Raw genomic sequence first — 41,962 nt, forward strand, 5'->3', positions numbered from 1 at the left:
TGTCGAGGATGCCGGGGGCGGCTTTCCTCTGGTGCTGAAAACCTGGCGTATATCGCCCGGAGATTCCAACAGCTGGAGCCTGCGCGTTCTTGGGACCAAAAGAAGCGCCTATTTCACCACCAAGAACCCGCGCCAGTGGCAGTGGATGGACTATAGCGGCGGGGATCAGATCTGGCAGGTGCAGGACATCGGATTTCAGACCCTGTTCCCGGCCATAACGGGGGCCATTTTCGAATTTGGTTTCCCGGACGCCCTGCAACAGATGTGGGCAGCATTTCTGGATGAGCTGGCCGGAGGCGATGCGCGTGGATTTCATTGCGCAACACCCGCAGAAGCGGCGGACCACCACGCCGTGCTGACCGCAGCCCTGAAGGCAGGCACCGAACACAGGGTCGTCACTGTCGACTACGGGGCGGAAACGTGAAGCGCTCCGAAATCAATCAGGCCATCCGCGCCGCCAAAGAGCTTTTGCAGGAATATCGCTGGTCCCTGCCTGCCTGGGCCGATTGGGATGTTGCAGAATTCGCAGCCAATCCCGACTTGGGCGACTGGTTGCAGCTTCATCAGATGGGCTGGGATGTGACGGATTTCGGCTCGGGCGATTTTGCGCGGCGCGGTCTGGTGTTGTTCTGCCTGCGCAACGGTATCCAGTCTGACGCGACGAGTCTGCCCTACGCTGAAAAGCTGTTGTTCGTCGGGGAAGGGCAGGAAACTCCGTTTCATACCCACAAGATTAAGCTGGAGGACATCATCAACCGTGGCGGCGGGGATTTGATGATCGAGTTCCGCCAGCCTGACGGTGTCGATGATCCAATTGTTCTGCGCTGTGATGGCTTTGTCCACCGGCTGGACCCGGACGAACCACTGTGCCTGAAACCCGGATCAAGTGTCACGATTCCATGTGGTCTTTATCACCGCTTCTATGCGCGCCCAGGCAGCGGAATGGTGCTGGGCGGTGAAGTGTCTCAGGTCAATGATGACGGATCGGACAACTATTTTCTGGAGCCTCTGGGGCGGTTTTCTTCCATAACCGAAGATGCCCAACCCGTGCATCCCTTGTGGAATGAAGTGGGGTCGACCCCGTGACCATGCGCGAAGGCATAATTTGTGCGGGCAACTGGATCGTGGATCTCGTACACGAGATTGCGCATTGGCCCGCTGAGAGCGATCTGGTTCGCATCGACGGGCAAGACAAGGGCGTGGGTGGCGGTGCGGCCAATGTTGTGACGGCGCTGACCAAGCTTGAAACCGGGCTACCGCTTTGGCCGATGGGCGCCATCGGTCAGGATGACTTCGGGAAATTTATCAAGGCGCACTGTCATGAATTGGGTCTTCCAACGCATCTGATCACGGAAAAACCAGACACCGCGACGGCACATACTCACGTCATGTCAGTTACCGGAAGATCGCGCACGTTCTTCTATCAGGGCGGCTCCAATGACGTGCTGTCTGATCAAGATTTCCCGACGGGCGTTTTTGAAAGCCATAAAGCGCGCATTTTCTATCTGGGCTACCTGACCCTGTTGGCCGATCTGGATCGGATCACGGATGATGGCAGCACGCCTGCGGCGAGGGTGCTCTCCCGTGCCCGCGCCGCAGGTATGACCACCTGCGTTGATCTTGCTTCGGTTGATCGCCCGGATTTCTCGAAGATCGTCGCGACGACAATTCGACAAATCGACTATCTGATATTGAACGAAATCGAATTGGCCCGCGCGAGTGGCCAGACTCCACCTGTCGCCAGTCAGACGCCGAATATGCAGGACATGATCGAGATGGCAAAGGCGCTGATCAAAGACGGGGTCCGGCGGGCCGTGGTCGTTCACTGCCAGCAAATGGCGCTCTGGATTGGGGTTGATGGGCAGGTCGCACACGTCCCGGTCGTGCCCTTACCGCGTGAACTGGTCGCAAGCCCCTTGGGCGCAGGCGATGCCTTTTGTGCCGGAATTTTGTATGCGCTTCATGAAGGCTGGACACCGCAGCGTGCCCTGGAACTGGGCCATGCCATCGCAAGGGCCTCCTTGCGCGGGGTCACAGCCACCGAAGCCATCCCGAATCTGAACCAACTGACCGATCAAATAGATCGGCAGACAAAAGGCATCACGACATGAACCAGCTTCATGTGATGTCAAAACTGTCTTTAGAGGAGGAAAAGACAATGACTATCATCCCCAGACGTAGCTTTTTGGCACTGACGACCGCAGCAATGACGGCAATGCTGCCGCTCGGTGCGACCGCACAGGACGCCCCGGTAATTGCCAGCATCGTGTTTCAGGGCGACCAGTTCATGCAGTTCCTGCAAACGGGTGTGCGCGAAACAGCCGAAGCAGCGGGCGCCGAAGTACTGGAAATTAATATCGATGGCGATCAGGCGCGTGAAATTCAGGCCATTGATACCTACATTTCGCGCGGCGTCGATGCGATCGTGATTGCGCCACTTTCGGCCGCGAATTCGGGCCCTGCTTTGCAGCGCGCACGTGACGGCGGTATTGTTGTGGTTGCCCTGAACGGCGGCCTTGAGGATGCCAGCATTGCACATGCGACCTTCTCAACGGCCAACCGTGATCTTGGGGCATCCACCGGCGCTGCCGCCGCCAGCTTTGTAAGTGATAGCCTTGGTGGCAAAGCAAATGTCGCCATTCTGGCGTTCTCGTCGCTCTTGCCGGAACAGTCTGGCGACCGGACAGGCGGTTTCAAGGATGCTGTCGCTGAAGGCAATTCCATCGAGATCGTGGCCGAGCAGGACGCCTGGATGCCAGAAGCCGCAGTTACTGTGGCCACCGATATTCTGACCGCCCACCCCGAGGTCAATGTCATCTACGCGGCAAACGAAGGCGGCACCGTGGGGGCGATGCAGGCGGTGCGCAACGCGGGTCGTGCCGGTGAGGTCTTTGTCTTTGGCATCGACGGATCGGAACAGCTGGGTCGGGGTCTTTTGGCGGGCGACAATGTTCTGCAGGCGGTGACTGCTCAGGCGCCGCTCCAGATGGGTGCCATGGGTGCCGAAGCAGCCCTTGCCATTCTTGCAGGCGAAGAAGTCGAGGCACAAACCACTGTGCCGGCAATGCTTCTGAGCAGGACCGACGCAGATGGCGTCACCGCGTTCCTGGAAAGCATTCAGTAGAATCAATGGCAGGGGGCCGTGTCGGCCCTCTGTTTCACTGATCATCACAGGCAAAGGCAGGTAACCCGTGTCAAATCTGATCCTTTATCAGCTCACCAAGCACTACGGATCGGTCAAGGCACTTGACGGATTTGTACACGAGTTTACAGCCGGGCAGGTTCACGCACTGATTGGCAAGAACGGTTCTGGCAAGAGCACCTTCGTCAAGATGATGTCAGGAGCGATCCAGCCGACGTCAGGGTCGATCCGTATTGGAACTGTCGAGACACGGTTTTCCAATCCGCGTGAAGCGCAGAGGGCCGGTATCGCCACCGTTTATCAGGAACTCAGTCTAGTCCCTGAATTGTCGGTCGAAGAGAATATCTTCCTTGGTCGGCTACCGCGCAAACGCTCTGGCCTGATTGATTGGGCGCGGTTGCGTCGTGATGCCAGCGACCTGTTCAAAGAGATTGGTGGGCTGGACATCGCGCCGCAAACCCGCGTTGCGGATCTTTCGGTTGGTCAGCAACAAATGGTCGAAATCGTCAAAGCGATGAGTTTTCGACCCAAAGTCCTGCAACTGGATGAACCCACCTCTGCGCTGGCGCAGGCAGAAGTTCGGCAACTCTTTACTCTGGTGCGTCGGCTGCGCGAGCTTGGTGTTACCGTCATCTATATTACGCACCGGCTGTCTGAACTGGATCAGATCGCGGATACAGTCACAGCGATCCGGGACGGAAAATTCGTGGATTCGGTGCCGATCAAGGAGGCCACCCCGGCCGTCATCCTTGATATGATGTTTGGCGATCTTCCGCCTCTCCAGCGCCCGACCAAGACGATAACGCGGGAAACACCGGTGCTGAGCGCGCGGCATCTTGCACTCGCATCCCATTTCGACGACGTGAGCTTTGATCTTTACCCGGGCGAGGTTCTTGGCATTGCCGGAATGCTCGGATCGGGACGAACCGAGTTGTTGCATTGCCTGTTCGGGGCCATCGTGGCGGATCAAGGTGAGATATCAGTGAACGGGCAGATCGTGGCGCGGCCCGATATCCCGACGATGAAAGCGCTGGGCATTGGCTACACCTCCGAAGATCGCAAACATTCCGGCCTTGTGCAGCTCTTGTCCTCACATGCCAACCTGTGTCTTGCCGGACTGGATCGGATCGCACCCAAAGGCTGGGTCAGTCACCGTACAGAAAAGCCGTTTGTCGACCGCCAGATTGCGGGGCTTCACATCAAGGCCGGCGATCCGATGTTACCGGTCTCTTCTCTTTCCGGCGGGAACCAACAGAAAATCGTTGTCGGGAACTGGATGAACAACACGCCCGACATTCTGTTGTTTGACGAACCCGCGCGCGGCGTCGATGTGCAGGCGAAACGCCAGATCTATGAACTCATCTGGGAAAAGGCGCGCGAGGGTCTGAGTTCGATCGTTGTTTCGACCGAATTGGAGGATCTGACCGAATGCTGCGATCGTATCCTTGTGCTGCGGGATGGTCGTATCGCCGAAGAATTCATCAACGAAGGCCTTGATGCCAAGGATATCTATGCAGCTTGCATGGCGGCACCCACAACCCAACAGGAGAGCGATGCATGACGCGCGACAAATTCATTTCCCATCTGCGCCGAAATTCGATGCTGATGATCCTCCTGGTCTTGTACGTGATCGTTGCGACAACGGCGCAGGGCTTTTTCACCCTGAACAACCAGCTGAATATCCTGAGGAATATTGCCGTCCCGGGGATGATTGCCTTTGGCATGGCTCTGGTGATCATTGTCGGAGAAATTGACCTGAGCGTCGGCTCCATGGTGGCCGTGTCCGCCTGTCTGACCGCCTGGATCGTCGAGAAGCTGGCCGGAAACGCCATTGAACCTGCCACCTGGACCGTCATTGCCGCCTTTGCCGGGACGCTGCTGTTTGCGGCCTCGGTCGGGTTCATGTCGGGCAAACTGCGGCAATTGGTTCAGGTGCCGACCTTCATCACGTCTCTGGCGATGATGGCAACCCTTGCGGGCTTGGCCAACCTGATCACCAATGGCGTCCCGATTTCGAGCTTTCCAAGCTGGTATTACGTCATCGGGTCAGGCCGTTTCTGGGGTGTTCCGGTTCCGGTTTTCCTGCTGGCGATTGCCTTTGCCATCACCTTTACCATCTCGAATTTCACGGCGCTGGGCCGGTCGATCTATGCGGTCGGCGGCAATATGGAGGCCGCGCGCCTGTCGGGCATCAATGTCTGGCGCACCAAGACCATCTGCCTGATGATGACCAGTGTCTTTGCTGCAACCGGAGGTATTATCTATTCGTCGCTGGTCAATGCCGGCAATCCGACCATTGCGCGTGGGCTGGAGCTTGAGGTGATCTCGGCCGTGATCATTGGTGGCATCAGCCTGTTCGGCGGCAAGGGGACGATCTGGGGCGCATTCATCGGTGTGCTGTTTCTGGGCGTGCTGCTGAACGCGATGACGCTGTGGGGTTTCAACCCCTATGTGCAGCAAGTGATCAAAGGCGGTCTGATCCTTGGCGCGGTCTTCATCAACTTTTTCATCGACCGAAAGTGACTTGGCTCAACTGGGATAAAGGGCGTGCGCGTCTCACCCGATGTGGTGCGATGCTGACCGACCTTGAGTTTGACCTCTCGGACGGTCGCCGCATTGCGCCTTTGCATAAAGCACCCTGGCTGGGTGAGGTGTTACCCGATGGTGTGCCGCCGCTGCTTGCCGGGCTGCAAGGAGAGTGGCCCTGTGTTCCCTTTGGCATGGCGCCACAGGGCCCTCTGGCCGGGGATTGGGCCGGTCTCTCCCGCATGCCTGATCCATGGCCGCACGGGTATGCCGCCAATCACGACTGGCGCATAACACCCGATGGCCCGCAGGCGGTGCGTGCAGACATCGCCTATCCGGGGACCGATCCAATCCATCACCTGACACGGCGGGTGAGCGGGGTGAGCGGCAAGGCTGCGGTAGACATCGCTCTTGGCATCCATATGCGCCGCAAGGCCTGCCTGCCAATTGGGTTGCATCCGGTCTTTCGTCTGCCAGCGGCCACCGGACAGGCGCGTCTGTGTCCCGGGCGCTATAAGCAGGCGTTTTGCTACCCCGGTGATACCGGCGGCCCCCCCGGTATTTCACGCCCCGCGCCGTTCCGGTTGGAAGATCTAACAGGGTTCGGGTTTGATCCAGTGGCGCTGCCCTATCCTGACCGGTTCGAGACGCTTTTGCTCCTGAGCGGCACCGACGGGACCTTCGCGCTGGAGAACCGCGCCGAAGATTATCGCGTCACACTTGATTGGGATGCAGAGGTCTTTCCCTCGCTCATGCTGTGGATCAGCAATGGAGGGCGAAACGCGCCACCGTGGAACGGCCGCCATTGGGCGCTAGGGATCGAACCCGTTTGTTCCGCATTTGATTTGGGATGCTCGATTTCAGCGACAGAAAATCCCCTGACAAAATCCGGTGTGCAAACGTCGCGCATGCTGACGCCGGATAGCCCATTTCACACCCGCTACAGCATATCCGTTACCGCGCTATAGGGTCTTGGGTGCGGGTCCGGTGCTGTCACGTTCGACGATCTGCAAGCTTAGAGCTGAAAGATCCGGTTTCGCGAAACGCTCCGGGTTGATCCGGTTCAGAAGCGTTTTTGCGGCCAGCTCTCCCAGCAATGAAATCGGCTGATTTACGGTGGTCAGGGTCGGAAAAATATGGGCGCTTTGTGGCAGGTTGTCGAACCCGATCACAGAAATGTCCTGAGGCATTTTCAGACCGCGTTCATGCGCGGCATGGATCGCGCCGATTGCCGCGATATCGGTTGTCCCAATCAGGGCGGTTGGTCGGTTTTTCGCCAGCACGTCCCGCGCCAGGGCGAAACAGGTATCAAAGCTATGCTCTTCGCCAAGAGACACGCTGACCGGTTCAAGCCCCTGAGCCGTCAACGCCTCTTTGATCCCCTCCAGGCGCAGGGTGATGGGTCTTGAATGGGTGGGCGCGCCAATGACACCAATGTTCCGATGCCCAAGGCGCAACAAATACTCTGCCATCAGACGCCCACCTTCCCGGTGGTCAACGGATACCAGATTCACCGCGATCTCGTCGGGAGAACGGTCAACGGCGATAATTGGAATATTCTGATCTGACAGCCGCGTGAAATTCTGGTTCGTTGCAACCGACGCTGCGATTATGCCATCCACTTTCTGGCCAATGAGGGTCGAGATATATCGTTTTTCATTCTCTTCATTCTCCTCGGTATTGCAGATCAGGCAGTGGTAGCCGTTTTGAAACAAGGCTTGCTCAAGCGCCTGCGCCAGAATGCCAAAGAAGGGGACATCAAGGCTCGGCAGCAGGACGCCGACCAGCCCGCTGCGACCGCTGCGCATCTGACGTGCGCCAGCGTTTGGTTCATACCCCAGCTCTGCGATCGCCTTCTCAACCTGCGCGCGCGTCTTGTCGCTCACCGAGGCGCTTCTGTTCAGAACACGCGACACCGTTCCAAGCGATGTTCCCGACAGTCTCGCAACATCTTTTACGCTTGCCGACTGTTGTTTTGGAGGCTTTGACGGCACAGGAAATCACCTTGTCAGTTGTGCTCCGAGTTTAAGTGACCGGGACAGTTTAGACCAGCTGTCAAAACCTGCTTCGTGACCTGGTATTGCCTCTGATACTGGTCGGTATTGCATGCGATTTTTTGGGTACATTTCTGGCAGGTGAGGAGTGTGCCGATCCCGAAAGAACGGTTCTCGTTTGAAGCTGGCTTGTCCTATAGGGGTTTATAGGCGATGGCGTCGATCTCGACCTTGGCGTCCACCATGATCTGTGAGCGCACTGTGGACCGCGCCGGTCCGCCGTTTGGGAAATAGCTGGCATAGACACGGTTGAAGGTCCAGAAATCACGCGGGTCATCGAGCCAGACGCCGATTTTGGCAACATCCTCCAAGGTGCAATCTGCCAGGGCGAGGGCTGCGATCAGGTTCTCCATAGTCCTGCGGGTCTGGCTTTCGATGCCGCCTGCTTCGATCTCGCCGTTTTCCTTCATCGCAACCTGGCCTGAGATGAACACCAGATCGCCTGCGCGCACGGCGGGGGAAAATGGCAGCGGCTGCCCCCCGGCGCCGGTTCTGTCATTGCCGATGCGCTCGATTGTTTTGCGGGTCATGTCGGACGTCCTTCTTTTGATTGCAGTGTTGGTCTGTGCGGGATCGGCGCAACCGCCCCGTAGCCGGTGGTGGACAATGCAGCGCCGAGGTTCGCATGTTCTGCGGCTCTGACGCTGTCGCCATGACGCAGAAGCTCGGACAGGAATATGCCGTTGAAACAGTCACCGGCGCCGGTTGCATCGACCGATTCCACAACCGCCCCCGGAACAAATGTGACCCCCTGATTTTCCGATACCGCCACGCCGTCGCGACCCAATGTCAGAGCAATGATGCGCGCGCCGAGGTTGTGATAGAACCGGATGATCTCGTCAGGGCTTTGACGTCCGGTGAGCTGTCGGGCGTCATCAAGTCCGGGAAGCGCAATATCGACGTGGCGCATCAGATCATGTGTCACGGCGCGTGCCTCCTCCAGTGACCAAAGCGCAGTCCGCAGGTTTGGATCAAATGCCGTGGTCACGTTTGACGCACGCGCGGTCCTGACGGCGTGATAGGTTGTGGCGCACATGGTGCTGCTGATGCCGAGATTGATCCCTGAGGCGTAGAATATCCTAGCGGTGCCGATGGCATGTGTTGGCAGGTCGTCGGGGGTCATCCTGCTGGCGGCGGAGTGCCGTCGCCGATATAGAAAATGATGCCCCAGGTCGTCGTGGAACACGAAGTAGAGGCCGGTTTCCCCGCCTGCGACTGTCGAGACCAGGCTGCTATCGACATGCTCGCGGTGCCAAAGCTCCAGCAGCGCCTGGCCAAAGCGATCATCGCCGAGGCGCGATATCAGGGAGGTTGCCGTGCCCTGTCTCGCCGCCGCGATTGCAACATTCGAGACATCGCCGCCATATCCCATTACTAGCTGCCCGTCGGGTTTTTGATTGAACTCGATGAGGGGTTCGCCGAGGCAGACAAGATCAGTCATTTTCCACCTCGCAGATCAGGGCCCGGCGGAGCCGGGTATTCGATGTATGGAAGGGAGGCTGTCACCAGACTGCCCCCCGCGCGGCGACGGGGCAGGCGCCCAGAGATGTGGATCCGCGAATGAGCTCGACCTGATCGAGCATGTTGCTGACCACACAGGCGTGGTTGGGAACGATCCTTAGACGGTCGCCAACGTTGAGATGGATCGCCTCGGCCCGCAGAATGCCGTGTTCCTCGGATAGGCTGTCGACCCGGATATCCGGGCGGCCCATTACGTGGCCATGACCGTTCAGGCCCAGAAGGTCCGAGGTCAGGACTTTGGAGCCGGCGTCAATGATTGCGCGATCTTCGGTCGGGACGGACACCACCGTTGCCAGGACTGTCAGAGCGCAATCATCCCATGTGCAGATGCCCCGCGCCACCAGCGAGCGATCATTGTAGACGTAGGTTCCGATCCTGTATTCGGTCGCGATCGGGACATCCTGCGCCTGCCACATGCCCGGTGAGCCGCCGCTGGACACGACGCTGACTGTCTCGCCCGTTGCGTGAATGCGTGCTCTGGCCTCTGCGAGCCAGTTCTGGACGGATGCGTCTTTTCCAACAGGGGGGTAGGTCATCAACCCGCGAAACGCCAAGCCGGGGCGCGAGGCGATGTAGCGGGCCAAGCTTTCAGCTGCCTGAGCGGTTTGCACACCGCAGCGCCCGGCCCCGGTGTCGCACTCGACCAGCACATTCAGCGGGGCCTCGGCGGTTTCGAAGGCCTGGGACAGGCCGTCGACAGTTTCGGTGTTGTCGGCGACAACGCTCAGCTTCACCTGCTCTGACAGGGCCCGAAGCCGCTTCAGCTTGCGCTCGCCAAGAATATTGTAGGTGATCAGAACATCGTCAATTCCCCCTTCGGCCACCATGGTCTCGGCTTCGCTGATCTTCTGGCAGGTGATGCCAACCGCCCCGGCCGCGATCTGGCGCCGCGCCAGAAATGGCAGTTTGTGGGTCTTGATATGGGGTCGCAGGGATAGGTTGTGCCTGTCACAATGGGCTTGAAACCGGGCGATATTCGCTTCGGCAATATCAAGGTCGACAAGGACTGCCGGTGTGTCGATCTGGGAAAACATCATGAGCCCTCCGATGCGTGCGGGTTTTCCACAATCGGCCAGATCGCGCGGGTCAGCCGTTTGTAAGCCGTCTTGGTGGGATCATTCGGATAGGGCCCGTCGACAGCGGCATAGAGGATCTTGGATGCAACTGCTGAGAATGCGCCGTGGAAGTGATTGGTGGATTTGACGACCAGAATTTTCTTGCTGTGGATATCAATGCCCAGATTGGTGAAGAGATCCGGCGAGAATGCCTGACTGCGGTTGGTATTCAGCACAACCTCGATGCCATCGACCCTGATGACGGAACAATCTCCCAGTGGAACAACCGAGGTCCCGAAGCTTTGCACCGCGTTGTGCTGGTTGCGAAGAACGGTCACGACGGCGTCTATCGGATCACCGGCAAATGCAGAGGTCTTGCTGCCAAATCGCAACTCCAGTTCCGCACCTTCCCCGGCGGCGTGACACAGGCGGACGGCAATGGGATCCCAGATTGTGCCGAAGGCCGCAGAGGTGATGCTCTGGCGTAGCGCTTCTGCGAGGATCAGCGTGGAATCGCCAGCTACGCCGCCGCCCGGATTGTCCCAGACATCGGCAATGACCACGGGGCCGTTTGGTGCATTCTGGGCCAGTCGCAGAGCATCAGCGGGGGGCAGATATTCGGGTTTGGCGATACCTCGAAATGAAAACAACTCCTGCCCCAGCTCGCGGGCAATTTTCTCAGCTTTTGGCAGGTCGCCGTCAGTGATCACGATGATCTTTGCGCCAAGATCGGGGGAATCCCCGGCCATGAACCCGTGAATGGCTGAGACGGACAGAACCTCGCCCGCTGCTTCCATCGCCTTCATCCTGTCGACAAATCCGCGCATCGGGTTGCGGCTGGTCGGCAAGACATCAATCATGCGAACGTCGTAGACTGCTTTTGTTGGCGTGATTTCGCCACGGGCCCTACGCAGGGTCAGGTCTACGCAGGCTTCACCGGTCTCGACAAAATCGGTGTGCGGGAATTCCTTGAACACCGTTATGATGTCGGCATTCTTCACCCGCTTGTCACTCAGGTGGCTATGCGGATCGAAGCTGACGCCGATTGTGGTCTCGGGGCCGGCGATCTGGCGCACGCTCTCGATAAGCGATCCTTCGCAATCGACGCAGCCTTCGGCGATCATGGCCCCGTGCAGGCCAAGCACCACGGCGTCCAGAGGCAGTGCCGCCCGGACCTGATCCATAAGTTCCTGCTTCAGATGGTGCCAGGTGGACGCATTCAGCAACCCGCCAGGTTCGGCCCATGTGGCGGTCCCTTCAATGAGTTCAAACCCTTCCTCTTTGGATCTTCGGCGAAGCGCTGGAAAGACGGCGCTGCACAGGGTCGGAGTGTCAGGGTGCTTTCCCGGAGGGGCGTAGAAGCTCTGCTCGAAATTGGAAAAATCCGTGCGCAACGGGGAAAACGTATTCGTTTCGGTCGCAAGAGATGCGCAGAAGATCCGCATTGTTGTGGTCCAATCCGTAGGAAGATGCCGGAGGTGTGTCTTGGCTTCCGGTGGGCGTTTCCGCCGGATTGCTCCGGCGGAAGGGAGGATCAATCGAGATAGGCGTCAGCGTTTGCCGCGGAGACGGCATCACGGAACTGGCTGAGCAGTTCGCGCGCCTTGTCATCCATGTTTTCGGCGACATGTGCTTCGAACGCAGGCTGAGCCGCCTTTGCCATCGCGGTGCGTTGCTCGGCTGTCAGGGCGGTCACCTCGATTTTGTCCATCAGCCCGGCAAGGCCGCGATCGGATGCCTCAATGATCCGGCTCAGGCCACGGCTGGCCACGACGCAGTTTTCTGCGGCGGTATGGATGGTTGCGCGTTCGTCATCTGTCAGACCTTCATAGAATGCGCGGTTCATCAGAAATGTGTATGGCGAGAACAGGTGGTTGGTCAGCGTCATATACTTCTGCACCTCGGCAAAATTTGCGAAGGAGATGATTGGAACCGGGTTCATCTGACCGTCGATGACACCTGTTTGCAGGCCCGAGTAGACCTCGCCCCAGGACAGTGGATAGGCTTCGGCACCAAGCGATTGCATGATTTTCTGGTGCGATGGCAGCGTCATGGTGCGCACCCGAATGCCGTCAAAATCCTCGAGATTGGCAATCGGTCGTTTTGAGTTGGTGACAGCGAAGAATCCGCCGGTGTCCGGGAAGCCGAGGACGACGACGCCGGGAAGTTCTGCTTCGATATCGGCTTTCAGCGCCTCACCAAAGGGACCGTCGAACACCGCATATGTGGACGCGTTACCCGTAAATGCGAAGGGCAGGTTCAGAATGTCGATGCGCGGATAATAGCTGGCCAGCGCCCCAGTCGATGTCAGTGTCGCCTGGATGATACCGTCCTGCAGCTGCTGCACGTGCTCGGCGGCAGATCCGAGCTGGTTGGACCCAAAAACTTCGACGGTCACCGCGCCATTGGTATCGGCGGCAACGAGGTTCGAAAACACGGCGGTACAGGCATGTGCCGGGTTTTCGAATGGGTTGGTTTTATTGTCATGGCCGAAGCGGATGACGCTTTCTGCGCTGGCAGCATTTGCCGTCGTAATGGCCGCGACGGCCAGTCCCGCGAAAAGAGATTTCATTTTTTCCTCCAGTTGGTTCTTGGTTGGTTGGGTCGTCTTATTGGGCGTAGCCAAGCGCTCTGGGCAGCCACAGGGCCGCGTCCTCCCAGAAGGCAAAGGCGAACAGGATGCCGATTTCCGCGATCAGGAACGGAAGGAGCTTGATCGAAATTCTCTCCAGTTTTTCACCGGTGACGGACGACAGAACGAAGAGGCAGGCCCCCACCGGAGGCGTCATCAGCGAGATGTTGAGGGCGAGAACAAAGATGATCCCCGCGTGGATCGGCTCAAGGCCGACGCTTTCGGTCAAAGGCACCAGAACAGGAGCCAGGATGATGAGAATGGCGGTGATATCCATCACCATGCCGATGAGCAGAAGCAGGCCGATAATGATGGCGATGACCATGTAGCGGTTGTCAGAGAGGCTCAGCACGGTCTTGGCAATCAACTGGGGGATACGTTCGAAACTCATCCACCAGCCAAGAATGCCTGCGAAGGCGATAATGACAAAGATAACGCCCATGATGCGCGCGGTGCGCACAAGCATCATGTAAAAGCTCTTGAAGGTCAGCGTCCGGTAAACAAAAACGCCGATGAACAGCGCATAGGCCACCGCGATAGAGGCCGCTTCGGTTGGCGTGACGACACCGCCCAGAATACCGCCCAGAATGATAACCGGCATCGCCAACGCCGTAAGCGAGGACAGGAATGTCTCCCAGATTTCTCGCAGGGTGGCGCCGCGGATGGCTTTCGGCAGGTTTTCGCGTTTGCCGCCGATGACTATCACAATCATGCAGACGAGGCAGATCACCAGCCCGGGCAGAACACCCGCCGCAAATAGTCCCGCAATAGAGACGCCCATCAATGAGCCGTAGACCACCATGAGACCCGATGGCGGAATGGTCGGCCCGATGATTGACCCCGCAGCGGTCACGGCACAGGCGTAGTCGCGTTTGTAGCCCTCCCGGACCATGGCGGGCACAAGCGTACGTCCGAAAGCGGCGGCGTCAGCCGTGGCCGATCCGGTCAGCCCGGCAAAAAACACCGACGCCAGCATGTTGGTATGTGCCAAACCGCCACGGAACCGCCCGACCAGAACCTGCGCGAGTTTGACAAGGCGGCTGGTGATCCCGATGTCATTCATGATCTCGCCGGCCAGAATGAAGAACGGCATGGCAAGAAACGGAAAGATGTTGAGACCGTTGAAGATCTTGCTCGGCCCAACCGCGAGAAAGTTTCCGCCCCCCATCTCGATAAGGCCGACAACCCCGGCAAGACCGATAGCAAAACCAATGGGCATGCCAAACAATACGAGAACGACAAATGCGGCGGCAACGATCATGCTATCGCTCCTCAGCCTGGCCGGGATCCATGACCGGCGGGCGGTCGACATAGGTGCCCAGATCACGCACCAGGACGAGCAGGATCTGCACACAACAGATAGCGGCAGCGGCGGGGATTGCGGCGTAGAACGGGGCCAGGCTCATCCCGAATATCATCGCGTCACGCGGGGCCCCGCTCATCGCGAAGCCGACGCCGTAATAGGCGACGTAGAGAAACAGCAGCAGCGTCAGAACATCCATCAGTATCAGAAGCGCCTGACGCATCCGGGCCGGAATGGCATGGATAAATGCGGTCAGCCCGATGTGTTCGCGGCGTGAGATGCCGGAGGACACTGCAAGCATCGCGGCCCAGATCATGAGATATCGGGCGATCACTTCGGGCCAGGGGAGCTGCCAGTGAAAGTAGTAGCGGTCCATAACGCCCAGCCAGACATCCAGCACCAGGGCCAGCATCAATGCCGCGACAATCGCTTCGATCACCGCATTGATTTTCGCGCTTGTCTGCGCAAACGCCTGTCGCATGAATATCCCTCCCAAAAAGGCCGGTAGCGTAACCTAGTTACACAATTGCAGGGAAAACTGTGACTATCAAGACAAATTTGTTACTAAGGTCCGTTGTTGCTGCTAAAACCCTCGTATGGCGACCCCGTCTTGCGGAAATTCTGCGCCCTGTGTAACTTAGTTCCGTTGCACCTTCTGAGGGAACTGAAACTTGAAAAGCCCCGCCAACTCGCTGCAGAACCGAGATATCCCGCCGCAAAATGCGCAGCTGAGCCCCGTTGATCTGATCTCCGTCCTACGTCGCACGGACGGTAGTTTTGCGTCGCAGGAGCAGAAGGTGGCGGATTTTGTGCTGGAGAACCTCAATACCATCAGCTCGATGACAATTGGGGATCTGGCAGACAAATGCGGTGTCAGCAAACCCACGGTTATTCGTTTCTGTCGCAGCCTTGGTTGCGAGGGCTACCGGGATTTCAAGCTGCGGCTCGCTCAGAATGTTGCGGTCAGTGCCCAATATCTGTTCGGCGACGCAGACGATTCATCGAACTCAGGAAATTCAACGCTCGATCAGGTTCTGGGAGCGGTATTTGCCACCCTGAATGTGATGCGGCGTCAGGTTGATGTTGACCAGCTGATGCAGGCCAAAGCCGGGATTCTGGGGAAACGCCAAATTCTGTTTGCCGGAATAGGCGGTGGATCGTCCACAGTCGCACAGGAAGCATCGAACCGGTTTTTCCGCCTTGGCATCCCGTCATACTTTGTCAGCGACAGCTACGTCCTGCAAATGCGCGCGGCTGCGCTTGGTCCGGAAGACGTTCTGTTTCTGGTGTCGGCAAGCGGTGAAGCGGATGCAATTGTGGGGGCGGCAGAAGTCGCCAATGGATATGGCGCAACAACCATCAGCCTGACGAAACCCGAAACACGCTTGTCATTGCAGACAAAGATCTCAATTCACACCGATCTGCCCGAAGACAACGACATCTATAAGCCAACCGCATCCCGCTATGCGCATCTGGCCATCATCGACACGCTTGCCATGATGGTCGCGCAGGAACAGTCCAGTGAGACCAAGGAAAACCTGAGGCGCATTCGTGCGTCCCTGACCGCCTACCATGGCCGGACAGGCCCGCAACCGCTCGGCGATTGACGACATTCGAGCCGATCATAGGGGCGGGCGCGAGCAAGCTCTTGCTGGCGCGAAGGGCATTGATGACCAGATAGGAGCGGCGTCGCCCGAAGGGCCGAAGAGGAAAGGCTCCCGTCGCAGGCCGAGGCAGAGTAACATCCGAATCGTTGCGGATTGCGCAGCTTGGCCGGGTGGGGATGGTATGGATATCGAACAGCTAATTGCCTGTCCTGTCTGCGACGTGCTGCATCGCGACCAGGCTGTGGCGGCGCATACGGTGGCCAGATGCGCCCGATGTGGCACGGTGCTGGCGGCCCCCAGAACCGGTGCCATGACCCGGATCGCGATGTTGTCGCTGACCGCTCTGATCCTGCTGGTCGCCGCTGCCGGTTTCCCGTTTCTGGAGCTGAAGGCGCAGGGGTTGTCTCATCGGGCCTCGGTGCTGGATGCGGTCATGGCCTTCTCGCGCGGGCCGATGGCGCCGCTGTCTCTGGCGACCGGTCTCCTGATCGTTCTATTGCCTGCCGCACGCTTCAGCGCGCTGATCTACACCTTGGCGCCGATGGCTCTGGGCTGGCACCCTGCGCCGCGCGCTGCAGCTGTCTATCGCTGGGCGGAGAAGCTGAAACCCTGGGCGATGGCAGAGATATTCATCATCGGTGTGGCGGTGGCCCTTGTCAAAGTCTCCGGCCTGGCGCGGGTCGGGCTGGGGCCTGCGTTCTGGGCCTTTGCAGCGCTGCTGGTGGTGACAATCCTGACCGACAATTCGATTTGCAGGCTGACTGTATGGAAAACACTGAAGACGCGCAGCGCTTCCTGACCGCCGCTGCGGCCGGGCTGGTCGGCTGCCGCGCCTGCGGCACGGCGAACCCCGGAGGCGCGCGGTCCTGTGGCTGCTGCGGCAGCAGCCTGGAGCCTGCCGGGCCGGGTGGCCTCCAGCGTGTCTGGGCCTGGCTCGTGGCGGGGATGATCGCCTATGTTCCCGCCAACCTATACCCGATGTTGCGGACCACCACCTTTGGTCGCAGCTCCGAGAATACACTGATTGGCGGCATAGCCGAGCTGTTCAGCCATGGCGCCTATGGGGTTGCCTTTATCGTTTTCCTTGCGAGCATCGTAATCCCGGTCGCAAAATTCCTGGCCATCGCCTATCTTGCAGTTTCGGTCCGAAGGCCCGCAGCCTTGGGCAGCCATGGTCGACTGGTGCTCTACGAGATTGTCGAATTCATCGGACGGTGGTCGATGATCGATGTTTTTGTCGTGGCGATCCTGACCGCCCTGGTCCAGCTGGATTTTGCGGCGGCCATCACGCCGGGGATTGCAGCGGTCAGTTTTGCATTGTCGGTTGCCTTCACTATGCTGGCGGCTCAAAGTTTCGATCCGCGCCTGATCTGGAACGCGGAAAAGCGAGAATATGAATGAGCACCCCTGAACCCGCCCCGATGACCATCGCTGCGCAGCGTGTCTCGCCCTGGCGGAATCTCTCTCTGGTCTGGCTGGTACCGCTGGCTGCTTTGGCCGTATCGCTTGGGGTAGCCTGGAAGGCCTATAGTGATCGCGGCGTCCTGATCCGCATCACTTTTGAGAACGCCTCCGGCATCGTGGCCAATGAAACGACAGTGCGCTATCGCGACGTTGTTATCGGCCAGGTCGAGGATGTGGGGTTTGCCGAGGACCTGAGCAAGGTCGCCGTATGGGCGCGTATCGACAAGAAGGTTGCCCCCTATCTGGATCAGGATGCCGCCTTCTGGGTGGTGCGCCCCGAAGTCAGCGCGCGGGGGATCTCGGGTCTCAGCACGGTATTGTCCGGCGTCTACATCGAAGGCGCCTGGGACCAGGACCGGGGCAGTGCCGAAATCAGTTTTGAAGGGGCCGACCGGCCGCCCCTTGTGCAGCCGGGCCGGGGTGGGCGGCGGATTACCCTGCGCACCAACGACGGGCGGATGATCTCCGAAGGCGCGCCGGTGCTTTTCCGCGGCATCGAGGTTGGCCGGCTGGAAAGCCCGCGTCTCACCGTCAGCGGCAACAGCATTGTTGTCGATGCCTTTATCGAGGCGCCCCATGACCAGCGGATCAATTCGGCGACGCGTTTTTGGGATACATCCGGCTTCTCGGTTTCCATTGGCGCCAGCGGGCTGTCGCTTGATGTGGATAGCATCGCTTCGCTGGTGGCAGGCGGGATCGAGTTCGACACGGTATTCGATGGCGGCCGACCGATCAGTTCGGGCGCCGTCTTCGACATCCACCCGGATGAGGCCGCAGCCCGCCGCACGGCCTTTGCCCGTTCGCTGACGGGCGGGGTCGCGGTTTCGGTTGCCTTTGGCGAGTCGGTTGCTGGCTTGACCAGCGGCGCCGCGGTCAAACTTGGCGGGGTGAAGGTCGGCGAGGTCAGCAGTCTGAACGCCGCGATCGAGAACGGGACCGACGAGGCAGAGGTCAGGCTGATTGCCAAACTGATGCTTGAACCGTCGTTGATGGGCCTGCCGCCGGGAGCGGGCGAGACCGAAGTGCTGGATTTTCTGGAGCAGGCGACCGCAGGCGGTCTTCGGGCCAGGCTGGCTGCGGCCGGGCTGTTCAGCTCTGAGCTGATTGTTGAATTGGTCACCTTGGATGCGGCGGAGCCTGCACTCTTCAATCGCAACGCGGAGCCCTTCCCCGAATTGCCCAGTGCGCCCTCGGACCTGCCCGATTTTACCGCAACCGCAGAAGGCGCATTGGAGCGGATCAGCGAGCTGCCCGTCGAAGAACTGATGGCGCAGGCGATCGCGACCTTGGCCAGCATTGAATCCCTGGCCTCCGCTGAGAGTACCCGGCAGGCGCCTGCGGCGGCGGTGGCCCTGCTGGATGAGACCCGGTCGCTGGTCGCGGACCCGGAGACGCGGGCGCTGCCGGGGGAGCTGCGTGCAGCTGTGGCTGACCTTCGCGATATTCTGTCTGAGTTGCAGCAAGGCAGAGCGGTGGCCAGTTTGACAGAGGCTTTGGAGCAGGGCAGCCAGGCCGCATCCAGCCTCGCGGCGGCATCGGAGGAATTGCCGGCGCTGGTCAGCGATTTCCGCGCCCTGGCAGCCAAAGCCAACGCATTGGAAGCCGAAGAGTTTATCCGGTCCGCCAGCCAGCTGATGCAAAGCGCTGACAGCATGATCGATTCCGATGGCGCGCGCGCGCTGCCTCCGGCCCTGACCAGCGCGCTGGATGAAATGCGCCTCACCCTGTCGGAGCTGCGCGGCGGCGGGCTGGTAAACAACGCCAATGCGACAATGGCCTCGGCCCGCAGTGCTGCCGATACCGTCGCGGCCGCAGCCGAGGGGCTGCCGGCGCTCTCAGCCCGGCTGGAACGGCTGGTCGCACAATCCGAGACCTTGATCACAGCCTATGGCGCCCGCTCGAACTTCAACTCCGAAGCGCTGGATGCGCTAAGGGAGTTCAAATCGGCCGCCCGTTCGGTCTCCCAGCTTGCCCGCAAGATTGAACGTGACCCGAATTCCCTTTTGTTTGGAAAGTAAGATGAAAAAAGCCATGTTCCTGACGCTGACCCTTCTTGCGATGGCAGCCTGTGCTCCGACCAATGATGCCCGGTATCTGATCTCTGCGGCCCCGGGCGAGAAGATAGCCAATCTGCGCTCCCGTACGATTGAGGTCCGGCTGGCCTCTCTGCCGTCTTATGCGGCTGCGTCCGATATGGTCGCCGAGGGGGAAGGCGGCGCGCTCTTTGCGCTTGGTGGTGCGCAATGGGCGGATGATCCGGCTCGCGGCATAGCCGCCGCCCTGGCCCGTGGGCTGACGGAACGCACTGGCGCCTCTGCCGCAATCGAACCCTGGCCGCTGAACACCGGCCCTGACGCCCGTCTGGATGTAAGGGTGGACCAGGCCTATGCGCGTGCTGACGGAGTATTCGAGCTGACAGGCCAGTTCGCGGTCTCCTCCCCCGAAGGCACAGTGCGGGAATTTGTTAAGCGTTTCGACATCCAGACACCCGTCAGCGGTGAAGGGCCATCCGCAACCGCCGATGCGCTCGCCCTGGCCCTGGCGGACCTCGCCCGGCAGATCTCTCTGGCAATGTAGTGGCCTGCCGCGAAGGGGACGATGAAAGGGGCACTGCATCGCCCTCACAACATTGAGCTGACAGTGTCTATTCGCTGTTGGGAGTCAAAGGACACCGATCAGGCCGCAGCTCACAGGGGTGTTCGGAGGCAACCCGGCCTTGCAGCAGGTTGAAGCGTACCGGGTACACTCCGGCGACATCGGTCGGGCGCCCTTTGTCAGCGATTGCTGTGGTCACCACCAATGGCGGTTTCCCCGAACCGGTTCCGATAGTCGGTTGGCAGGATGCCTAGCAGTTTCATGAAGCTGCGCCGCATTTTCTGTTCAGTCATATATCCTGACAGCGCGGCGATTTCCTTAATGGGTTTCCTGCTGCGTTCCAGATATATTCGGGCGACTGCAAGCCGCCGCTCTTCGACGAAGCGCGAGGGGGTTTGGCCAAATTCATGTGTGAAATCGCGGTGCAGCGTCCGCTCGGTCGCGCCTGCTATCTCGGCCATCCTGGACACGCTCCAGGCGGCGCTCGGGTCTTGTTCGATGAGGTTATAGAGTTCGGTCAAACGCTTGCTTGATGTCGCCTGTGCCTTGAGCGGTTCTGAGTACTGAGATTGTCCTCCCTGCCTTTGCATGAACACCACCATTTCCCGAGCGACGCGCAAGGCAACCCGCCGTCCGTGATCCACTTCAACAAGTGAAAGGGCGAGATCAATCCCGGCCGTCACACCTGCCGAACAATGAAATTTGCCGTCATGGGTGAAAATTTCGTCCAGATGCCAATTGACACCCGGAAACCGCGCGCGGGCCAAGTCTACCCGTTCCCAATGTGTCGTGGCTTTTCTGCCGTTCAATAGCCCGGCGGAGGCGGTAAGGAGGCTACCTGAGCAGATCGAAACGAACCGCCTTACGTGAGGGTCCATTCGCGTCAGAAAACGTTGCAGGAGCGGATCATCAAGCCGTTGATCGACAACGGGGCCGCCCGGAACGATGAAGACATCCGCCTGGGTCATGGTTGCGAAGGATCCATGAGCGCGGAGGGTCAATCCAGTGTCGGTTACAACATCCGCGCCGTCCTCGCTTACAATGGCAATGTCGTAAGCTTGCCAACCCAAGATCTTGTTTGTGGATGTGAACACCTGTGCCGGACCGGCCACGTCCATCAGAAGGACGTCGGCGAGGCCCATGATGACAACAGATTGAGGGCGCTTTGTCTGATTTTGAAGGCAGATGGTCACGTCTGACATCAGTCATGCAGCCTAGGATGCTGTCAACAGCTTCCTTTGCAGTGAGACCAGCACATGCCACGCCAATTTATCACCGACGTCCCGGGTGTCCCCACATCACGCTCGCCGATTTCTCAAGCGGTCGTCGTTGGGAATACCTGCCATATCTCGGGTCAATTGGCCGTATATGAGGACGGCTACCGACCTGGCAGCGCAGCCGAAGAGACTGACAGGGCTTTCGATCTGGTGTTTAAAATCGCTGCCGCAGCCGGGTTCTCTTTGGAAGAGATCGTTTATGTGGATATCGCGTTTTCTGACATTGAACGGGATCTGGCGGAGGTAAATGAAGTCTGCCGAACGCGGTTCTCACAGTTTCCGGCAAGGACCATCTATGAGGCTGCGCGACTGCCTTATGGTGCAAAAATCAAGATACAGGCCATCGCGATGAAAGACGGCCTGTGATCGAAGAATAAGGTCGCTTTCGGGATGATCATTGGTTTGGCTGCGGTGGCACCTTTTACGGGGGGCTGTCGCCGGGCGGCGTGACACGCGGCGGCTCGGTGCGCTCGTCAACCTGTCCAATTCAAAGGGGATCGTCTTCGGTATGCGCCTGATGATTGGGCGAAGCTGAAGCGGATACCTGCTATTAATGATAAGACCATGCAAAGGGATGGGAAACGATGACCGGTAAGACAGACAACACCAAATCCGCGCAGACATCAGCTGCGCGAACCGCATCGGCAAGATCAAGCGACGTGGTGCGACACCCTTTTTCGGATGTTGCTAGACAGCTGACCGAAGCTGCGCCCTTTGACGTCGTGTTCGAGACGCCTGAGGTGACCGTGGAACTCTACGCGCCTGTCGGCATAGACAAACAGAAACCGCATGAGCGGGATGAACTCTATATTGTCGCGACCGGTACAGGTACTTTTTCGCGCGGTGACGAGTTGGTGCCATTCGGGCCAGGCGATCTGCTTTTCGTTCCCGCCCACGTGCCGCATCGCTTTGAGAGCTTCACTGACGACTTTAAGGTCTGGGTGATCTTCTATGGAGATGTGCGGTTCAAAGAGACAGGTGCCCATCCGAAATAGCCGCCAAAAGCGAAGCCTGAGAAGCGGCGGAACGGGTGCTGCGCGGTTCAGTCATGATCCCTGGTCCGCAGGTGGCGCTCACATTATGCCACAGCGTCCCGTAATGGTGTGGCGGTCGGTCGCCATCTCGAGATGGAGTGGCAAACTTCGGGCTCCGCTTTCAGAAATTCGGGATGGCTGTCGTAAGGTCATCTTTGACAGGTTATCCAACTGTGTCTCTGCTCGGCGGTTAGGGCGTGTTGGGAGGGCGCGGAGACATGCGGACGATTTTTCGAAAGAGCCTGCTGGGGCTATTGGGTGTGTTTGTGGTCATGCTCGCCGTCCTTGCGATCAATACGATGCGATATCGGGCTGACATACGGACCGATGTGGCAGCCTATAGCCTGGGTGCGGATATTGGGCAGGCCACGGAGTTGCTGTCTCGGGCTATTCAGTTTGAGACCGATAGCACCAAACCCGATGCAGCTGATTTCAGCGCCTTCACGGATTTTCTTCAGCAGGCGTTTCCGGGCGTCTTTGCAGCTGTGGATCTGGAGATGATGGCTGCGAACACGCCGCTCCTGAGGTGGCAGGGAACTGACCCAGACCTCGCCCCCGTTCTTCTGGCAGCGCATTATGACGTCGTGCCCATCGCACCGGGATCATTGGATCGCTGGGATCATCCGCCTTTCGCCGGTGTGGTTGCCGACGGCTATATCTGGGGGCGCGGGACGTTGGACAACAAGGGCGCGCTGATCGCAATGCTCAGCGCGGCCGAGCATCTCATCCAAGAGGGTTTCACCCCCAAACGGTCTGTCTACTTCAGCTTCGGTGGCGATGAGGAAGTTGGTGGCGACGGCGCGCGGTCTGTCGCCAAACATCTGAACCAACAGGGGATCCAACTGGCCTGGACATTGGACGAAGGGTCTTTTGTACTCGACAACGTGATCCCCGGGCTCGATGTGCCGGTGGCAAGTATCAACCTGTCCGAAAAAGGCTTTCTGACAGTGAAACTGGTGGCGGAGGCCGAGGGTGGGCATTCTGCCCTGCCACCCAAGATGACGGCTGTCGGGCGTATCGCCCGCGCGGTTGATCGCGTGCAGAATTCACCGCTGGAAGGTGGGCTTGACGGTGTGACGGCTGAGTTCTTTGATGCTTTGGGTCGTCACTTTACCTTGGACAAGCGCGCATTGTTTGCGAACCAATGGCTGTTCAGCCCCCTGCTTGAAACGGGGCTTTCGAATGCGGCCTCGACCAATGCGATGCTGCGCACGACGACAGCGCCAACCATGTTGAGCGGATCAAACAAGGCCAATGTTCTGCCGACCGAGGCGACCGCCACGATCAACTTCAGACTTCATCCGCGGGATACTGCCGAACATGTGATTGCGCATATCGCGAAGGTCATTGACGACCCGGAGATTGACATCGTTTTTGACCCTGCGGCGGTGCGCGAAGCCTCTCCTGTTGCAAGCTCATCTGCGCAGGGGTTCGAGGATATCGAGAGTTCGATCCTGTCGGTTTTTGGCGAGATCGCATCCGTTCCCGGCCTGACAATTGCGGGAACGGATGCCCGCCACTACGCACAGGCTTCGGACAACGCATATCGCATCAATCCGTTCCTGGTCGAAGACGATGATATTGCGCGTTTTCATGGAACGAATGAACGCCTGTCAGTTGCAAACCTGGAGCGCGGGATCAATTTCTTTGGCGCCCTCATAACCAGACAGTAGCGCAGAACCGGCCCGCGGCTCAGCTGCCCCCGCCGCACTGTCGCTATTGAGGCGACCGGCGGCGGGGTTTCCGCGGATCGGGCAGGCACCCCTTGTGGATGCTCATAACCCTCGCTGTTCATTTGCAAAAGACCGTTCTGACAGTCCGCTACCCCAATTGGCTAATCATTCGGGAGCTGTCATAACAGGGGCAGCTATGGAAACAGGAGACGATTCATATGCTCGTTGTCGGCTGGCAGGAACGGGTTGATCTCCCGCTTCTTGGACTTACGAACCTGAAGGCGAAAATCGATACAGGTGCGCGCACATCGGCGCTTCATGCTACAGATATTGTGACGTTCGAACGCGATGGCGTTCCTTGGGTTCGTTTCCACACACGGTTCGACGATGATTCACACGACACCGATGTGGAATCTCCGATCCATGATCAGCGAGAGATCAAGAACACCAGCGGCATTCCGGAAACCCGGATCGTTATCCGGACCAGATTTCGGATATCGGACCGCTTGTGGAAGATCGATCTGTCGCTGACCGAGCGTACCGAGATGAAATTCCGCATGATTGTGGGGCGCACGGCCCTGCGCGGGCATTCCATCCTGGTGAACCCCGCCAAGCGCAATTTGACGGCACCGAAACCAGCAGCCGCAATCGTCGGCAGAAGGAAAAACTCATGAAAATCGCGTTGCTCGCCAGAAACGCCAATCTCTATTCCCACAAACGGCTGGTGGAAGCCGCCGAGGAACGCGGTCACGAGATCCACGTCATCAATACGCTGCGGTGCTACATGAACATCGCGTCGCGGCGCCCGGAGATTTATTACAACGGGGAAAAACTGGAAGGTTACGATGCGGTCATTCCGCGGATCGGGGCCTCTGTCACCTTCTATGGCATGGCGGTTCTGCGCCAGTTCGAGATGATGGGTGTCTACCCATTGAACGAGAGCGTGGCGATCGGGCGGTCGCGCGACAAACTGCGCTCAATGCAGCTTCTGGCGCGCGACGGGGTTGGCCTGCCGGTGACGACCTTCGCCCATGATCCCAAGCAGACCGAAGAGGTGCTGGAGCTTGCGGGCGGTGCGCCTCTGGTGATCAAGCTGCTGGAGGGGACACAGGGGCTTGGCGTTGTTCTGGCCGACACGAATCGCTCCGCGAAATCGGTCATTGAAGCGTTTCGTGCGACCGACACGAATATCCTGATCCAGGAGTTCATCAAGGAAGCCGGCGGGACCGACATCCGCGCGATCGTGATCGGGGGACGGGTCATCGCGGCGATGAAGCGTACCGGGGCCGAGGGGGAATTCCGGTCCAATCTGCATCGTGGCGGCTCGGCGCAATTGATCAAACTGTCGCCGGAAGAGCGCTCAACCGCCGTGCGGGCTGCGAAATCCATGGGGCTGAATGCCTGTGGTGTCGACATGCTGCGTGCAAATCACGGGGCGGTGGTGATGGAGGTGAATTCCTCCCCCGGACTGGAAGGCGTTGAAAAGGCGACCGGTCTTGATGTTGCTGGCAAGATGATCGAGTTCATCGAGAAGAACGCCAAACCCGGCAAAACCAAAACGAAGGGCAAGGGCTAATGATCAAACGCCCGGGGTTTGATATCGGCGGGGAGCTGATCCCGCCCGGCACCCGGCGCACCGTTGATCTGCCTGTCAGTTCACTGTCAGACCATACGCCGGTGAATATGTCAGCCCATGTCGTTCATGGCAAAACGGAGGGGCCGGTTGTCTTCGTCAGCGCAGGGGTGCACGGCGACGAGGTGATTGGCATCGAAATCGTACGGCGACTGCTGAAATCACCTGCGTTGCGGGGCCTCAAGGGCACGTTGATTGTGGTTCCGATTGTGAACTCTTTTGGGTTCATTAACCGGTCCAGATATCTGCCGGACAGGCGGGATCTGAACCGCTCTTTCCCTGGGAACGAGGGCGGATCGCTTGCTGCGCGTCTTGCGCATCTGTTCCTGAAGGAGATCGTGTCGCGCTCTGATGTCGGGATCGATCTCCACTCGGCGGCGATCCACCGGATCAACTATCCGCAGGTGCGCGTGTCGCCGGAAGATGCCGTGGCACGGGAGATGGCGGATGTCTTCGGCGCCCCGATCATCATGGAATCGGCGATACGACAGGGATCCCTGCGAAACTCGGCAAAGGAGCTGGGAAAGACCGTTCTGCTCTATGAGGCGGGTGAGGGTCTGCGATTTGATGAGGTTTCGGTGCGCGCCGGGCAGGCGGGCATTCTCAGGGTGATGAAATCATTGGGGATGATTTCCGCCCGCGGCGTGGCGCCCGCCAAGGCGCGCCCGCAGTTCTGCCCGTCCAGCAAATGGCTGCGGGCGCCGATGGGTGGCCTGTTTCGCAGCCTGAAGGCAGACGGCGATCCGGTGCGCCAGGGCGACGTACTGGGGGTGGTGTCTGATCCCTTTGGCGAAGAAGAAACCGAGGTCGTCGCGCCGTTCGATGGTATCATCGTGGGGCGGGCGGTACTGCCGGTGGTGAACGAAGGTGACGCCGTGTTCCATCTGGCGCGCGTTCAATCCATGAAACAGGCCGAGAATGCCATGGATGATCATTCATCACAGCTCGCGGATGATCCCATGTTCGACGAGGATGAGATCATCTGATCCAGGCGGCATGGGCATTTCAGTGTTCCCACTGTTGTCCGAAAGCCCGCGGCGAGACAGGGGGGGCTAGGTCGGTGTCGCGGTATCGCGGTCCTGCCTTGGAGATCTGCCAAACTTGCGGGAGTATTCGCGCGAGAACTGCGCCGAGCTCTCATAGCCGACGGAAAAAGCTATTTCCGACACTTTTGCATCGGTTGACCTGAGCGCGTCGCGGGCTTTCAGAAGGCGCAGATCCTTTTGGTATTGCAGCGGGGATGTGCCGGTCACGGCCTTGAACTGTTCGAAGAAGGCAGAGTTGCTCATGCCGATCCGGTCGGCAAGCTCGCCGATTGCGATTGTCTGCGAGAGATTTGCCTGAAGGTCACGGGTTGCGAGATGGATGCGGCTTGCTGTGCTTTGGTGCCAGAGCAGCCGTTGCAGACCAGCCGCGTGCTGCCCGATCAGCAACCTAGCGTGGACTTCGCGAGCGGTGATCGGGGCCAGCACTTTTGCTGTCTCAGCCCCCTCGCATTGGTTGAGATAGCGCGAGAGGGCCTCCTCAAGGCCGGGATCGGTATCACACAGGCAGATCGAAAACGGGTCGCAAGGAGTGGACGTCGAGGCGGGCGGCACCGCAGATGCCAGAGACCGCAGCACATCCAGGTCCAGTGGGAAGACAAGTGCCGTGTAGGGGTGTTCGGCCGATGCCTGGGTGATGCGCGAGATGACCGGGAGTGTATGGCTGACCACGAGGGACTGGCCCGCGCTGACGGTGAGGGTTCTGTGGTTTGAGCCGACGGATTTTGCGCCCTGCAGAATCAGACATAACAAAGGTCTGTAGACGGTCGACTCCAGCCCTGTGCTGGCGTGGAGGCGCAGCATATGCGTGTTGCTGGCGTCGTGGTGTATCGCGCCATCCCTGACCCCCGACCGATCCAGTATCGCGGTCACCTGTGCGTATAGACTCTGCTCGGCCATGTAGCTTTTCCTCCAGGGCTGCTTCGGACATAGCAGTCGGCGAGGTCTCTACATAACAGAAATCACCAGTTTCGGAGGATCAGGCAAGTATTCTGGATAATCGAGAAAGAATAACGGCGGGTCGGAGAGCATTGTGGCATCAGTGATGGTTTTGAACTTCAACAGAGGGGAGATGCACTATGATGGAAAAGGCGACGAGCCGATGCCTCACCACATCACCCGCCATGTCACGACGCGCGTCGGTATCGAAGAGATGTTCACGCAGAACCCCTGAAGGAGAGCGACTATGAAAACCATTCTGATTACGGGCGCCTCGTCGGGTATCGGCGAAGCCACTGCCAGACACTTTCAGGCGCAGGGCTGGAATGTCATCGCGACCATGCGAAGCCCCGACAGCACGGGCGAGCTGGCGGCACTCGACAACGTCCATCTGGCGCGGCTGGATGTGACCGACCCGGCGTCGATTGCAGCGGCGGTCAAACAGGGCATTGAGCGTTTTGGCCGAATTGATGTGCTGCTCAACAATGCAGGCTATGGCGCCTATGGCGCGCTTGAGGCGTTTTCGATGGAGCGGATCCGGCGCCAGTTCGACACCAATGTGATCGGGTTGCTGGAAGTGACCAAGTCCGTGTTGCCGCATATGCGGGAGAACCGGTCAGGCACGATCATCAATATCTCCTCCATCGGCGGACAGATCACATTCCCGCTCGGCACGCTTTACCATGGCACAAAATTCGCTGTCGAAGGTCTATCGGAAGCGCTGCATTACGAACTGGAACCGCTGGGCATCCGGGTTCGGATTGTCGAGCCGGGCATGATCAGGACAAATTTCGGTGGCAGCTCCTTTGATTTTGCACTGGATGACAGCCTGCCTGACTATGCGCCCACGGCTGAGGCCATGGGGCGGGTGTTCAGCAGGCTGGCCTCCAGCCCGTCTGCCCCCGCAACCGTCGCCGAAGTGATCTGGGAGGCCGCCAATGACAGCGGCGACCGTCTGCGCTTTCGGGCCGGGCCAGATGCTGTTGCGCTTCTGGATCAGCGGCATCAGCAGGATGACGCCACATTTATCGGTGGCATCAAGGAGCTGATGAAACCATAGTTTCAACGGTTTCGGCGCTGGCTTTCAGCGGTTGCAAAGTGACGCCGGGAGATCGGGCCGGATATCGGTTCGGGCGGGCCGTTTTACGGCTGGAACACGCGTTTCGGCGCCAGTTTACTCTTTTTTATCGCAAGACCTCTAAATTGGCTTTGGTATGTGTAGATACCATTGGCCATGGGTCCGTTCCCACTGGTCATGAATACTGCGTTTTGATCAGCTAAGGATTGATACCCGCCATGCCCCGTCCAAGTTGGCTCGAAGATCTCCTTGCTACTCTTGTCGGTGGCCGGGGTAATGACAGAATGGGCGGCACCACCGGTGACGATACCATGGATGCCGGTGAGGGAGACGATACCGTTGCCGGTGAGGAGGGCAGCGATGTCATCGACGGGGGCCTCGGCAATGACGTCATCTATGGCGACATGGGGGACGGTTTTGCGCAGGGGGCAAACGCTTCACCGCTGACGCTCGACATCAACAACATCCAGAGCGTGGTCCATGACGGCAGCACCGGCTCCGTCGGGAACTATGCGATTTTCAGGGATATCGCTAAGCTTGAGGATGGCACCAGCATCTCCGGCAGGCTGATCCTGCTTGAAAAATCCAACGCCAATATGTCGGTTGAATTCGGCTATACCGCCGGCGCGGAAATCCTCCTGACCGGGAACCAGTCGGGGGATCAGGCCAAATTCCGGCTGGAGTTTTTTGATCCCATAACTGGTGAAACGGTCTATCTGAACTCGACCGCGACCTTCAACGACATTGATGACAACAGTCAAACCGGCGACGCCGAGGCGGTGATCATCGATGGCAACAGTTTCACCTCTTTTGGTATTTCCTCCGATTCCTCGCTGACCACGGGTATCGACGGAAATGTGGTCAAGGCCACCGGTTCGGAACTGAACGATTATACGGATCAGGATTCCTGGTTCTCTGCCTCGTTTGAGGATCGTTCGTCGATCGAGTTCACCCTGCAGACTCGTGTCGGATTGTCGGGTTTTACCCTATCGGGTGATATTCTGGACGATCCGGTCACCACGATCATCGAACAGGGCGCCGATACCGTGCTGGCGGGCGACGGCAATGATATTGTCTATGGTCAGGGCGGCAATGACTCCATCATGGGCGAGGAGGGGGACGACCATCTGGAGGGCGGTGATGGCGATGACGTCATGGATGGCGGCGTCGGCGCGGATACCCTGATTGGCGGCGAGGGGGGCGATACCCTCTCCGGCGGTGACGGCGATGACTATATCGAAGGTGGTGCCGGTGATGACCAGCTGTCCACCGGAATTGGCAACGACACGCTGATCGGCGGCGAGGGCAATGACACCCTGAACAACTCGGCCGGCGATGACAGCCTGGTCGGCGGGGTTGGCAACGACAGCATCGTTGCGACCGACGGTTTTGACACGCTGGAAGGTGGCGATGGCGACGACACCATGTACGGGGGCAATGACGGCGACCTCTTGCTTGGCGGCGCTGACAACGACCTGATGTATGGCGAGTCCGGAAACGACAGCCTCGACGGCGGTGATGGCAACGACGTCATGGACGGCGGCATTGGCAACGATACGTTGATGGGTGGTCTCGGGGCCGATACCATCTCCGGTGGTGACGGGGATGATTACATTGATGGCGGCGATGGCGACGACAGCCTGACCACCGGCCTCGGGAATGACACGCTGATCGGGGGTGCAGGCAATGATACCCTGCGCAACTCGGCCGGTGACGACAGCCTGGTGGGCGGGACCGGCGATGACAGCATCGTCGCAACCGATGGCAACGACACGCTGGAAGGCGGCGATGGCGCCGACACGATGTACGGCGGCAATGACAACGACCTGCTGGTCGGGGGCAGCGGCGCTGACAAGATGTATGGCGAAGCGGATGCCGATACGTTCCAGATGTCGGACGGCTTTGGCAATGACACGATCTCGGGCGGTGAGGCCGGCAATGACTCCGACCACATCGACATGTCAGCAGTCACCAGCAGTGTCACGGTCACCTATACCGGGTTTGAAGCGGGGCAGATCACCGACGGCGCCGATACGGTCACCTTCAGCGAGATCGAACGGCTGACCCTGACGAACCAGGGCGATGTGGTTGATGCCTCCGTTGACAATGCCGGTGTCAATATTGATGCCGGTGCCGGGGATGACACCATCACGCTGGGTAGCGGCCAGGACTCGATCATCGGCGGCGCCGGCGATGACCGGCTGATCCTCACCCAGGCGGGCGGCGTTGATACCGTCGGCGATTTCGATCTCAACGATGACGATGGCAATGGCTTCTACAACGATCAGCTGGATGTTTCGGGGCTGACTGGTGGCAGCGGAGTCGGCGGCGCGGTCATGACCAGCGATGTTGTCGTTTCCGACGATGGTTTCGGCAATGCCCTGCTGACCTTTCCGGGGGGTGAACAATTGGTGCTGCAGGGGGTTACCCCCGCACAGATGAGCAGCCACAATCAGCTCTATTCAGCGGGGATCCCCTGTTTTACCCCGAATGTCCTGCTTGCAACGCGGCGGGGGGCGGTTCCGGCCGGTCAGATCCGGGTCGGCGATCTGCTGCAAACCGCTGACAACGGCTTTCAGCCGGTGATCTGGGTCGGCAAGCGTCATCTCAGCTCGGCCGAGCTGCTGCAGCGCCCGCATCTGCGTCCCTATTGCCTGCGCCCCGGTGGGATCCTCTCGCCGGAGCGTCCGATGCTGCTGTCACCCCAGCATCGCCTGATTGTCAGTGATCGCGCCCTAATGCCGGATCATTCCCGCGACGAAAAGTTCATCTCGTCGAAATTGCTGGCCGAAGCGGATCCAGACTTCACCTGCCAGATCGCGCATCACGCACCCGTCACCTATGTGCATCTGATGACCGAGCAACATGAGGTTATCTTTGCCGAAGGCATCGCGACCGAAACTTTCTGGCCCGGCCCCGAGGCCATCCGAGGCCTTTCGGTCGATGATATGCGAGAGCTGCTGACCTTGTTCCCCGACCTCGCTGCGGTGCATGGGTTGACCGGCGAGCCTGGACGTAGCCGCGTGCGCGGAGCCTATGGCGATCTTGCACGTCGATCCCTCAGGCGCCGCGACATCGGGCATCTGCACGCGGCCTGACACGGCGCGAGGGCGAGGGGCGCTGACGCTCGCGCGGCGCAAGGTGCCCGATCTGAGTATCGGCATGACCGCAAGGTGACCACGCCGCGTGACCGCATATCTGCTCGCAGCACATCTTTTCAAGCCATCGTCGCGTGCGGCGGGCGTCATGAGCGGATGGTGGTTGTGCTGTGGCCGTGGTCTTCGGCTCAGGGTCTATTATGCGCTGCCAAAAATGCAAAACGAGGAGATGGTCGCCCATTTGCCGCCCCCCGTTCTGACAGGAGAAAGGACTGCAAGGCGATCTTTCTGCCCAAGGGTGCGGATCAATGCGGCAGTGATTGTTGAGTGAAAACAGCACCGTGCGGCACAGATGAGCCAGTTAACGCTGTGGGGTGAGCCACGCTATCTTACTCATTTCAGAGAGGTGGGAATTGTCACCAAGTTCTGCCTCTGAGCTTTAAGTTTTCTCTTTGAAATCAGTGGGGCAGAATTCTGATGTCGAACCAGGTCTGCCTTTTTCGTCAGATAGGTTTGCCTCTGGCGGGATATGAAAAAGCCGGCGCATTGGCCGGTTTCTATTGGGATCAGCTCAAAGAACGTCGTTTCGCCTGAAAATCATGTTGGCGCGTGGATCTAAAGGTAGCGGCTTCGCCCCGCGATCAAGCTGGATCACAGCCTCGACGCCTGGCAACCGCCCGTTCTTCGCTGCCAGGTCGACTACCGAGATATGGCTCTTGGAAAACTGCTCCATTGACTTGGCGCAGACGTACCTCCTTATGCGCCCGCTCTTCAGCTCCTCAACCTCGCGGAACTTCAGAACGCCTGTGTCCATCAGGCTCCGTATCGTTCGAATGTTGATGCCGAGGATCTTGGCGGCACGGGTCGGGCGAACGGTCCCCTCGTGATCCGTGGCGATGACCTCACGCAGCATGTCGAGCGAAACACGGAAATCTGGGAAACGTGCTGTGGCATGGTTGGCGACGCCCAGCGGAATCTGGTTTCTCAGGATGATTTCGATCACCCGTTCGGTCGGTATCCGAACCCGGTGAGAAGCGGTCGCGATGTCGAGCAGATCGTCCGTCCATGAAAGATCGGCTCGCGTCCTCAACTTGCCGAGAAAGCCATCAAGATCGCGGGGGTGGTACATCGGCGAGGCATTCTTCTCGTCGAAGTACTTCTCGACCAGCCCTGGCTTCGTCAGTTTGGCCATCATGAAGCGCTCGACGCCGAGATATTTGCCTGCGTCAGTCGCGTTCATAAGGGTGTCGAAGTCTGTCGCGATGTCATTGATGATTGCCGTAGGCACATAGGCGTTCAGCACAAAACCCTGGCCGGAAGCATTCCGTTCCGCCAGACCCATCGAAGCCAATCGCCGGGCAAGCTTCCAGCCAGACAGGCCGTACCTTGATCGTGCAGTTGATAGCGAGTGAACGTACTGCTCCGGGCATGGATGGCCCAGGACGATCGAACCTTCCGAGATCGGGAAGTTGCGGAAGATGAACTTCCGGACCAGGTCGCGGATCTCATCGAACTGAGGGTCGTCGTCACGATGGCGCAGCCATTCGAAGAAGACGCGGTAGCGGGTCCGGTAGAGCGTGTTGTCGATTGGATGGGCGCGCTGGATGTCCTTTAGTTTCTGCCTGAAAGCATCGGGCCCGTGACGCAGCACTTCAAACCCCGCTGTGCCAGCAGCAGTCCATTGGGCGGCGGTTGTTGTTTCCCGCCGTGCCTTGGCGCCTCTTGTCAGCAGCAGCCCGAACCCTTCACAGGTTTGTGCCGCGACATGAAAAGGCAGACAGTCTAGCCACGAGTTTCCTGGACCTTCCTCAATCCTGTTCCTCAGATAGCGTTCGAAGACCAGGTCGCGTTCGTTTGCACCCTGCGGTTCGGGCGGGGAAAAGCCGGAAATCAGATGGATGAAATCGAACCTGTCCCTTGTTCCAGGCGCCTTGGGCAACGAAACAAGGTGGCAGTTGTGCGTGGCGCAGGTCCGGATCGAAGTCAGCTGCCATAACCCGAAGTGCGCAGCATCAGTATCGTTCATGGTGTCATGCAGGCAATGTGGACAGCCCATAAGAGCTGTCCGGCTGAAGGCCGTGAACTTGATTTCCTCCTGCCCTAGCCGGAACCAGCCGGGAGAGACAAGCTCTGGCGTACTCCGTTGGAGCGCAGCAGGCTCGATACCAGCTAGTGCGGCCAGTCGCGCACAGTCTTCTTGGCACCCGTTGGTCAGGCCGAGATAGTCGATCCCGAAATCGGAGACGAACAGGGCCATGCTTGGCACGCCATTCCGACTTGCGAGGCGGGACGCAAGTGATGTTGCGGTTTCCCCTTGATGGAATTTCACATTCAGCGGTAGCGGCTTGATTGTTGAGAACATCATGTTCGGTTCTCCCGTGTGAACACCTGTCGTGCGTCAAATCGCAGGAAATCTGGCACGACGAATGGGTTGAACTCCGGATCGCAGGACGTGCGCAGATGGTATGCCCTTACGAAGTTGTTTCGGTTCAGCGTTTTCTGTTCTTGAAGCAAGGCGTCTTCGATGGCGGCCAGAATGAGCTCGATGACGAGGCCAAACTGGTTGGCAGCGGCATGCACGAGACGCTCTCCATGCGTCAGCTCAAGAACATCTTCTTCAGGATCAAGCTGAGCCCGTTCGCAGAAACTCTCCAGAAGATCGACGACGTCTTCGCCATGGGCGGCCGGGGAAAGACTCTCGAAGCGTGTCGTTTTCATCCGCCTTGCCAACTGGGGATCGTGATTCAGGATATCCTCCAATTCGTTGGTGCCTGAAAGGATGATCCCGACAGGCCAATCCTTGTCCGTCATCAAGGTCTTGAGCATCGATGCGACTGCGTTGAGTTCATGTTTGGTTCCTCGCGACGCGAGGTCCTGGGCCTCGTCGAGATGGACGAAAAGAACGCGCCGCTCCTTCAAGTGGTGGCGTACCAAATCCCAGATGTACCAAGCCTGCCGCTCAGAACTGATCTGGTAACCGAGTGCACGCAGTAGGGTCTGCCCCAAGAATTTCAGTGTTGCGGGTGAGGGCACCCGCAAGCTGATGATCGTAGTCTTCCCATAGCCTTCGTCGGCTAGCCTTCGGATTTGACCGTCCAGCAGAAATTCGATGGCGGCACTTTTCCCTGCGCCCGATGGCCCCGCGAGAGCGAGCCCGTGGGCTTCATTGACCATGCCAGCCGATAAGTCGGCGAGTCGCATTTCGACCAGCATTTCGAAGCTGGCGGCGAGCGGGGTGTAGCGTTCGTGGTGAATGAAGCGGCCTTTCAACACTGCAATACGCTGAGCAGCTTGGGTGATGCGATTAATCTTCATCATCGAACCTCCAACGCTTACGACGCTCGCGCTGTTCTGGCGGATCGGATGGTTTGCTGACCGGCGCTTCCGCTTCGTCCTGGCCGTTGCGCGGGGCAATGGAAATCGCATCATCGAGCAGATCTGTGCTGGGCGTAATCTGCCCCAATCGCATTTCGTCGGAACGGATCGGGTAGTGAAGTGCAGCTTGAGACCGCTCTACCTCTTCGTCAGTCACATGGAACGGCGTCAGTTCGCGAAGCGCGAAGGCCCGTCGGTTGGCTTCGGAAATTCTCTCGATGGCGCGCTGTACCTTGGGGGCATCCAATTCGACGCCACGCTTATGTTTGTGGCGCACAGACCGTATGCCTTCGCGGAGCTGTTCGAAGGTGATCCCGTCAAAGCCAGGTTGGTTGGCCATGGCGGGATACCAGGTCGCGCCGACACGGACGGCAATCCACCCAATGTCATGTAAATCCGCCCTGATCTCGACCTCTCGTGTTGGTGAGTGAAGAAAGGCTTCTCGTAGTGCTTCGCAACTATAGGTCAGGCCCGCGAACATGACCCCATCGCCACGTAATTTGCGGATCAATGGGCGCCCGAATGCTTTGCGTAAGGTAAGTCCGTCAGGAACCGGCGGTGTACCATGTATCGAAACAAGCCGCGCCCAGGCTGCATTCGGCGTTTCCCCTTTGAGCGATCCATGCGGTTGATTGTGGTAGATATCAACGATGTAGGTAAGCAGAATCTTGATTAGATCGTCATCGCAAAGACAGGCCAGCGTTTCTGAGGGATAGTCACCGCGCTCCACGGTATCGAAAAACGTGCGCCCTGCCAGCAACGGCATGAGCTGATGGCCCAGCGTGCGAAAGAATGACTCGATGAACCCTCTGAGCCAGGGACGCCCTGCAGGAGGGAGATGGGCGGTGATCGCGAGTGAGCTCACCGTTCCCTGAAAATCATCGGAAACGAAGGCCGGCCCCATATCCGAGACAAGTGTTCCTATCCCACCGTGATGGTGCCAAGTGCTTTCGCATGCCGCTGCTTGAGCAAGGTGCGTCTTGTCCTCGAAGATGTCGCGCAGCGCCCGGATCGCGTCGTCGGAGTTGGGGGTCTCAGCCAACCGCATAGAGACGACGCATTTAGTGGCACAATCGATTGCGATGTAAAGCCAGCGGCGTCCGGTCTCAAAGCGCTCTTGACGTTCGCGGGGGAGGTGGCTCCAAATCCCGGTCAGGGTCAGAAGAGAGATGACGTCGAGCCGGTTCTCGTCCATCTCGACGCGCTCCATCGGGCGGACAACGTCTGGCCCGTTACTGAACAGCGTGAAATGAGCCGCTGCAGCGGCTGCGCCGTGCCGCTTGGCATAGAGGTAGAATGGGTCTGCCATATCCAGGCGGCGCTGGATGCTCGAAGCAGACGGAATTGCCAAAGGAGCGGCGCCCGCATCTGCGCGTCGTCGATTTTCTTCCTTGAAGAGGGCTTGGGTTTCCTTGATCGCTTGCACCCGCGTTGGGCGCTGCGTGTCAGCATAGATTTCCACGACCTGGTTCATCAGGGCTTCGGCGTGGGGACACCAGCGCCGGTCTCGGTTTCCAGAGCGGTAGGTGTCAGGGATGAGCGCGAGGGGCGAATAGCTCGACGCCTGATAGGCGCGCACCCACTGAAACGCGGTTCGGCTGCCGGGAATGCCTCGTATCGTGATTTCCTCGCCCGGCCGTGCTTTCTTGGGAGCAGCGGCACCTTCGCCGACAAGCCTCTGTGTTTCCGCTCCGAGCCGTGCTCGGGCTTGGTCATAGGCTTCTTGCGTGCGTTTGATGTCGCCCGCGGCTTCGAGGGCGAGGAAAGCGTCACAGAACGCCTTTCGCCAGATCACCAGCCGACTGACTTTCTCCGGCAGTTCGCTGATGACTTCTACCGGCTTGCTCCGGCGAATTTGCTGCGCCGCCCGGTCAAAATACCCCGCGAAATAGGTCGTGTCGGGCCGACGCATCATCTCGGCAAGCTCCTGGTGGGAGAAAGCCTCAGTGATCCCCGGCTGCCCAACGCGCTCGAAGGTGCCGCCTGCATCGTTGATCTCCAGAGGGCGCATGGCGACGCCCGCCGTGGTGATCATGTCAGTTTTTGAGAAACGGAAACGAAGGGTCATGCGGCCACCTCCGTCAGCGAGGGGCGTGCCCAAGCGAGTGTTCGGGCTGCTTCTGCGGCCGCGCTCTTGTCGATGTGGTGATCGGTTACGAGCGAGATGCGGTCCGCAAAGGTTTTGGGGAGCGCGGCCGCAACTGCCTCGAGCTCCGACGCAAAATTCAGCTTCAGGGCACGTTGCATGGGTTTGATCGCCACCGCGACACGCTCACCATCCTTTTTTGTGACGAGGAAGTCGAAGACATGCTGCGCCGACTGGCCTTCGGCACCTACGTATGAGATCGCTGGTGGCTGTTCCCGAATATGGTGCACGTCATCTCGCACCAGCATCAGGCAAAGAAAGGCGTATTCGAGCGCGCTCTCGAAGTAGATGACGCGCGGGCGCTGGAAGCCAGGTAGCATGGCAACCATCGAGCCGCGCAGGCTGCCCTTGGACCGGCGTGCAGGTATACGTGTCGCGTGGCTCGGCTCCGGCCCGCGGTAGATCAGATTGTCGTTCATGATGATTGGAGCGCACCTCACCTGGACGCCGACCCATGCGGATCGGAGCAGGTGCGGGGCGACATCCCCCTATATTTGAGATGAGTTGAGCAGCCCTGCCGAGAGACGCCCCGGCAGGTTGACTTTTCGTGAGACTCAAGGGATGAATAAGGGGTCGCGACCAACGACATTTATTCAAAAGGCCTTCCTGTTCGCGCAGGAGGGTCCTTTTATTTCCCGATGTCAGGTTTTGTTTGCCTCGCTGTCCTCCTCTGCCGGGTAACGGTCGGGGAAAAGCTCTTGTGGAGTGGTTCCAAGCTGGTTCGCTATTGCTGACTGTACGCGGTGAGATCGACGATAGCCTTGGCTGACTACGGTCACGCTGCTCTGCGCGATGCCGAGCGTGCGAGCAATTTCCGCCATGCTCGATCCGGCTTGCCGGAGCCTGCACTTCAGTTGCTCGTGATTATGCAGATCAACGTTCATGGTCTGATGCAAGTCCTTAGTCTCCGTACTTACCCCTCTCACAGTGATTCGAAGATTGATTCGTTGCGCAACATTTCTTCGTCATCGTGAGCCGTTTCTCAGGTTTTGATTGCCTGTTTCACCGGTCAAACCGAGAGTCTGGGCAAGCAAGGGGGCACGCGGCTTTGCATCGGAAGGTTTCGAGGGAATGATATTCGCGAAAGGGGCGACGCTGATGGCATGGCTTACAGAAGAACAGGAAAGGCAGCTTCAGGAAGCTCGAAAGCAAGTCGAGGCCGCGCAGAAGACTATTGCCGATTTTGAAAAGTTTCGTCGTCCGCTTCGGGTGTCTCGCAGGAAGCTTGCACGGCAAAAGGCGATGCAGACTTCGAGTGCGGCGTGTCCCTCCGAAAATAAGAAATCTACCAGCACAACCAGAAGCACTGGCTCAGAGATTATTCGACCTCAGCCCAAGTCGCGGCTCCGAGGCGCGGAACCTCCATTGCCAGAGCTGAATCAGATCAAGCGGTTGTTTGAGGATTTGCGGTCTCTGGATCGCGTTGCTCAGGCCCTTGGGCGAGGTCGCCGCGATGCCGTGAAAGCCTTAGCCACGGCAGGTATCGACATTCGTGAAGAGATCGCAAGAGAATGGGACGCAGGGCGGTCCATTCGCGAACTGCACGAGCAGCATGGATCTGGATGCGATACGATTTCAAGGTGGATCAAGCAGGCAGGGCGTAAAGTTCGGCCTCGAAACTCCAACAAGAAATGTGACGAAGAGTTGATCGTATGCACATATCTGAAAACGCGATCAGCTAAACGATGCGCGGATGCGGCGGGAGTTTCGTGGGAGAAAGCGCGCAGTGTCCTAAGAAAACGAGGGCTTTGGGAAAAGTGAAGCAGGGCAAGCGCTAGTGTTCGATCAAGCCAATGCTGGCGATACAAGAATGGAGGCAACAAGAATGGTCAACCCCACGCATCCGGACGTACATGAGCTGCATGATTGGCCGATATACGGTCCAAAGAACCCAGAGATCGCCAACCTGGTAGATAGGCTCGCTTGTGATCACGGGATGCGTGTTCACGACATCGAGGAAGTCATTTTGGTTGCGCTGAAAAACCGGTTACGTGACGCCGAGCGCCAGGTTAACACCTGAACCGCTGCCCAATGGCTGCACCCGCGCCTCAGCGTCCTTAACTGCGCAAAGATTGCAAACCAGGCTCGGCCTTTTCGATACTCCCAAAAGGATGGAAGTTGCATGGGTGAGACCGTACGCAGGTAAACTGTCAGATTTCCTCCGCCGGTTCCTTCGTCGCCAGGTTGCCGGCAACCGCACCAGCTTGTCCATCTGGTAGGACATCTTTGAACCCGCCGTTGCAAAATTCGTCATGGTTTACGAGTGCGTTTAAAAGCACCGGTCGCCAGTGGTTGCGATGGAACGCATCGGTTTCGATGGAAGCTTGCTTTCCAAGATAACGCTTGACCCCATCGCCACCACCGAATTCTGCAGCCATGTGTAGGCCGGTCGTGTGGGCCACAAGGTTGGTATTCACATCCTTTTGGAACCTAGTATTGAGAGATAGAGCTTCCATTTGAAATTTGAGCTTTGCGAGAAGCGGAGCCGCGAGCTGGGCATTTTCGTCGATCGAATATTTAGTGATCAACCCTCCATCTTCGATTGAAACGTCGACCTGAAGAAACTGCTCATCCGGCACTATGTCGAAGTAGGCGTGGACGAAATTTCCTGCGTCTTTGGCAAGCTTGGCTTTGTTGCAGGCCTCGCATAACGGAACCAAGTTCCAAGCATATAGCGAAAGTGGCTCAAAGACCGACTTGGGAAGATGGTGGTCAAGCTCGACTGGAGGATCTACGCCACAAATCGGGCAGAGATCAACATTCTCAAACGCAGTTTCCCGAATATGGGGAATCTTTCCATTCTCATACGTCTGTGGATAGGCGTGCCTAATCGCGCTGTTAAGGGCTGGAGCAAGACCCGGCCCTTTCAGAGCATCGGAAGGCGCTCCCAAGGACTGATCATACAGGTCATAAACTGCAAGGATCGCATCAATCTCACCACGCGTTGGAGCATAGCCCCGCACCTCACCCTTATAATTGTAGGTGTACAGTACAGTTTCGAGGTCATCTCTTGCAGTCGTCTTTGGTGGGCGTGGCAGGTTTTTCATTTTTGTTTGGTACGTCCTGCGAACTTAGAAAGTACGTAACCTCGGGCTTGGCCACTTAATGCCGGCGTGAAAAGATTGTCGATTTCCTCATAGCTCAAGTCGCCATCGACCAGAAGGTCGAGTACCTCGTGGAAGTCGGTTGATGATGCCACAAGGCCGAAAATGTCATATGTTAGGAGACCGACGTTTTCGCCGAACGTCTCGAGCTTAGGTTGCCTGAAATGAAGGGTGTCACCGGCACGCGTCACAATGCGGACGTGGCGAGCGAGGGTCTCCTGTACGACAACTGGTGAATGGGTCGCCACGACGCAGAAGGCATTGACTTCTTCGAGGATGATTCTGATTGCCTGCATGAGAGCGGCGACGAGTGGCGGATGAAGATGCATTTCTGGTTCGTCGAATAGGATCAATGACTTTCGTGCGGCGCGTGCAGTAAGTGACGCAACCACATGCAGTGCAATCTTATGGCCCGTACTCCAGCTCAGAAACGAATTCATTGGCTCATTCATTATGAATTCTGCTTCACCCTGTTCGCCACGCTGAGCGAAGGACGGCTCAGACAACAAAGGTTCAAGCGCCGAGAGAAACAGAGCTCGGCGCCCTCCACTGTTGATCATGGTGACATATCTCTCAAACTCAGAGGCGAGTGCTTCAATCGGCTTTAGGCGTGTGATTGCTTGAGGTGCGGATGTTTGAAACACAGTGCTTATTTCACTGTTTTCGCGCTCCTCAGTTTCGGCGGAAATATCGCGGAGACCGCAATAGGCGAACCGGCCCTGACCCGCCGCTATATCCTTGGCAACCTGAACGCGGTCCCTTCCGTCAAGCCCCGGAACATCAAAGCTGTCGAAGGCACTGTAGGATATCGTAATGATGCGGGAGAAGTTAATCTCGGGAGGATCAAACGCGCCGAGGTCTCGTATCGTTTTTTGTTCGCGAGCTGATCCGGACGCAAATGCAACATGCGAGAGTCGTGAAAGAAGCGTGCTTTTTCCGGAGCCGTTTCGCCCGATTAAGGCGACGATACGTTGAGGCAAGAGAACCTCTTTCTCACTCGGGCCAAGCTTTCTCATCTCTTGGTAGTAGTTCGGGACGGGCGGCGCGGAGAATTTCAGGGGCAGCACGTCCGAAGCATCATTTGGCCTGAACGAGAATGGTGTTTCAAGGTTGGCGAGTTTGGAGAAGTCTTTATTGTGGACGGCGGTCGCATCATCAAGGAAGCGATCCCATCGTGAATTGTCTCGGAAGAGTGACTTTCGCCAACCAAGCTCGTTTTGAAATTCTGGAATGAGAGCTGGATTGGCCACGACATCGCGGAGCGCTGTCAGAATCTCGTTTCGATCATCGTCGTCGATTGTTGAGAGCCGCTCGTAGTAATCGAGATCGGCGCCAACCGAACACCATTGGTCATCAAGTCGGTCAAATGGCTGCTCAATTTGGAGAGGCTCGCCTTCCTTTTGTCCCAGTTTCAAGATCTTCACGCCACCGACATAAAGAAGGTCAGAGCTCTTTGATGGCTGGTAATAGAGGCCGTACGTAGTCTTGAAATCGAAGTCGTCCCAATTGTCCTGCTGCAGTCCTAGCTGGCCCGTGATTGCACTCAGGGCCTTCCTAGAGTGCGGATAGATATCGAACTTCATAGACCTTCTCCCGGTGGCAACTCGGCAAGTCTGCAGGGACACAGAATCAATTAGAAATCAAGCCTATGTGCCATGGTCCC

39 protein-coding genes (1 of these 39 running past the window's edge) are annotated in these 41,962 nt (G+C 58.5%); 22 read left to right on the forward strand and 17 right to left on the reverse strand.

The genetic code is table 11. From position 1 onward, the window contains the following. The 7 genes from VWZ85_RS14820 to VWZ85_RS14850 form a co-directional block, all read left to right on the forward strand. Positions 1-424 carry the final stretch of a Gfo/Idh/MocA family protein gene (locus tag VWZ85_RS14820; RefSeq protein WP_416589404.1) on the forward strand. 728 nt of this gene lie to the left of the window's left edge, so 424 of the gene's 1,152 nt are visible here — the last part of the coding sequence; the start codon falls outside the window, past its left edge; it ends in the stop codon at positions 422-424. Beyond that, on the forward strand, positions 421-1,086 hold the full coding sequence (locus VWZ85_RS14825) for a D-lyxose/D-mannose family sugar isomerase (protein ID WP_416538177.1): 666 nt from the start codon (positions 421-423) through the stop codon (positions 1,084-1,086). Before VWZ85_RS14820 ends, VWZ85_RS14825 begins: the two co-directional genes overlap by 4 nt. A gap of 2 nt (positions 1,087-1,088) precedes the next feature. Next, positions 1,089-2,111: a carbohydrate kinase family protein gene (locus VWZ85_RS14830; RefSeq protein WP_416589421.1), complete on the forward strand. Its 1,023-nt coding sequence runs from the start codon at positions 1,089-1,091 to the stop codon at positions 2,109-2,111. Positions 2,112-2,158: 47 nt separating this feature from the next. Further along, a complete protein-coding gene (locus tag VWZ85_RS14835; protein WP_340546634.1) occupies positions 2,159-3,124 on the forward strand; it encodes a substrate-binding domain-containing protein in 966 nt (321 codons plus the stop codon). Between the two features lie 67 nt (positions 3,125-3,191). Further along, entirely contained in the window at positions 3,192-4,703 is a 1,512-nt protein-coding gene (locus VWZ85_RS14840) for a sugar ABC transporter ATP-binding protein (protein ID WP_416589405.1), read from the forward strand. Then, positions 4,700-5,665 (forward strand): ABC transporter permease, encoded by a 966-nt coding sequence (locus tag VWZ85_RS14845; RefSeq protein ID WP_340546636.1) that lies wholly within the window; start codon positions 4,700-4,702, stop codon positions 5,663-5,665. Before VWZ85_RS14840 ends, VWZ85_RS14845 begins: the two co-directional genes overlap by 4 nt. 50 nt (positions 5,666-5,715) lie before the next feature. Beyond that, a complete protein-coding gene (locus tag VWZ85_RS14850) occupies positions 5,716-6,636 on the forward strand; it encodes a hypothetical protein (RefSeq protein WP_416589406.1) in 921 nt (306 codons plus the stop codon). Here VWZ85_RS14850 and VWZ85_RS14855 read toward each other — a convergent pair. The 8 genes from VWZ85_RS14855 to VWZ85_RS14890 form a co-directional block, all read right to left on the reverse strand. Next, positions 6,631-7,662: a LacI family DNA-binding transcriptional regulator gene (locus VWZ85_RS14855; protein ID WP_416552755.1), complete on the reverse strand. Its 1,032-nt coding sequence runs from the start codon at positions 7,660-7,662 to the stop codon at positions 6,631-6,633. The genes VWZ85_RS14850 and VWZ85_RS14855 overlap by 6 nt on opposite strands. A gap of 194 nt (positions 7,663-7,856) precedes the next feature. Next, positions 7,857-8,252 (reverse strand): RidA family protein, encoded by a 396-nt coding sequence (locus tag VWZ85_RS14860; RefSeq protein WP_416538180.1) that lies wholly within the window; start codon positions 8,250-8,252, stop codon positions 7,857-7,859. Beyond that, a complete protein-coding gene (locus tag VWZ85_RS14865) occupies positions 8,249-9,163 on the reverse strand; it encodes a sugar kinase (RefSeq protein WP_416589407.1) in 915 nt (304 codons plus the stop codon). The genes VWZ85_RS14860 and VWZ85_RS14865 overlap by 4 nt, the downstream gene beginning before the upstream one ends. A 61-nt stretch (positions 9,164-9,224) precedes the next feature. Further along, a complete protein-coding gene (locus tag VWZ85_RS14870; protein WP_416589408.1) occupies positions 9,225-10,280 on the reverse strand; it encodes a D-TA family PLP-dependent enzyme in 1,056 nt (351 codons plus the stop codon). Next, positions 10,277-11,743: a M81 family metallopeptidase gene (locus VWZ85_RS14875; RefSeq protein WP_416589409.1), complete on the reverse strand. Its 1,467-nt coding sequence runs from the start codon at positions 11,741-11,743 to the stop codon at positions 10,277-10,279. Before VWZ85_RS14875 ends, VWZ85_RS14870 begins: the two co-directional genes overlap by 4 nt. 89 nt (positions 11,744-11,832) lie before the next feature. After that, entirely contained in the window at positions 11,833-12,870 is a 1,038-nt protein-coding gene (locus VWZ85_RS14880; protein WP_416589410.1) for a DctP family TRAP transporter solute-binding subunit, read from the reverse strand. 37 nt (positions 12,871-12,907) lie between these two features. Next, positions 12,908-14,191: a TRAP transporter large permease gene (locus tag VWZ85_RS14885; RefSeq protein WP_416541094.1), complete on the reverse strand. Its 1,284-nt coding sequence runs from the start codon at positions 14,189-14,191 to the stop codon at positions 12,908-12,910. Position 14,192: 1 nt separating this feature from the next. Further along, complete coding sequence (locus VWZ85_RS14890; protein WP_416535573.1) at positions 14,193-14,714, reverse strand: TRAP transporter small permease; 522 nt, start codon at positions 14,712-14,714, stop codon at positions 14,193-14,195. A gap of 190 nt (positions 14,715-14,904) precedes the next feature. On the opposite strand from VWZ85_RS14890, the gene VWZ85_RS14895 reads away from it, so the two are divergent. The 5 genes from VWZ85_RS14895 to VWZ85_RS14915 all read left to right on the forward strand — a co-directional run bounded on the left by VWZ85_RS14895 (position 14,905) and on the right by VWZ85_RS14915 (position 19,881). After that, entirely contained in the window at positions 14,905-15,840 is a 936-nt protein-coding gene (locus VWZ85_RS14895) for a MurR/RpiR family transcriptional regulator (protein ID WP_416541096.1), read from the forward strand. Positions 15,841-16,021: 181 nt separating this feature from the next. Next, positions 16,022-16,639: a paraquat-inducible protein A gene (locus tag VWZ85_RS14900; protein WP_416589411.1), complete on the forward strand. Its 618-nt coding sequence runs from the start codon at positions 16,022-16,024 to the stop codon at positions 16,637-16,639. Next, positions 16,606-17,241: a paraquat-inducible protein A gene (locus tag VWZ85_RS14905; protein ID WP_416538186.1), complete on the forward strand. Its 636-nt coding sequence runs from the start codon at positions 16,606-16,608 to the stop codon at positions 17,239-17,241. The genes VWZ85_RS14900 and VWZ85_RS14905 overlap by 34 nt, the downstream gene beginning before the upstream one ends. Beyond that, the gene (locus tag VWZ85_RS14910; RefSeq protein ID WP_340546649.1) at positions 17,238-19,322 is read left to right on the forward strand and encodes an MlaD family protein; all 2,085 of its coding nucleotides are present in this window, start codon (positions 17,238-17,240) and stop codon (positions 19,320-19,322) included. Before VWZ85_RS14905 ends, VWZ85_RS14910 begins: the two co-directional genes overlap by 4 nt. 1 nt (position 19,323) lies before the next feature. Next, complete coding sequence (locus tag VWZ85_RS14915) at positions 19,324-19,881, forward strand: PqiC family protein (protein WP_416538188.1); 558 nt, start codon at positions 19,324-19,326, stop codon at positions 19,879-19,881. 197 nt (positions 19,882-20,078) lie between these two features. Here VWZ85_RS14915 and VWZ85_RS14920 read toward each other — a convergent pair whose 3' ends face one another. Beyond that, on the reverse strand, positions 20,079-21,101 hold the full coding sequence (locus tag VWZ85_RS14920) for a GlxA family transcriptional regulator (protein ID WP_416589412.1): 1,023 nt from the start codon (positions 21,099-21,101) through the stop codon (positions 20,079-20,081). A gap of 54 nt (positions 21,102-21,155) precedes the next feature. On the opposite strand from VWZ85_RS14920, the gene VWZ85_RS14925 reads away from it, so the two are divergent. From VWZ85_RS14925 to VWZ85_RS14950, 6 genes are all read left to right on the forward strand, one after another. Further along, entirely contained in the window at positions 21,156-21,542 is a 387-nt protein-coding gene (locus tag VWZ85_RS14925; RefSeq protein ID WP_340546652.1) for a RidA family protein, read from the forward strand. Between the two features lie 218 nt (positions 21,543-21,760). Further along, on the forward strand, positions 21,761-22,171 hold the full coding sequence (locus VWZ85_RS14930) for a cupin domain-containing protein (protein ID WP_416538191.1): 411 nt from the start codon (positions 21,761-21,763) through the stop codon (positions 22,169-22,171). Positions 22,172-22,428: 257 nt separating this feature from the next. Further along, positions 22,429-23,883 (forward strand): M20 family peptidase, encoded by a 1,455-nt coding sequence (locus tag VWZ85_RS14935; protein WP_416589413.1) that lies wholly within the window; start codon positions 22,429-22,431, stop codon positions 23,881-23,883. A 218-nt stretch (positions 23,884-24,101) separates the two neighbouring features. Further along, positions 24,102-24,557: an ATP-dependent zinc protease gene (locus tag VWZ85_RS14940; RefSeq protein WP_340546655.1), complete on the forward strand. Its 456-nt coding sequence runs from the start codon at positions 24,102-24,104 to the stop codon at positions 24,555-24,557. Then, complete coding sequence (gene rimK, locus VWZ85_RS14945; protein ID WP_340546656.1) at positions 24,554-25,459, forward strand: 30S ribosomal protein S6--L-glutamate ligase; 906 nt, start codon at positions 24,554-24,556, stop codon at positions 25,457-25,459. The genes VWZ85_RS14940 and rimK overlap by 4 nt, the downstream gene beginning before the upstream one ends. Then, entirely contained in the window at positions 25,459-26,502 is a 1,044-nt protein-coding gene (locus VWZ85_RS14950; RefSeq protein ID WP_340546657.1) for a succinylglutamate desuccinylase/aspartoacylase family protein, read from the forward strand. The genes rimK and VWZ85_RS14950 overlap by 1 nt, the downstream gene beginning before the upstream one ends. Before the next feature lie 66 nt (positions 26,503-26,568). Here VWZ85_RS14950 and VWZ85_RS14955 read toward each other — a convergent pair whose 3' ends face one another. Further along, a complete protein-coding gene (locus tag VWZ85_RS14955; protein WP_416589414.1) occupies positions 26,569-27,459 on the reverse strand; it encodes an AraC family transcriptional regulator N-terminal domain-containing protein in 891 nt (296 codons plus the stop codon). A 286-nt stretch (positions 27,460-27,745) separates the two neighbouring features. Here VWZ85_RS14955 and VWZ85_RS14960 point away from each other — a divergent pair, with 286 nt between their 5' ends. Both VWZ85_RS14960 and VWZ85_RS14965 read left to right on the forward strand, forming a co-directional pair. After that, on the forward strand, positions 27,746-28,558 hold the full coding sequence (locus tag VWZ85_RS14960) for an SDR family oxidoreductase (RefSeq protein WP_416535562.1): 813 nt from the start codon (positions 27,746-27,748) through the stop codon (positions 28,556-28,558). 236 nt (positions 28,559-28,794) lie between these two features. After that, positions 28,795-31,674, forward strand: coding sequence for a Hint domain-containing protein (locus tag VWZ85_RS14965; protein WP_416589415.1), 2,880 nt, complete (start codon positions 28,795-28,797; stop codon positions 31,672-31,674). 571 nt (positions 31,675-32,245) lie between these two features. Here the strand turns inward: VWZ85_RS14965 and VWZ85_RS14970 are convergent. The 5 genes from VWZ85_RS14970 to VWZ85_RS14990 form a co-directional block, all read right to left on the reverse strand. Further along, on the reverse strand, positions 32,246-34,039 hold the full coding sequence (locus VWZ85_RS14970; protein WP_416589416.1) for a TniQ family protein: 1,794 nt from the start codon (positions 34,037-34,039) through the stop codon (positions 32,246-32,248). Then, positions 34,036-34,992, reverse strand: coding sequence for a TniB family NTP-binding protein (locus tag VWZ85_RS14975; RefSeq protein ID WP_416589417.1), 957 nt, complete (start codon positions 34,990-34,992; stop codon positions 34,036-34,038). The genes VWZ85_RS14970 and VWZ85_RS14975 overlap by 4 nt, the downstream gene beginning before the upstream one ends. Continuing rightward, on the reverse strand, positions 34,979-37,117 hold the full coding sequence (locus VWZ85_RS14980) for a Mu transposase C-terminal domain-containing protein (RefSeq protein ID WP_260101141.1): 2,139 nt from the start codon (positions 37,115-37,117) through the stop codon (positions 34,979-34,981). The genes VWZ85_RS14975 and VWZ85_RS14980 overlap by 14 nt, the downstream gene beginning before the upstream one ends. Further along, on the reverse strand, positions 37,114-37,614 hold the full coding sequence (locus VWZ85_RS14985; RefSeq protein ID WP_260101140.1) for a TnsA endonuclease N-terminal domain-containing protein: 501 nt from the start codon (positions 37,612-37,614) through the stop codon (positions 37,114-37,116). The genes VWZ85_RS14980 and VWZ85_RS14985 overlap by 4 nt, the downstream gene beginning before the upstream one ends. A gap of 222 nt (positions 37,615-37,836) precedes the next feature. Next, complete coding sequence (locus VWZ85_RS14990; RefSeq protein WP_260101139.1) at positions 37,837-38,079, reverse strand: helix-turn-helix domain-containing protein; 243 nt, start codon at positions 38,077-38,079, stop codon at positions 37,837-37,839. A gap of 214 nt (positions 38,080-38,293) precedes the next feature. Between VWZ85_RS14990 and VWZ85_RS14995 the strand changes: the two genes are divergently transcribed. Then, a complete protein-coding gene (locus VWZ85_RS14995; RefSeq protein ID WP_416589418.1) occupies positions 38,294-38,956 on the forward strand; it encodes a hypothetical protein in 663 nt (220 codons plus the stop codon). A gap of 16 nt (positions 38,957-38,972) precedes the next feature. After that, positions 38,973-39,215 (forward strand): hypothetical protein, encoded by a 243-nt coding sequence (locus VWZ85_RS15000; protein WP_416589419.1) that lies wholly within the window; start codon positions 38,973-38,975, stop codon positions 39,213-39,215. 130 nt (positions 39,216-39,345) lie between these two features. Here the strand turns inward: VWZ85_RS15000 and VWZ85_RS15005 are convergent, their stop codons facing one another. Both VWZ85_RS15005 and VWZ85_RS15010 read right to left on the reverse strand, forming a co-directional pair. Then, positions 39,346-40,242 (reverse strand): HNH endonuclease, encoded by an 897-nt coding sequence (locus tag VWZ85_RS15005; RefSeq protein ID WP_260101136.1) that lies wholly within the window; start codon positions 40,240-40,242, stop codon positions 39,346-39,348. Next, entirely contained in the window at positions 40,239-41,882 is a 1,644-nt protein-coding gene (locus tag VWZ85_RS15010) for an ATP-binding protein (RefSeq protein WP_260101135.1), read from the reverse strand. Before VWZ85_RS15010 ends, VWZ85_RS15005 begins: the two co-directional genes overlap by 4 nt. Positions 41,883-41,962 lie beyond the last annotated feature (80 nt).

Source organism: Phaeobacter sp. JH20_29, from assembly GCF_048056175.1.
GTDB classification, from domain to species: domain Bacteria; phylum Pseudomonadota; class Alphaproteobacteria; order Rhodobacterales; family Rhodobacteraceae; genus Phaeobacter; species Phaeobacter bryozoorum.

Coding starts and splice junctions, on each gene's coding strand:
- VWZ85_RS14830 (WP_416589421.1), top strand. CDS start 1,089: ATGCGCGAAGGCATAATTTGTGCGGGCAACTGGATCGTGGATCTCGTA.
- VWZ85_RS14835 (WP_340546634.1), top strand. CDS start 2,159: ATGACTATCATCCCCAGACGTAGCTTTTTGGCACTGACGACCGCAGCA.
- VWZ85_RS14845 (WP_340546636.1), top strand. CDS start 4,700: ATGACGCGCGACAAATTCATTTCCCATCTGCGCCGAAATTCGATGCTG.
- VWZ85_RS14850 (WP_416589406.1), top strand. CDS start 5,716: ATGCTGACCGACCTTGAGTTTGACCTCTCGGACGGTCGCCGCATTGCG.
- VWZ85_RS14860 (WP_416538180.1), bottom strand. CDS start 8,252: ATGACCCGCAAAACAATCGAGCGCATCGGCAATGACAGAACCGGCGCC.
- VWZ85_RS14865 (WP_416589407.1), bottom strand. CDS start 9,163: ATGACTGATCTTGTCTGCCTCGGCGAACCCCTCATCGAGTTCAATCAA.
- VWZ85_RS14870 (WP_416589408.1), bottom strand. CDS start 10,280: ATGATGTTTTCCCAGATCGACACACCGGCAGTCCTTGTCGACCTTGAT.
- VWZ85_RS14875 (WP_416589409.1), bottom strand. CDS start 11,743: ATGCGGATCTTCTGCGCATCTCTTGCGACCGAAACGAATACGTTTTCC.
- VWZ85_RS14880 (WP_416589410.1), bottom strand. CDS start 12,870: ATGAAATCTCTTTTCGCGGGACTGGCCGTCGCGGCCATTACGACGGCA.
- VWZ85_RS14885 (WP_416541094.1), bottom strand. CDS start 14,191: ATGATCGTTGCCGCCGCATTTGTCGTTCTCGTATTGTTTGGCATGCCC.
- VWZ85_RS14890 (WP_416535573.1), bottom strand. CDS start 14,714: ATGCGACAGGCGTTTGCGCAGACAAGCGCGAAAATCAATGCGGTGATC.
- VWZ85_RS14900 (WP_416589411.1), top strand. CDS start 16,022: ATGGATATCGAACAGCTAATTGCCTGTCCTGTCTGCGACGTGCTGCAT.
- VWZ85_RS14905 (WP_416538186.1), top strand. CDS start 16,606: ATGGAAAACACTGAAGACGCGCAGCGCTTCCTGACCGCCGCTGCGGCC.
- VWZ85_RS14910 (WP_340546649.1), top strand. CDS start 17,238: ATGAGCACCCCTGAACCCGCCCCGATGACCATCGCTGCGCAGCGTGTC.
- VWZ85_RS14915 (WP_416538188.1), top strand. CDS start 19,324: ATGAAAAAAGCCATGTTCCTGACGCTGACCCTTCTTGCGATGGCAGCC.
- VWZ85_RS14920 (WP_416589412.1), bottom strand. CDS start 21,101: ATGTCAGACGTGACCATCTGCCTTCAAAATCAGACAAAGCGCCCTCAA.
- VWZ85_RS14925 (WP_340546652.1), top strand. CDS start 21,156: ATGCCACGCCAATTTATCACCGACGTCCCGGGTGTCCCCACATCACGC.
- VWZ85_RS14930 (WP_416538191.1), top strand. CDS start 21,761: ATGACCGGTAAGACAGACAACACCAAATCCGCGCAGACATCAGCTGCG.
- VWZ85_RS14935 (WP_416589413.1), top strand. CDS start 22,429: ATGCGGACGATTTTTCGAAAGAGCCTGCTGGGGCTATTGGGTGTGTTT.
- VWZ85_RS14940 (WP_340546655.1), top strand. CDS start 24,102: ATGCTCGTTGTCGGCTGGCAGGAACGGGTTGATCTCCCGCTTCTTGGA.
- rimK (WP_340546656.1), top strand. CDS start 24,554: ATGAAAATCGCGTTGCTCGCCAGAAACGCCAATCTCTATTCCCACAAA.
- VWZ85_RS14950 (WP_340546657.1), top strand. CDS start 25,459: ATGATCAAACGCCCGGGGTTTGATATCGGCGGGGAGCTGATCCCGCCC.
- VWZ85_RS14955 (WP_416589414.1), bottom strand. CDS start 27,459: ATGGCCGAGCAGAGTCTATACGCACAGGTGACCGCGATACTGGATCGG.
- VWZ85_RS14960 (WP_416535562.1), top strand. CDS start 27,746: ATGAAAACCATTCTGATTACGGGCGCCTCGTCGGGTATCGGCGAAGCC.
- VWZ85_RS14965 (WP_416589415.1), top strand. CDS start 28,795: ATGCCCCGTCCAAGTTGGCTCGAAGATCTCCTTGCTACTCTTGTCGGT.
- VWZ85_RS14970 (WP_416589416.1), bottom strand. CDS start 34,039: ATGATGTTCTCAACAATCAAGCCGCTACCGCTGAATGTGAAATTCCAT.
- VWZ85_RS14975 (WP_416589417.1), bottom strand. CDS start 34,992: ATGATGAAGATTAATCGCATCACCCAAGCTGCTCAGCGTATTGCAGTG.
- VWZ85_RS14980 (WP_260101141.1), bottom strand. CDS start 37,117: ATGACCCTTCGTTTCCGTTTCTCAAAAACTGACATGATCACCACGGCG.
- VWZ85_RS14985 (WP_260101140.1), bottom strand. CDS start 37,614: ATGAACGACAATCTGATCTACCGCGGGCCGGAGCCGAGCCACGCGACA.
- VWZ85_RS14990 (WP_260101139.1), bottom strand. CDS start 38,079: ATGAACGTTGATCTGCATAATCACGAGCAACTGAAGTGCAGGCTCCGG.
- VWZ85_RS14995 (WP_416589418.1), top strand. CDS start 38,294: ATGGCATGGCTTACAGAAGAACAGGAAAGGCAGCTTCAGGAAGCTCGA.
- VWZ85_RS15005 (WP_260101136.1), bottom strand. CDS start 40,242: ATGAAAAACCTGCCACGCCCACCAAAGACGACTGCAAGAGATGACCTC.
- VWZ85_RS15010 (WP_260101135.1), bottom strand. CDS start 41,882: ATGAAGTTCGATATCTATCCGCACTCTAGGAAGGCCCTGAGTGCAATC.